This is a genomic window from Flavobacterium sp., from assembly GCF_027533505.1.
Lineage (GTDB): Bacteria > Bacteroidota > Bacteroidia > Flavobacteriales > Flavobacteriaceae > Flavobacterium.
Genome location: NZ_JAPZUB010000004.1, coordinates 57672 through 109689 on the forward strand (window position 1 = coordinate 57672; position 52018 = coordinate 109689).

A 52018-nucleotide genomic window follows, 5' to 3' on the forward strand; every position below is an offset into this window, starting at 1 on the left:
ATGGTGCTTTTGACAAAAACGATAAGGTTCATTATTACTATATCGATTTACTATCCAACACTTGGGTCCCACAAGAATACAATCCGCTGCCGTAGCGGATTTTTTTTTTTTTGAAAAGGGGATTGCTTTTCAGTCCCGGGCGCAACGGCATCCTTTGGGGTTTAGCCCAAAGATACAGTGGAGCACGGGAGTGGGTGTGTGCTTGAAATAGAGGTGTTCTTGCTGCCTAAAAAAAGAAACCGACTTAGTCAAAACTTTGCAACGTCACCAATTTGGCGTAGGTCCCCTCAAGCGCCATGAGTTCGGTGTGGTTGCCTTGCTCAATGATTTCGCCTTTATGGAGCACCACGATGGTATCGGCGTTTTGAATGGTCGATAAACGGTGCGCGATGACTATCGAAGTGCGGTTTTGCATCATATTTTCGAGGGCAATCTGCACTGCTTTTTCACTTTCGGTATCGAGGGCTGAAGTGGCCTCATCGAGAATCATGATGGGAGAGTTTTTGAGTACCGCGCGGGCGATAGAAATTCGTTGTTTTTGTCCACCTGAGAGTTTTCCACCCGCATCTCCGATATTTGTTTGGAGTCCCAAGGGCAATTCCATCACAAAATCATAAGCATTAGCCACTTGCAACGCATGGATTAACTCGGCTTCTGTGGCTTCGGGTTTTCCGATACGCAGGTTGTTTTCGATGGTATCGTTGAATAAAATCGAGTCCTGAGTCACCAAGCCCATCAAACGGCGCAGCGCATGAATGTCCATGGTTTTGATGTCAACGCCGTCGATGGCAATAGTACCTTCGTTAACATCATAAAAGCGGGTGAGCAGGTTGGCCAAGGTACTTTTTCCGCTACCCGATTGTCCCACCAAGGCAACGGTTTTTCCTTTGGGAATGGTCAGCGAAAAGTTTTTCAATACAGGCTCGTCTTGGTAACCGAAATTGACCTGCGACAACGTGATGTTGTCGGTGAAGTTGGATTTTTGAACGGCATTGGGTTCAGAGGTTACCGTATTTTCTTGTTCGAGTACTTCAAATACCCGTTCGGCGGCGGCAATCCCGTTTTTCACAGCATACGAGGCTTTGGAAATTGCTTTGGCCGGTGTTAGAATGTTATACGCCAATCCCATAAACGATAGGAATACGGGGCCCGATAAGGATTTGTCAACCAACACCAAGGTTCCTCCATAGACCAACAATACGGCAATAGTAACGATTCCAAGGAGCTCACTTAAGGGCGAGGCGAGGTTGTTTTTCTTTCCGATTTTGTTGGAGAGTACTAAGAGTCGGTGCACGGATTGTTCGAAGCGGCTTTTGAAGTTCTCCTCGGCCGTATAGCTTTTGACCACTTTGAGTCCGGTGAGTGTTTCTTCCAATAGTGAAATAAGGTAACCAGCTTCATTTTGGGCACGAAGGGATTGTGATTTGAGACTTTTTCCAATCAACGAAATGATAAATCCGGCGATGGGAATGAAGATAAAGACAAACAAGGTGAGTTTCCAACTGATGGTAAACATCATTATGATGGAGAAAATGATGGTGAGCGGCTCTTTGATGATAAGCTCTAGCACCATAAAAAAGGAATTCTGCATTTCACCTACATCGCCTAGCATACGGGTCATAACGTCGCCTTTTCGTTTTTCAGAAAAAAATGAAATTGGGAGGGAAATGATTTTTTGATACATTTCGTTGCGGATGGTAGCCATGACATTGGTGCGCAAATGCATCATGTGGTAGGAGGCCATATATCCGGCAATGTTTTTCAGTAAAAATGTAACGATGACAATCGAAACCACCAAGAAAAGCGCATTTTGAGGTGTCCCCGAGTCGGTGAATTGCGTGACTTTATAGTACAAAAGATTCTCGAGATAGTCTTTTGCTCCAGAAATAGTAGTGTATACCGGCGCTTCATAGACCTTTTTCGTTTGGTCAAAAAGAACGTTCATCATAGGGATGAGCGTGATGAAGGATAAGGTTCCAAATAGTGCATAGAGAATGTTGTAAATAACATTCCCTACCACATGATCTTTGAAGGGGTAGATGTACGGCTTTAGTTTGTGGATGATTTCTTTCATGCGTTTAAGCCCATGTCGGCAATACAATTTTTAATCTTTTTGTCCAAAAGGGCTTCCACCGCATCAATTTCTTCTAAAGAGGAGAGGGGCGCATTCACGCTGAAATAAAATTTGATTTTGGGTTCGGTGCCACTGGGTCGGGCACAGATTTTACTACCGTCTTCCAAATAGTAAATCAATACGTTGGATTTGGGGATGGTGAGGTCAAATTCACTTCCGTTTAGTACATCGCGTCCTTTGGAGGTTTGATAGTCTTCGATACACACGATCCGTTGGCCATTGATTTCGGCCACTGGATTTTGGCGCATGTCAATCATCATTTGGTTGATTTCTTGTAAGCCTGAAATTCCTTTTTTGGTGAGTGAAATGAGGTGTTCTTTATAAAAGCCGTGATCGAGGTAGAGATTGAGGAGCTCTTGGAAGAGCGAACTACCAGCGGCTTTGGCTTGTGAGGCAATTTCGCAGACCAAAAGGGTTGCACCTACCGCATCTTTGTCGCGAACGGCATCTCCGACCATGTAGCCAAAACTTTCTTCACCGCCACCGATAAATTGGAGTTCGGGAAAATCTTTAATGAATTTGGCAATCCATTTGAATCCGGTCAAACCTACCTTGCATTCCACGTTATAGGCCGAAGCCAATTCGAGCATCATGGGAGTGGAGACGATGGTAGAGCCAATAAATTGTTTACCGTTGATTTTTCCGGCACGTTTCCATTGTTCCAAAAGGTAGGCAGTCATGATGATCATGGTTTGGTTTCCATTCAACAGCACCAATTCGTTTTGGGTATTGCGCACGGCCACGCCCAAACGATCGGAGTCGGGATCGGTTCCAATCACGATGTCGGCGCCAATTTCGTTGGCCAACTTCAACGCTAGGGTTAAAGCTTCTGGTTCTTCGGGATTGGGTGACTTTACGGTTGGAAAATCGCCATTGGGGATGGCTTGTTCCTGAACGATATTTAGATCGGTATAGCCCGCTGCGGTGAGCACGGCTGGAATGGATTTGATGGAGGTTCCGTGAAGCGAAGTGTAGACAATTTTGAGTCCTTCACGCGCTTCTTTAGGCGTGTTGAAACTAGCGTTGGCAAGCGTTGAATTCACAAAGGCTTTAACTACGGCTTCATCGATATATTCAATCAAATCTTCATTGGCTTCAAAACGAATATCGGCATAATGTAAGGCCTCAATCACTTCGATGATTTCCTCATCTTGTGGCGGAACCAATTGTCCACCGTCTTGCCAATACACTTTATACCCGTTGTATTCGGGCGGATTGTGCGAGGCGGTCAACACGATACCGGCATGGCATTGTAAATGTTTAAGGGCAAACGACAACTCAGGCGTAGGGCGCAATTCGGAAAACAAATATACGTGAATTCCGTTGGCCGAAAAGACATCGGCAACGACTTTGGCCAAGGTATCACTGTTGTGGCGGCAATCGTAAGCGATAACCACTTTGAGCGCCTCTCCAGGGAATGATTTTTTTAAATAATCGGATAGTCCCTGAGTGTTTTTTCCAAGGGTGTAGCGGTTGATTCGGTTGGTACCTATGCCCATGATGCCGCGCATACCGCCGGTTCCGAATTCTAAGTTTTTATAAAAGCTTTCTTCCAATTCTTTTGGATTGGACGTCATCATTTGGCGAATAGTTGCTTGCGTGGCCTCATCAAAAGTGGGGGTCAACCATTCGTTTACTTTAGTTACTAAGGAAGGTTCCATAGGCATTTTAAAGGTATTGTAAGCTTAAGTTAGGGGTTGTGTTGATTACCGTTCTTCGGCAATTTTGTAACGCTCTTCGTTGTTTTTGGTTCGTAATATGATTTCACCGAGAAATCCCGCCAAAAAGAGTTGCGTGCCGATAATCATCGAAGTAAGTGCAATGTAAAATAAAGGGTTGTCGGTGACCAAAATGGTGTGAAACCCGGTATAGAGTTTGATGAGTTTTACCACAATGATAAACGCTGTAGAAAGGAATCCGAGGACAAACATCAAGGCTCCGAATGCCCCAAACAAGTGCATGGGTCGTTTGCCATAGCGGGAGAGGAACCAAATGGTAATTAAGTCCAAAAAACCATTGATAAATCGACTCATTCCAAATTTGGATTCGCCGTATTTTCGCGCTTGGTGGATCACTACTTTTTCACCAATACGATTGAATCCCGCGTTTTTGGCGAGTACAGGGATATACCGGTGCATTTCGCCGGATACTTCTACATTTTTTACCACTAGATTTCGGTAGGCTTTAAGGCCACAATTGAAATCATTGAGGTACACGCCCGAGGTTTTTCGTGCGGCCCAATTAAAGAGTTTGGAGGGTAAATTTTTGGTCACTACATTGTCGTACCGTTTCTTTTTCCAGCCTGAAACCAAGTCATAATTTTCCTCAGTGATCATTTTATATAAGCCGGGAATTTCATCGGGACTATCCTGTAAATCGGCATCCATAGTAATCACTACATCGCCTTGCGCGCGAGCAAAACCAGCGTGTAGGGCTTGTGATTTTCCATAGTTGCGAAAAAAGCGAATTCCTTTTACACAGGGGCTTTCGTGACACAATGATTCAATAACCGCCCATGAACGGTCGGTGCTCCCATCATCAATAAACAACACTTCATAGGTATATTGGTGTTGATCCATCACCCTTTTGATCCATTGGTGGAGTTCGGGTAACGATTCTTGTTCGTTGAGTAACGGGATAACGATAGAAATATTCATCTAAAATGTTTGCTCTTTGGATTTAAAAATGGCCGCAAAGATAAGACCTGCAATCGAAACTCCTAGTAGGGCAAAAGCCAAACCTTTGATTTGCGTTGTAATTCCAAATTGGTCGCTTTCTTTCAGTTGTCGAATAGCTTCTTCCATTTGTGCTTTGGTAGATCCCATTTTTTGCATTATTTCGACTTGAAATTTAACCGTGTGCTCTTTTACAATATCTTTGGCTTCAACATCTACTACGTTGAACAAAAAGATCATAAAAACAGTAGCCAGCGTCACCCGCAAGCCCGCAGCAATAAAATAGGTCGTAAAGGCGTCTTTGAAGGTCATGTGCCCACCCATTTCTTTTTTGGTTTTGTGAAGCATCACACCATAAACAATTAGAAAAATCAAAATCTGTCCAAAGCCAATTCCCATATTGACAAACAACTTTAAATCGACCACATACATGATGGTACTGATTAACATCGAAACAAGCGCTAGCACAATACCGTAGTTTACGGCGTTTTTCTTTACGATAGGATTCATATTCCCAAATTTTTTAAGTGAAACAAAGATATAAATTTAACTGAGACATTATGTGTCGCTTGTTTTTCAAAAAAGTTGCAAAATAGATTTGAAAATTGAAAATTAGTTGTATTTTTGCACTCTCAAAATTAAAAGGATTACTAAACGTTGCAGCGCGCTGATACCTTTTTGAGAATAAAAGCATCAAGGCTAACTGCTTCATAACTAATAAAAAGATTTACAAAATGAAACAAGGTATTCACCCAGAAAATTACAGATTAGTAGCTTTCAAAGATATGTCAAACGAGGATGTATTTATTACGAAATCTACTGTAGAAACTAAAGAAACTATTGTGGTAGACGGAGTGGAGTATCCGGTGTTTAAAATGGAGATTTCTCGTACTTCTCACCCGTTTTATACTGGTAAATCGAAATTGATTGATACGGCAGGACGTATTGATAAATTCAAAACTAAATACGCTAAGCACGGTAAGTAATTCGTATTTATGGTGTGTTCAAATAGAAAAAGCCATCCTTCGGGGTGGTTTTTTTATTGCCTATTTCTTCGTAGTTTTGACGCATTAGCTGAAAAATTCACTCATGAACTATATTCTTTTCGACGGCCCCGTCCGCAATGCTCTTTTACCTTTTACGTTTACCCGCCCCGTGTGTGATATTCGCATAGGAATTTTAACCATTCGTGAAAAATGGGAAAAATATTTGGGTTCGACCACCACGACGTTAACCGAAGAGTATCTGTCGGAAAAGTTTCCCATGGTCGAAATGGAGGTCAATGTAATGCTCAATGGGGCGTATTTACCCAATGCAGTTTTGGTTGAGATGGTGCGCAACCTCGAGCCCAACCAAGCCATCATGCGCGGCGAAGACGTAATTGCTTTTTATACCAACGACTCCCAAGATGAAGTGGATTTTGATTCGTACGATATTCTTGAATATGAAGAAGAATGTTTAAAAATTGAACATACGTGGGATATTTTTGCCAAAAATGATGCAGCCCTACGCGAAGATTTTGAACTGCTAACGGCCGATCGTCATTCGCAACCCATTCCGAAATCAGTCAATGTTATAGCACCCGAAAACATATTTATTGAAGAAGGGGCTCGTTTGGAGTTTGTCACCTTGAATGCGGCTACGGGTCCGATTTATATTGGTAAAAATGCCGAAATCATGGAAGGTTCGGTGATTCGTGGTCCCTTTGCGTTGTGTGAAGAAGCTCAAGTAAAGTTGGCTACCAAGATTTATGGTGCTACCACTGTGGGTCCGCATTGCCGTGTGGGTGGCGAAGTAAATAATTCGGTTTTATTTGCGTATTCCAACAAAGGGCACGATGGATTTTTAGGAAATTCGGTGTTGGGCGAATGGTGTAACATTGGGGCCGATAGTAACAATTCCAATTTAAAAAATAACTACGAAGAAGTGCGCTTGTGGAGCTATGAAACGGAAGGGTTTGCCCGTACCGGACTCCAATTCTGCGGGTTGATGATGGGCGATCACAGCAAATGCGGGATCAATACCATGTTCAATACCGGAACGGTGGTGGGTGTTTCTTCAAACATTTTCGGCTCGGGATTTCCACGTAACTTTGTACCCAGCTTTAGTTGGGGCGGTGCTTCAGGAATGACGACTTACCTTACGAATAAAGCGTTTCAAACCGCCAAAATCGTGATGGCGCGTCGTCATGTGGAATTTGACGAGGTGGAAGCCCGTATTTTGGAACATGTATTTGAGGAGACGAAGAAGTATCGTTAATGAGGCAATGTGTCAATGTGTCAATGGGGTTATGAGCCACTAAGTTTCTGAGAGGCTGAGCTTCTGAGTTGGTGGATGCATTCATGAGGGATTGACACATTTTCAAATTCTTATATTAACACATTAGAAAAAGCTATACCTTTGCGGCCGCAATCACTTGACAACGAATTCTTGGGTTGTATATTCGTATGGAACAGCAAAAAAAAGTAGCCTTTTATACCTTAGGCTGTAAGCTTAATTTCTCGGAAACCTCTACTATAGCGAGAAATTTTCAGAAGGAAGGATTCGATCGCGTCGATTTTGAAGATGTGGCTGACATCTATGTGATTAATACGTGCTCAGTTACCGATAATGCCGACAAACAATTCAAGCAAGTCGTCAAGAAAGCCTTGAAGCTCAATCCCGATGCCTTTGTGGCGGCGGTGGGCTGTTATGCCCAGTTAAAACCCGAAGAGTTGGCCGCTGTGGATGGGGTGGATTTGGTATTGGGCGCTACTGAAAAATTTAAAATCACCGATTATATTCACGATTTGTCCAAGAATGATAAGGGTGAAGTGCATTCCTGTGAAATTGAAGAAGCGGATTTCTATGTAGGCAGTTATTCCATCGGCGATCGTACCCGCGCTTTTTTGAAAGTGCAAGACGGTTGTGATTACAAATGTACGTATTGTACGATTCCTCTTGCGCGCGGGATTTCTCGTAGTGATACCATGGAAAATGTATTGCGTAACGCAGCCGAAATTTCCCAACAAGGAATTAAAGAAATTGTATTGACCGGTGTGAATATTGGCGATTATGGCAAAGGCGAATTTGGCAATAAAAAACACGAGCATACTTTTCTGGAGTTGGTGCAAGCCTTGGATCAAGTGGAAGGCATCGAACGCTTGCGTATTTCCTCTATCGAACCCAATTTGCTGAAAAATGAAACCATCGAATTTGTGGCGCAGAGTCGCACATTTGTACCGCATTTTCATATTCCGTTGCAGTCGGGGAGTAATGCGATTTTGAAAAAAATGAAGCGCCGGTATTTGCGCGAACTGTATACAGAGCGCGTGGCTAAAATTCGTGAAGTGATGCCGCATGCCTGTATTGGTGTGGATGTGATTGTAGGTTTTCCTGGGGAAACAGACGCGCATTTCTTGGAAACCTATCATTTCTTAAACGAATTGGATATTTCGTATTTGCATGTCTTTACCTACTCGGAACGCGATAATACCGAAGCCGCTTTAATGGACGGTGTGGTACCGAATAATGTGCGTGCGAAACGCAGCAAGATGTTGCGCGGCTTGTCGGTGAAAAAACGTCGTGCGTTTTATGAGCGTCAGCTAGGAACCACCCGTACCGTTTTGTTTGAAGGCGAAAACAAAGAAGGCTACATCTACGGTTTTACCGAAAACTATGTCAAAGTGAAAACGCCTTGGAATCCAGAATTGGTGAATACGTTACACGAAGTACAGTTGACGCATATCGATGAAGACGGTGGTGTGCGCATTACGTTTGTGAATGTTCCGGTGTAATTCTTTATAACAATAAAATAGTTTGTTAACGTGGTTGTGGTTCATTAGAATCTCGATTTAATGAACCACACTGCTTTTTTCCAAAATTCCAAAGTGGTATCAAAAGACAATTTATTTTGACCCAAAGAACCTTGTTCATAAAATGGATATATTTATCCAATAATAATTTTCTAATTTTTCTTTTTTAATGTTAGGTCAATGCCTTGTGCGGGTTGTTGAACTATGCATTTTTCAATCACTCCTTCTGAATTACTTATAAATTCATACGTTACAGTTGGACTGAATCCATCAACTGTAAATTTAGTTGTTGTATTTGGTATCAGCTCAAACTTCATAGTTGAATTCATAGTAACCCAAAGTGCCTTGTCTTTGCATTCGATTTTTGTTTCACTACCTTTTTCTGATATATATATACCCGCATATTTATTTAGAATTTCATCGGAAAGTCTTAGGTTGGGTTCGATTTTTTGGTCGTACATTATTTTTTGGGTATTCACAAATGGGATTTTTGTTTTTCTAGTAGCATTTCCGTTGTTTTGAAGCATAATGACCGTTTTGTTATTGTCTAAATGCTGCTCAATCAATGTTATGTAACCTGCCCAATTGCCTGTGTGGTCTATGTAATTTCCATAATCTTTATGTGTATTTAAGAACCAACCAAAACCATAATTTGTATTTTCCCCAGAATTTAATTGGTAATTCGTGAAGAGAGACTTTGTTTGTGCTGCTGAAAGTAGTTGATTACGTTTTAATCCTTTGAGCCATTTGAATAAATCAGATGTTGTGGAATATATTCTCCCTTGGCCATAAACACCATCAAAAGATTTGGCATACGCTATGTTTCCTAAATAGTTTCCTGAAGCATCTTCTTCATAGCCAATAGCTAGATTTTTAACGTTCAGGTTATCTTTATGTATACAATAAACATTTGTTTGGGTCATAGCTAAAGGAATAAAAATCCTTTCTCTTAAATAAACGGGGTACGATGTTTGAGAAACGCGTTCGATAATTGAAGCGAGCAAAACGTATCCTGTGTTGCTGTAATTCCATTTTTCGTTGGGCTTGAAGAGTAATTCGGGTTTTTCTTTAGCGAATAACTCAATAATGTAATCATTGGTTGCAAGTTTAGATTGATCTCCTTTTTCATTGTAAAGATTCATATAATCAGGCAGCCCCGATGTATGATGTATCAAATGATTGATGGTAATCCCTTTGTAATATTGAAGTTCAGGAAGAAATTTTGTTAAGTCATCATCAAGTGAGAGCTTATTTTCATTGGCCAATAAATATATTGCAGTTGCTGTAAATTGTTTGGTAATTGAGGCCAAATTAAAAATTGAATTTGTATTTAGCGTTATCAATTTTTCTCTATTGGCAACACCATAACTCTTTTGGAGAATAATTGTATCGTTTTCAGCGATGAGAACATTGCCATTAAATTCACCATATTTAAGCATTTCGCTGTAAAGAGAGTCTAATTTTTTGGACTTTTCTATTTGGCTTTTATTTAATTGGACTATACTTGAAGTTTGTTTGCAGGAACAAAAAAGCATAACAATGAACAGTGAACTTAAAAGGTCTTTCATATAAAATTAATTAGTGTATAAATTTTTTCGTGGAATGAGTTTATTGTAAAGTTTTGCAATACAATTCGATTCTTTATTAACGGATGTTTTGTTTTCCAAGCACAATCTGTTAATATAAATATAGATAAGATGCAACAGATTTTTACTTCTAATACTTCGACCGGAAATGCAACCGGGTGATGCGGTACACCTCGTAGCCGTAGATTTCGACGAACTCGTATTTATGGCGGCCCGGTTGCTTGAAGTCCATGATTTTTTCGGCAGCGATTTCGTAATACACGCCAGGACCTTCAAGCATAAATCGATTGCCAGTGGTGCGATAAGCCGCGCGAATGAGTTGAAACTCGGCGAGGTTCCACGTGGTGTTGTCAGGATCGAGTTGGCTCGAACCCGTCATCAATCCTTCGGTGATTTCGGTGGTACAGCCGTAGTATTTTTCGATGTGTTCAAAAAAATCGAGAACGGCATCGCGAAGTAGGTCAGCGCTCATGGAACCATGGGGAATAAAAAAGCCGCTTCAGGGGAAACGGCCTATAGGGGTTTGATTAAATCCGAATGCCGGGAGGAAGTAAGTCGCGATACGTAGGATGTTTCCGCATAAATGCCGCCACTTTAGGAAAAACAGGGACGACTTTTAATTTGCGTTCGTAAGCGATTTCCATAATGTTTTTCAATAATTCGGTCACAAAAGCTTCGTTTTCGGTACCGTTAATGCGGGTCAGGAAGATTTTTTTCTCCTGAAAGGAATATTCCACAGAAACTAATTCCCCGTTGAACGTCGTTTCAAATTGACGCGCAAAGGTGTTGTCCTTAATTTCCATTTGTTCCAAAATTAACTCTGAGTTCATCTTGTTTTCGTAGTATTCATTAATTTTAGGCAAATTTCGGAATAATTTGGAATATTCCCATCGTTCAGTACGTTAAATCTTTTAGTATGAAGCCCATCCCTGTTTATTTTATGCCCGGACTCGCCGCGAGCACTTCTATTTTTGAGCGAATTTCCCTGCCAAAGGAATCGTTTGAAATCCATTTATTGGAGTGGTTTCTGCCCGAGCCCGAGGAGACCTTAGCGTCGTATGCCCAGCGGATGGCAGCTCAGGTGCATGATCCGACCGCAATTTTGGTAGGTGTTTCCTTTGGGGGTATTTTGGTCCAAGAGATGCAGGCTTTTTTGCAACCCCGAAAAGTTGTCATTATCTCCAGTGTCAAGTCGAAACACGAATTTCCCCGTCGCTTTAAAGTAGCGCGAACCACCAAAGCCTATAAATTATTGCCTACGGGTTGGCTTCAAGATGTAGAGAAATGGGTCAAGTATGCTTTTGGGGATTCGTTAAAACGGAAGTTGCATTTGTACGAACAGTTTTTACACATGCGGGACAAACAGTATTTGGATTGGGCGATAGAACAAGTCATTTGTTGGGACCGCGCTACGCCTGATCCGTCGGTTATTCATATTCATGGTACGCACGACGAAGTGTTTCCTACGAAGCATATCACCAACTATATTCCTGTAAAAGACGGTACCCATGCCATGATTTTGAGTAAGTACCGTTGGCTCAACGCGCATTTGCCCACCATTTTAGCCCAAGAATAGGGGGTTTGGACTGATTTTTGTAGTTTTGTAACGATTCTTTGTAGCATGGATACGAAACCGTGCGATGTTGCGTTAAACTAAAAAACTTTGTCCTATGAAACCGATACGTTGGATGGCTACTGGAGCATTGGCTGTGGTACTTACCAGTCTTTTTATTTTTGCACTTTCGGGTGATGCGCGTAAAGAATTACTTCGCGAAGGAACCTCACAGTATTTTCCGCCCAAGGTTGATTTTGCTGGCGAACCCACGCCGTTACATGTGGCCGATGTGAAAGAACGTTTCGATCGCGAGTTATTGGTCAATGCCAATTTACATTCGTCGACTTTGCTGATTATGAAGCGTGCCAATCGTGCCTTTCCCGTGATGGAGCCTATTTTGAAGCAATACGGTGTGCCCGATGATTTTAAATATTTAGCCGTTATTGAAAGCGCCTTGACGAATGCGGTTTCTTCTGCGGGAGCTCGCGGGGTTTGGCAGTTTATGCCCGATACAGCCAAAGAAAAAGGGATGGAGGTCACCGAAACCGTCGATGAACGGTACCATTTGCAAAAATCGACCGAAGCGGCTTGCAAATATTTGTTGGCGGCCAAAGCAAAATTTGGTTCTTGGACGTTGGCTGCGGCGAGTTACAACGGGGGGATGAGTGGCATCACGCGCAAATTGGAAGAACAAGGCGTTACCGACTATTACGATTTGTTATTGACCGATGAAACCCACCGTTATGTATTCCGAATTTTGGCCTTGAAGGCGATTATGCAAAATCCAAAGCAGTATGGTTTTGACTTGAGTCAGCATGAATTGTATGAAAATTTGCCCACTAAAATTGTTGAAGTCGACAGTTCGATTACCGATTTGGCGAAGTTTGCCAAAATGCAAGGGGTCAATTACAAAATCCTGAAAATTCACAATCCGTGGTTGCGCGACAAGAAGTTGGTCAATCCCGGGAAAAAGAAATACCAGATTGAGATCCCTACCGAAGGGTATTAGGAGTTATGAGTTATGAGTTATGAATTGTGAATTAAGGTGCTCTTTGGCGCCTTTTTTTTGGGCATTGCCCCAACTGCGCGAATTTACGTGAACCTTTCGGCTAACGGGTCGGGTACAATTCAAGCTCACAAAATAAAAAGTAAAGCGACATTCAATTAAGTGTCGTTTTTTTGTAATTTAGAACTAAGGGATGTATGCGTTTACCAACGGGTTGTTCATCCGTGGTGTAGGGAAAGTATGAGATCTTTAATATATGAAAACAATAATAATTAATAAAAATAGAAATTATTTCAGGGCTATTACTGTTATTTTATTGATTCTATTTGTATTATATTTTTTGGTTTTTAAGTTTTTACGCTACCCAACAGAGCATACTTATTTTTTACTACCGACTAAAAATACAGTAGTTATATTTTCTGTTGTTGGTATTTTGACCTGCATTTTGGTACTATTTATATTTATAAAAAATATTTTCAACAGAAATGCTCACTTAAAAATTGACAATCACGGTATCTATAATGGATTTTCTTTCTTTAAAAAAAAATTTATCAAATGGGAAGAAATCAACAGTATTGAAGCCATAAGGTACAACAATAATAATTACATAGCAATCTTTTTAAAAGATACCTCAAACACTGAAAAAGGGCTAAATTATCTTTTTTTCAAATTAAATGAAATATCCATGGGAACACCCTATGTCATTTTCGCAGGAGATTTAGATTGTTCATTTTCAGAATTGAAGAGATTAATTTTTGAAGTTATAGCAAAAGAAAAAAATATTAAAACTTCAGTTTCCCGCTCACCCACGAAATGAAGTTCGACGAAGTCAATCCCTTCTTGTTGTTGAAATTAAGTAATAACTGCAATACAGGAATCATCTTTGGTTGGTAATGACTGCAACTAAATGATTCCTTACTTTTTGTCTTGACGCAGGTGAGTCTTAAGTTATATATTCGTAAGTCGTAAGTGGATTAGTCGTACGTCATTTTAGCAGTCGGCGTTCAATGTTCAGCCATTAGCTTCCTTGTTTCCCTAAGTCAGTCTTTGCTCTTTCTTCTTTGCTCTTTCTTCTTTCTTCTCAACTACAAATTAACAGTCGTTAGACAATAGTCGTTGTACGTTAGTCAAGGAAGACGTGTAAGAACGCCCATTTATCATTTAAATTACAACATTTAAAATAACTCATCTCAAGTCTCGGGCGCCATCGGCTTATCTTCGATGGCCCGCAATTGCAATCGGCGCTGCAGCGATGGTGATAAACGATTGTTGATTTTTGAATGGAATTGTTAAGTACTGACTTGCGCCTTACGACTGAATACTGTACACTGAAAACTGTACACTGTATACTGAACACTGAATACTGTTCACTGCCCCGACTGTACCCTGAACACTGCCCCGCACTCGCACGCAATGCCGTGTGTCCCGATTTTTTCCTTATTTTAGCCCCATACACAGATACCGTGCCTATGGATTGGAAGAAAAAACTCAAATGGTTGCGCAAGCGACTGACATGGAATTATAAATACGCCATTGGCAAATGGGATAATATGGGAAGTGAGGCTGATCGCTACAATGCGATTGTGAGCCTAATTCGCAGTTGTGCTATCCCCGAACCCCGTATCTTGGACCTCGGCTGTGGGTATGGGGCGCTCATGCAGTACCTCAAACCTGAGGATTACTCCTATTGTTTGGGGGTTGACCTTTCGGATACGGCGATCCTAAAAGCGCGTAAAAAAAACTACCCTAAATGCGATTTTAAAGTGGGCGACATTCACCGTTTTACACCGCCAGGAACCTTCGATATCATTCTTTTTAACGAAGTACTGTATTACCTCGACAACCGAACGGAAGTGGCCGTGCGCTATGCTGGGTATGCCCAACCCAATGGCTATATGATCGTGTCGCTGTATGATTTGAAGGAGTCAATTGTTGCCGACCTGTCACAGGAATTTACCTTTGTTGAAACGCGGGTAGTACACGACAATGACCATCATGTGGTGTGGGGAATCAACTTGTTTAAACTCTTCCGTTAGTAAAGATGATCCCGGCGGGGATTGTTTACAACCGCCCCAAATTGTGAAAAATTTGCCGTGAAACCCTTCGGTAAAATTCAGGCATGTCTATTATTTTGTCTAATTTTGCAACCATTATTTTGGCCTTCGGGCCACTCATGACGACAACACAACACCCATGCAACACAACGTACTTATTCTCGATTTCGGTTCACAGTACACGCAGCTTATTGCCCGACGCGTTCGTGAACTCCACATTTTTTGTGAAATTTTTCCTTACAACCACATGCCCGAAGACTTATCGTCGTTCAAGGCTGTAATTCTCTCTGGTAGTCCGTTTTCGGTTCGTGCCGAAGACGCACCACATCCCGATTTGAGTCAGATACGCGGTAAGCTCCCACTACTGGCGGTTTGTTACGGAGCGCAATATTTGGCCCATTTCAATGGGGGCGAAGTGGCGCCGAGTGCCACCCGAGAATACGGGCGAGCCAATTTGACGTACATCAAGGACGACGAGGACTTTTTTGAGGAAATCGCTCTAAACTCCCAAGTTTGGATGAGCCACAGCGATACCATTAAAGCTTTACCGCCGCAAGGGATTCGTTTGGCAAGTACCAAAGATGTCGAAAACGCCGCCTATCGTTTGGAAGGCGAACCCACGTATGCCATTCAATTTCACCCCGAAGTATACCACTCCATCGATGGAAAGCAATTGTTGGAGAATTTTTTGGTTAAAATAGCCCAAGTGCCGCAAAACTTTACCCCTAACGCCTTTGTAGAAGACATCGTGGTAGAGTTGCGTGAGAAAGTGCAAAATGACAAAGTGGTCTTGGGACTTTCAGGAGGGGTAGATTCAACGGTGGCAGCTGTTCTTTTGCACAAAGCCATCGGGAAAAATTTGTATTGTATTTTCGTGAATAACGGATTGTTGCGCAAGAAAGAATTTGAAAATGTGTTGCAACAATACCAAGGAATGGGACTTAATGTGAAAGGGGTTGATGCTTCGGCACGTTTTTTGACCGCCTTGGAAGGCATTAGTGACCCCGAAACCAAACGCAAAACGATTGGTCGCGTTTTTATCGAGGTTTTTGACGATGAGGCGCAGCAATTGACCGATGTAAAATGGCTTGCCCAAGGAACCATTTATCCCGATGTAATTGAGTCGGTTTCGGTGAAAGGCCCCTCAGCGACCATCAAATCGCACCACAATGTAGGAGGATTGCCCGATTTTATGAAATTAAAAATCGTGGAGCCGCTGCGCATGTTGTTTAAAGATGAAGTTCGTCGCGTAGGCGCTTCGTTGGGGATTAATGCCGAGTTATTAGGGCGTCATCCGTTTCCCGGACCAGGCTTGTCGATTCGTATATTAGGTGACATAACTCCCGAAAAAGTACGTATACTTCAAGAAGTAGATGCCTTATTTATCGACGGCTTGAAAGCACATGGACTCTATGATAAAGTGTGGCAAGCAGGGGCTATTTTACTGCCCGTAAACAGTGTAGGGGTCATGGGCGATGAACGTACCTACGAAAAAGTAGTCGCCTTACGTGCGGTAGAATCGACCGACGGAATGACTGCCGACTGGGTGCACTTGCCGTATGATTTTTTGATGAAAATCTCCAACGAGATAATCAATAAGGTGCGCGGGGTAAATCGCGTGGTGTATGACATCAGTTCCAAGCCCCCAGCCACCATTGAATGGGAATAACGATTTTAAAACGATAACGGAATGAAAGGGATTTATTGGGGATGGGTACTGAGCTTTTTATGCAGTATTTCCCTTAACGCACAAAACCGAACACACAAAGTTGTCGCAGGAGAAACAGTGGTTTCTTTGGCTCAAAAATACCAAGTGACACCATACGACCTGTACAAGGTAAATCCAGAGGCCAAAAACGGACTCAAACCTGCTATGGTACTTGTACTGCCACCGAATGCAGTAGTGCCAAAAACTAAAGCGACTCCGGCGGTTGCAACCCATAAACCCAATACAACGACAGCACAAACTCCTGTTCCAGCCACCCACACCGTGCTGGCCAAAGAAACGGTTTTTAGCATTTCCAAAAAGTATGGACTACCTGCTGGGGCTTTGGAAGCCATGAATCCACAATTGAAAGCCAATGGTTTACAAACAGGCATGGTGTTGGTATTGAAAAAAGGCGTACCTGCTCCCAAACCTATGCCTGCTCCTTCAACAACCGAAATTACCCATGTGGTGCAGGCGCAAGAAACCAAGTATGGGATTGCCACCCGCTATGGGATTAGTGTGTCCGAGTTGGAGGCCCAAAATCCTACGATTGCCGACAGTTTACCGGTAGGCGCGGTATTGAAAATCAAGAAAAGTACCTCCAAACCTGCGCCAATAGTAACCGAACCGATTAAAAACAAACCGGTTGAAACGCTCTCCTATACGGTGCAAAATGGAGAAACGGTATTTAGTTTGAGTCGTCAATTTGGCTTGTCAGAGGCGGCACTGTTGCGTCTGAATCCCGAACTTAAAGACGGACTCAAAGAAGGCATGGTGTTGCAAGTCCCCCTGCAAGTTTCCTTTGCCAAAAACCGCACGGACAGTGGGATAAAAGACCTGTCACAATCCGCCAACAAACAAAAGCGTCGAGAGTTAGTGCTATTTTTACCTTTTAATGCCGCTAAAATTCAGAATGATACCGTAACAGGTGTGATCGAACGCTTGAAGAAGGATAAGTTTTTAAACATGACCTTGGACTTTTATTCGGGTGCTTTGATGGCGATTGATTCGGCGCGCACCTTAGGGTTGAACGTGAATGTCCGTATTTATGATTCACAAGAGTCCCGCCAATCGACCGCGGCTTTGGATTTGCTGAAGCAAGAAGATTTTTCGCAGGTAGATGCTGTAATCGGTCCGTTTTACCAAATTAACGTCGAAAAAGTAGCAGCAGCCTTGGAACCTCAAAAGATTCCCGTGATTTCCCCTTTATCTCGTGAGGAAGGGAAGAGTTACAGCAACTTGTTTCAATCGACCCCTTTGCCCGATGCTACCAAAGCAGCCATGTTGGATTACCTTCAAGCCAAAAATGGTAATATTATTGCGGTGGTTTCTCCCAAAAAACAGTCCATGCGACAGTATTTGCGGGATTATTATGAAGGCGTAAAAATAGTAGGAGTTGCCGAAAACGGCTCGGTAGTTGCCGATAGTATTAAAAAACATTTTCTGAAAGACCGTATAAACTATGTGATTTTGGCGACTGAGAAAACAGGAGCAGTCATGACAACCACAGCTTCTATGGTGGCTGCACAAAAAGACTATAAAGTACAATTAGTGATTTTGGAAGCCAATGAAACTTTAGATTACGAAGAGATTCCGATAGCGCGTTTGACCAAGTTAAAATTGATGTACCCTTCTGTCGCGCGTGAAAACGACAGTCCCACCGCCGAGCAATTTGATTTTGCCTACCGAAAAAAGAATAAAGTATTTCCCAATACCTATGCGATTCGCGGGTTTGATGTCACTTTTGATACTCTTTTGCGTATTTCGCAAGAAAATGGATTTACAGGAACTTTAGACGCGGCCTCCGAGCATTTGGAAAACCGTTTTGATTACGCGCGTAAAGTTTCGGGAGGCTATGCCAATACGGGAATTTACATTTTATATTACGATGACGATTTACAATTAAAACAAGCAAATTAATATGGCTACCTCACGCGTTACATACCAAGGGGAACTGCGGACTTCCTCCGAGCATTTGCAGTCCGGTTCAATCATCATCTCAGATGCTCCTGTTGATAACCAAGGAAAAGGAGCGGCCTTTTCACCTACGGACACCGTTGCCAATGCCTTAGCAAGTTGCATGTTTACCGTGATGGGCATCAAAGCTCGGGATTTGGGAGTGGATTTAGCGGGTTCGACAGCTGAGGTAACCAAAGTGATGGGAACCGATCCCCGACGCATTTCGGCGATTCATATTGTATTCAACTTTGTCACCGCTGTAGATGATAAAACAAAAGTCATTTTAGAGCGCACCGCCATGACATGTCCCGTGCATTACAGTTTACATCCCGAGATTACGCAGGACATTGTTTTCCATTGGCCGGCATGAATCCCCAGCACAAAGCCTTACTCGATTTAGCCCAAGCTCAAATGCCTTATGGCAAATACAAAGGGCGGTATTTGATTGATTTGCCCGAGTATTATGTAGTGTGGTTGCAAAATAACCGATTGCCCTCAGGAACCTTGGGTGTTCAATTGCGCTTAGTTCATGAGTTGCAAGTCAACGGCTTAGAAGATTTGGTACGTCGGTTGCGAAACTCTTCGCGTTAGGTTGATAACTCCTAATAAAATGCATGACGTCCCATTTTCAGATTGGCAGATAAGTTTGTATTTTTGGCCGAAAATTACAACAACACAACACACCACGAATGAATACTACAAAGTACATCTTTGTCACCGGCGGGGTTACTTCCTCGTTGGGTAAAGGAATTATTGCAGCTTCTTTAGCCAAGTTATTGCAAGCCCGCGGCTACCGCACCACGATCCAAAAATTTGACCCCTACATCAACGTCGATCCAGGAACGCTCAATCCCTACGAACACGGCGAATGTTTTGTTACCGATGATGGTGCAGAGACCGATTTGGACTTAGGGCATTACGAGCGTTTTTTGAATGTTCCTACTTCACAAGCCAATAATGTAACCACAGGTCGCGTGTATCTTTCAGTGATTGAGAAAGAGCGTCGCGGGGAGTTTTTAGGTAAAACAGTACAAGTGGTGCCGCATATAACCAATGAAATTAAATCCCGTATGCAATTATTGGGGCAAACGGGCGATTACGATATTATTATTACCGAGATTGGTGGAACGGTGGGCGACATTGAGTCTTTGCCCTACATCGAATCGGTACGTCAATTGGTGTGGGAACTGGGGGAGCACAACAGTATTGTGATCCATCTTACCTTAGTGCCGTATTTGGCAGCAGCGGGCGAATTGAAAACCAAACCCACCCAGCACTCGGTAAAAACCTTGATGGAAAGCGGAATCAAAGCCGATATTTTGGTTTGTCGCACAGAGCATGAACTTTCAGCGGAATTGCGCCAAAAGTTGGCGTTGTTTTGCAACGTAACCAAAGAAGCGGTCATCCAATCCATTGATGCAAAAACCATTTATGAAGTGCCCAACCTAATGCTCGACGAAGGATTGGATGTAGTCGCGTTGAAAAAGTTGAACCTTCCCGAAAAATCAGCTCCCGATTTGGACCAGTGGAATGCATTTTTAACGCGTCATAAAAATCCAAAGCATACCATCAACATCGGATTGGTGGGGAAATATGTTGAATTGCAAGATTCGTACAAATCCATTTTAGAAGCTTTTATTCACGCGGGTGCCGCCAACGAGACTAAGGTCAATGTGGTGAGCATTCATTCAGAGTACATCAATGCGACCAATGTAGCTGAAAAGCTCAAGGATATTGATGGGATTTTGGTGGCTCCCGGTTTTGGGGAGCGCGGAATTGAAGGGAAAATCGCTACGGTTCAATACGCACGGGAGCATCAATTGCCTTTCTTCGGAATTTGTTTGGGAATGCAAATGGCCGTTATTGAATATGCACGCCATGTACTTCATTTGGCAGAAGCCAATTCGACCGAAATGAATCCCGAAACGCCGCATCCTGTCATTGATTTGATGGAGAGTCAAAAAAACGTTACTGAAAAAGGAGGTACGATGCGTTTGGGTGCTTGGACCTGCAATTTAAAGCCCGGAACCTTAGCGCATCGCATTTATGGAAAAGATCAAATAAGCGAGCGTCACCGCCATCGCTACGAATACAATAACCGTTATGCCGAGGCATTGGAAGAGGCAGGTTTGGTTAGTTCAGGGATAAATCCAGAAACCGGTTTGGTTGAAATTGTCGAGTTGGAAAACCATCCCTTTTTCATCGGCGTGCAATACCATCCTGAATATAAGAGTACCGTTGCAAATCCACAGCCAATTTTTGTTAGCTTTGTAGCCGCAATTGTAAAAAATAAAATGTAAGCTGTGGCCTGAAGGTCCGGCGCAATGTAGATTATAATGGAAGAAAAAAAGTTTGATAAGAATTCGGTTATCGGATTCGCCCTGCTCTTTGTATTGATTCTGTGGATGATGTATAACTCCAGTCAGGAGCAGCAAAAAGCCCAAACGGGCAAAGCTACCACCGCTCAAAAATCCACCCCTAAAAAAGACACGCCAGCCGCAACACCTTCTCTACCCAGCGATACTACGGTAGCCGATAGCAACGCAGTGAAAGCCGCTGAGTCGAAATTCGGTAAGTTTGCCTATGCAGCGACATTGCCTTCTGCCAAAGGAGGAACGACTGTATTGGAAAATGACTTGGTGAAAATCGTGGTAGCCAATCAAGGGGGTGCGGTACAGCAAGTGATTTTGAAAAAATTTGAAAAGTTCCGTAAAAACTCGGGGCAGTTGGTGCAATTGGTTGATCAGAAAAATTCGCAATTCAACTTAGAAGTCAAAACAACCGACAACCGTGTGTTACAAACGAAAGACTTGTTTTTTGAACCCCAACTGACCAAAGTAGGCGCTGATCAGGTCTTGTCGATGAAACTGAAAGCAGGCCCTAATGCCTTTTTGGAATATAAGTATGTTTTGAAAGCCAACGATTATATGTTGGACTTTGATGTGCGTTCCCAAGGGTTGCGCAATGTATTGGCTCCGAATGACCCAGTGCAATTGGACTGGTCGTTAAAAACCTTCCGTAATGAGATTAGCATCCCGTATGAAAATCGCTACACTGAAACCATTTTTGAATATGAAGATGGTAAAGACGATTATGTAGGACAAGGGCAAGGAAAAGAAGAAAATCCGGAGTCAGTGACTTATGTGGCTTATCGTCAGCATTTTTTTGCTTCGGTATTGATGACCAATAAACCGTTTAAAACAGCCAAGCTTACCTCGGATGATTTGGTCAAAGATGCTGAAAAAGATACTGTATTTACCAAACAATTGACCACGCGTGTACCTTTGGAATTGGCGCAAGGCGAATTGGATTATAAAATGAATTGGTATTTTGGCCCTGCCGATTACAAGCTTTTGAACAGTTACGACCGCAATTTGGATGAAGTTGTTCCCATGGGTTGGGGAATATTCGGTTGGATTAACAAATTCATTTTTGTTCCCTTATTTGGACTATTAGGCGGGTGGATGGCTTTTGGATGGGCGATTATTTTGTTTACGATCATCATCAAGTTAGCCATGTCTCCCATTACCTTCAAGTCGTTCTTATCCCAAGCCAAAATGAAGGTGTTGCGTCCCGAGATTACCGAGTTGAACAACAAACACAAAGATCCGGTAAAGCGTCAGCAGGAGATGATGAAATTATACTCCAAAGCGGGTGTGAATCCGATGGCAGGCTGTATTCCCGCACTGATTCAATTGCCTTTTGTTTATGCATCGTTTCAGTTTTTCCCTGCGGCTATCGAATTGCGTCAGAAAAGCTTTTTATGGGCTGAAGATTTATCGTCATTTGATGCCATAGCCAAATTGCCGTTCTATATTCCGTTGTATGGAAATCACATTAGTTTGTTTCCCATCTTGGCGGCGATTGCGATTTTCTTCTACATGAAAATGACTTCTGGCGATAATGCGGCCATGGCCCAACCTGCACAAGAGGGTATGCCCGATATGGCCAAGTTGATGAAGATTATGATTTATGTGTCGCCAATTATGATGTTGATTTTCTTCAATAGCTACGGTTCAGGCTTGAGTTTGTACAACTTCATGTCCAACGTCGTGACCATTGGGGTAATGTTGGTGATTAAAAAATATTTTATTGATAGCGATAAAATCCACGCACAAATTCAAGAAAATAAACAAAAGCCTGCTAAAGAGAGCAAGTTTCAACGCAAGATGCGCGAGATGATGGAACAAGCCGAAGCGCAAAAGCAATTAAAAGGAAAGAAGTAAATCAAATTAAATGATATGAAAAGGTTGTCTACGGGCAGCCTTTTTTGTTATTTATCGATAGGGTTGCCTACGATAGGGAAACATTTGTGACGGTTTTGTAGTGAGAATAATTCTACGAACAGGCTTTAAAAAGAAATTCGTGATTCAATGTTGAAATAGTTATGATCGTATTAAATTACGCTTGTAATAGGGAAGAGGTTTGCTTTCAGTTGTTTAGGAGCCAAAAAAAAAGACCGCCCGAAGGCAGTCTTTTCAAAGTATGAAGAAAATTTACGAATTACAACTGGGGTTGTAACACGCGGTTTATTCCGTGAATTACACCATTCGAACACTGAACATCAGCTTGGTTAACACGGGCTAAATTGTTTGCAAAGTCACGAATATCTACAGTTCCTGATCCTAAGATTACAGTAGTGTTTTGTACAGGATTCGTAATCATTGGAATGGATTGGTTGTTGGTCAATTGGTTTGAACGTACATTTCCAGCAACGGTTACGTGGTACTGTAAAACTTTTGATACTTGCGCTGGTGTAGCACCTACGGCAAATCCAGAACCTGTAGTAGCCGCAGTAAAGGCAGCATTGTCAGGAGCAAATACTGTAGCTGGAGCCGAAGCTGTTAAACCATTTAACGCTGCTAAAACTGCCGATTGATCACCAAACGCACCTGAAGCACCGCTAGTCACCACAGTTTGCAAGGTGTCAAACTGAGGGTTAGCCACAACGTGATTTACTACCGTGGGGATAGCGATTACATTACTCACCACGTGAATGATACCATTGCTAGCGTCGATATCAGCCGTAGCTACTGTAGAACCACCGTTTGAAGCTCCACCATTAATAGTTACAGTACTTCCTATTTTCTGTACAAACATACTGATGGTAGGTGCACCGGTAGTTGCGTTGATAGGAGACAAGGTTGATACATACACGGCGGGTGGAATCGCTGAGCTTGCAATTTCAGTTCCAATAACATGATTCAACAACAAGTTTCTTAATACAGGCACAGGAACTGCATCAACATTGGCAAAACCGTTAGCGCTTAAGAAAGCGGCAAATGCATCATTGGTAGGAGCAAATACAGTGAAGTTTCCACTGCCACTTAAAACCCCTGTTAATTCAGCACGGTTTAAAGCAGCCACCAAAGAAGATAGGTTGGTTGTACGTGATGCAATACCGGCAATCGTATTGTCGGGTTGTGCATTGTTGTTGTCGTCATCGCTACAAGCGGTTAGACCCAACGCCATGAAGGCAATCAAGGCGAATTGTTTTAATCTGTTTGTTTTCATAAGACAATTTTTAAAAAGTTTTATCGAATGTAAGGGGTCTATTTTGTTTAGCAATACTCATTAAAGATTAAACAGAACATTTTGTAAAATTCTTAACTTTTTTGTTTAACGTTTCCCTACAACGTTTTCGTTTTTAGGAATTGTTTAAGGTTTGTCGTTAAACAAATGTGAAATATATAATGTAAGAAAAAGCTTAAATATATTTTTATGCAACTTTGTTATTTTTGTGTACGAAAAGAGGTTATTTTTCGTTTCATACCTAAACCGTTACTTATGCGTTACCTTCTCCTTTTTTGTTTTTGTGTACAATGGGTGTTTTCCCAATCCATTAACCAGTTGGATGCACAAGGAAAGAAACATGGAATTTGGAAAGGAACCTATGCCGATACGGGGCGCCCGCGCTATGAAGGAACCTTTGAGCATGGTAAAGAGGTGGGTACTTTTCGCTTTTTTGACAACACAAAGGAGGGTGCGGTGATCGCTACTCGCGAGTTCAATCCCAAAGACAATTCTTGTTACACTATAGTATATACCCCCAAAGGTAATAAAGTAAGTGAAGGTAAATTGGTCAATCGCTTGGAAGAAGGCGAATGGAAATTTTACCATGAAGATTCGCCACAAATCATGACATTAGAATTCTATGTAAAAGGCAAATTAAATGGTACGCGTAAAGTTTTTTACAAAAGCGGTGCGCTGGCTGAGGAATGTGGTTACAAAAACGGACTTCGCGAGGGAGTGTACCGCAAAATTACCGAACAAGGATTGGTGCTGGAGGAGAGTAATTACAAAAATGGAGAATACGACGGCCCCGCAGTGTTTCGCACCGCTGAAAACAAAATAGCTGCCCGAGGAACTTTTGTCAAAGGCAAAAAAGAAGGCATCTGGGAAGTTTTGGAAAAAGGCAAACTGGTCAAAAAAGATATGGGTAAACAAAAAGTTCGCAAATTTGTCAAAAAACCCATCACCCGAGAAGAGGATCGGGAATAAGATTTCTAAATTTCAAATTTCAAAATCCTCCTGAAGTTTCGGGGACCAAATTTCAATTTCTTTTTTTTAGGCTTTCCCTCGGGTCGGGCCATCCACTTCACGTCCGCGTTCCGTCACAATCCGCTGTGAACTTTACACTTCAGTAGTCAGGTCTCTAAGAAAAACTGCTCCCTCACGGATCCTTCGTAATTCATAACTTTTTCCGTTACCTTTGCAAAAAAAAACTGTTATGAAACGTGTGGTAGTGGGTTTGTCGGGAGGCGTCGATTCCAGCGTAGCCGCTTACGTATTGAAAGAACAAGGGTATGACGTCATTGGTCTCTTTATGAAAAATTGGCACGATGACTCCGTGACCATTTCCAACGAATGCCCTTGGTTGGAAGATAGTAACGATGCCTTATTGGTCGCTGAAAAACTGGGTATTCCCTTTCAAACCGTTGATCTCAGTGCCGAGTATAAAGAGCGTATTGTGAACTATATGTTCAACGAATACGAAAACGGACGCACCCCCAATCCCGATGTTTTGTGTAATCGTGAAATCAAGTTCGACGTCTTTATGCGCATTGCTCTTGATTTGGGCGCCGACTTTGTCGCTACGGGTCATTATTGCCGCAAAGCCACTGTCGAAATTGACGGCAAAGAAGTACATCAATTGTTGGCAGGAGTCGATGGAAACAAAGACCAGTCGTATTTTCTCTGTCAACTTTCGCAAGCCCAATTAGCCAAGGCGTTGTTTCCTATAGGCGATTTGACCAAACCCGAGGTGCGTGAAATTGCCACAAAAATGGACTTAGTAACCGCCAAGAAAAAGGATTCGCAAGGCTTATGTTTTATTGGGAAAGTGCGTTTGCCCGAATTTTTACAACAACAATTACAACCCAAGGAAGGAATTATAATTGAAATTCCAGCCAATGAGCCTTGTTACCAACAAACCCTTCCCGAAGGTATAACGCTGGAAAGGTCATTGCAGTTACAAGCCCAACCGTTTGCGTACACTGCTGATCAAGGCAAAAAAGTGGGACAACACCATGGCGCGCATTATTTTACCATCGGGCAACGCAAAGGTTTGAATGTTGGTGGTACAGCCGAGCCTTTATTTATTATCGCCACCGATGTGAAAGAAAACATCATTTACACAGGTCAAGGACAGCATCACCCCGGTTTGTTTCGTCAAGCACTTCACATTCAACCTCATGAGATCCATTGGATTCGTGAGGATTTGTCACTCAATAACGGAGAATCAATGCCTGTTGAAGTCCGAATTCGCTACCGTCAGCCTTTACAAAAAGCAACCCTTTATCAATTTGAATCGGGGTTATACATTGCCTTTGAAGCCCCACAATCCGCCATAACCCAAGGTCAGTTTGCTGCTTGGTACTGTGGTGAGGAATTGCTGGGTTCAGGGGTAATTTCTTCTTAAATTAACATTCGTCCCGCACAATTATTTGTATTTTTGGTTCCAAAGCCAAATTGCTATGCGAAACCTATTCCTACTTCTATTTTGGGTCTCTGCGTTGGGGTGGGCACAAGAGGATGCACGGGTATATTTTGCCGATAAGCCCAATGCCCAAGCCTATTTTGATGCACCCTTAACTATGTTGACCCAGCGCGCATTGGACCGAAGAATTCAACAAAATATTCCGTTGTCACTGGATGATGTTCCTGTTGAAAGCACCTACATTCAGGCTATTTCCAATGTGCCTGGAATCACCTACAAAGCCCAATCCAAATGGATGAATTGCATCCATGTTCGGGGTTCAGTAGCCGCGATTCAAGGGTTGATGTCTTTCCCTTTTGTGGAGCGTATTGTTTTTGCCAATCCGCAACTTAATGCCAAAAGTACTTCACAAGCGCCCACCGTGCAGCCCAAATCAATGGCGTTGCAAACTACTTATTCCTATGGAAATGCCCAAAACCAAGTCACCATGCTGAACACGCATTTGTTGCATCAACAAAATCATGCTGGCGCGGGGAAAATCATTGCCGTATTGGATTCCGGTTTTCAAGGGGTCGATACCGCACCGCCTTTTCAATCATTATTTAGTCAAAATCGCTATCTGGGCGGTTATAGTTATGTATCCCAATCGACCAACGTCTTTGATTTGCACAACCACGGAACCTTAGTTCTTTCTTCAATGGCAGCCGTTACCGATGGGACTTTAGTGGGTACAGCCCCCACAGCAAGTTATTATCTGTTTATCACCGAAGACGTCATGGAGGAGAATCCCGTAGAAGAAAGTTATTGGGTGCAAGCCGCCGAAGAAGCCGATCGTTTAGGCTGTGATATCATCAGCAGTTCGTTAGGCTACTATGGCTACGATAATCCCGCTTACAGTTATAGTTACAGCAACCTTACAGGCAATCAAGCCTTTGCGTCCCAAGGAGCTAATAAAGCTTTTTCCAAAGGAATGGTAGTCGTGGTAAGTGCAGGTAATTCGGGGAATTCCACGGCTCCCTATGTCGCTGTTCCCGCTGAAGCAACGCATGCTTTGGCCATTGGTGCTGTGGACTCAATGGAGTTTCGCGCCAGTTTTAGTTCGATAGGTCCTACTTTTGATGGCCGTGTAAAACCCGACTTGATGGCTCGAGGCGTAGGTGCCGCAGTGTGTACGCCCCAAGGTGATTTTACCTATGTAAGTGGCACCTCTTTATCTTGTCCTATTATTTCGGGATCGATTGCTTGTTTTTGGGCCGCAGCGCCTCAATTGACCAACCAGCAAGTGGTGGACTTGGTGAAGCAATCTGCCGATCGATTTACAAATCCTACGATGGAATACGGTTATGGTGTGCCTGACTTTGCAGCGGCCTTGTCCAACGCCTTGTCGGTGACTTCATTCTCAACGCCCGCAATAAAAGTATACCCCAATCCATTTGACGATTTTGTTACGTTCCATGGGGATTTTTCAGAACCCATGACGCTAAGAGTCTATAATGCAATGGGGCAGTTGGTGCGTGAATCGCGTCTCACTTCAGCATTACCTTATGTTTCCATGGGTGAATTTCCATCGGGTTGGTATACATACACGCTTTTCAGTACTACCCGATCTTTTTCGGGGAAACTTATCAAATCCTAACTAATTTTTTAATGAATCGCATTACCCAACTTTTTAACATAAACTACCCCATTATTCAAGGGGGAATGATTTGGAATTCAGGCTACAAATTGGCCAGTGCTGTAAGTAATGCCGGTGGACTGGGACTCATCGGAGCGGGTTCGATGTACCCTGACGTATTACGAACCCATATTCAAAAATGCAAACAAGCTACCAATCGCCCTTTTGGGGTCAACGTTCCTTTACTATACCCCAATATTGAAGAGATCATGCAAATCATCGTCGAGGAAGGGGTGAAAATCGTTTTTACTTCGGCTGGGAACCCCAAAACGTGGACTGCATTTTTAAAAGAACACGGTATTACGGTGGTGCATGTGGTGAGCAGTTCCAAATTTGCTCTCAAAGCCCAAGAAGCGGGGGTCGATGCTATTGTAGCAGAAGGGTTTGAAGCAGGGGGACATAACGGTCGCGAGGAGACTACTACGTTTACTTTGATTCCTATGGTACGGGCACAACTCACACTCCCATTAATAGCCGCGGGCGGGATAGCCACGGGAAGGGGCATGTTGGCGGCCATGACCTTAGGTGCCGATGGGGTACAAATGGGCAGTCGATTTGTCGCCTCCGTTGAAAGTTCGGCGCATGATGCCTTTAAGCAAACCGTTATTGAATCGCAAGAAGGCGATACCGTACTGACCTTAAAAGAATTGGCCCCAGTTCGTTTGTTAAAAAATAAATTTTATACCGATTTGCAAGCCTTGTACAAACAATGTCCCTCAGAGGAGGAATTAAAAACGTTGTTGGGAAGAGCACGCGCCAAACGCGGGATGTTTGAAGGCGATTTGGTGGAAGGCGAATTGGAAATTGGACAAATCGCAGGGTTGCTCAACGAGATCAAACCCGTAGCTGAAATTATTGACGAAATCATCCGCGATTTTAAGGCGGCACAACAAGAACGCATACATTTTTAACCGATGAAAAAATACATCGCTATCCTTTTCGGGATTTTTGGACCCCTTCATGCTCAAGAGCGCCCAAAGTTGGTTGTCGGTATCGTGGTCGATCAAATGCGCATGGAGTATTTATACCGATTTCACAATGATTTTACCGAAACAGGTTTCAAACGCTTGATGCGCCAAGGATACACCTTCCACAATGCCCATTTCAACTATATGCCCACCTATACCGCTCCGGGGCATGCAAGTGTGTATACGGGTACTACGCCGTCCGTTCACGGTATTGTTAGCAACGAATGGTTTAGTCGCAGCACAGGGAAAGAGCGCTACTGTACCGATGATGCGTCGGTTACCCCTTTGGGTGAAGGCGCTGGAAAAGAAGGGTTGATGTCGCCCAAAAATTTAAAAGCCACTACCATTACCGATGAATTGCGAATGGCGACCCAATTTCAAGGAAAAGTTATCGGACTCAGTATCAAAGATCGCGGGGCAATTTTACCGGCGGGTCATTTTGCCAATTGGGCGTTTTGGTACAATAAATCGGGACAGTTTATTTCGAGTTCGTTTTACGGGGCACAACTTCCCAATTGGGTTACGGCATTTAATGCGCAAAAAGGCTATATGAAGTACCTTAATGAAGGTTGGAAACTGTACAAAGCCCCCGAAGTATATAACGAAAGTGATCCGGACGATTCCCCCTATGAAGGTAAATTGTATGGGGTAGACAAGCCCGTTTTTCCATATGATTTGAAGGCAATGTATGAAAAAAATGACGCCGGTGTCTTGCGTGCTACGCCGTTTGGCAATGATTACTTGGCTGAATTTGCCAAAAAGGCCATCGAAAATGAAGGCTTAGGGAAAGATGCCATTACCGATTTTCTCGCCCTTAGTTTTTCGTCCACCGATTATGTAGGTCATATTATGGGGGCTCGTTCCATGGAATTGCAAGATACTTATTTGCGCTTGGACCAAACAATTTCTGATTTTTTGGATTTTTTAGATAAAACGGTAGGTAAAAATCAATACCTGGTATTCCTTACAGCCGATCATGCTTGTGCCGAAAATGCAGTTTTTTTACGAAATAAGCAGTACGCAGTTACGAATTTGGATTATAAAGCCATCGGTGCGGGTCTGAAAGCGTTTTCCCAAGAAACTTTTGGTGATAATTTTGTGTTAAATTACTCCAATTTTAATGTGTATTTGGATGAGGCTAAAATTCGAGAAAAAGCCTTGGATTATGCCACGGTAGAAGCGAAGTTTATGACTTACTTGCAGAAGCAACCGCATGTCAAAGCCGTATTTAATCAGCAAGATATTCAAGTAGCCTGTGAAGGCGATTATTACAAAATGATGATTGCGCGTGGCTATGATGCCAGGGAAAACGGTCAAATAGTGGTTTTGGATGAGCCTGGATTTATTGAATACGGTCCCACGGGAACTTCGCACGGTACCCCTTATGCCTATGACACCCATGTACCATTGCTGTTTTTCGGGTGGAAAATTCCGCAAGGGCAGAGTTACGAAAAACGATACATTACACAAATAGCACCTACCTTGAGTCAGAAGTTGCAAATCACCTTTCCCAACGGATCCAGTTGTGACGTATTACCCGAGCTTTTTCGCTAGTCATAAATTGATGTTAAACGAATATAAGTCCTTTATCCAAAGGGCTTTTTTTTGTATTTTGGGTCAAAAGTAATTCTATGAAAGTATTGATAAAAAATCTTTACCACGAGAGCGCACGAATCAAAGAGTTGGTTTTTCAGCGGTATGTGAAAGACGTTATTTTAATTTCAATTGGCGTCACCATGGCGACAATAGGCTTAAAGCAATTTTTATTGCCCAACGACTTTTTGGATGGGGGCGCTATGGGGTTGTCCCTACTTTCAGAACGAATTACGGGTATTGAATTGTCAGTCTTAATTGTACTTATCAATTTACCTTTTATACTTTTAGGTGCACGACAAATTTCTTGGGAGTTTGCGATTAAAAGTATCCTGGCAATTTTAGCCCTTTCCCTCCTTGTTCATTTTGTTGATTTCAAAATTTTAACGACGGATAAATTACTTATTTCAGTATTTGGCGGCTTCTTCTTGGGCGCTGGCATTGGATTCACCATTCGTGGAGGTGCAGTGATTGATGGCACCGAGGTTATGGCCATTTATATGAGTAAAAAAACAAGTCTCACGGTGGGTGACTTCATCTCGATTTTTAATGTATTTTTATTTGCTTTCGCTGCTTTTTTGTTTACCGTAGAAACGGCGATGTATAGTATGCTAACGTACTTTGCAGCTTCCAAAACGGTTGATTTTATCATCAATGGTATAGAAGAGTATATCGGAGTAACCGTAGTGTCAAGTAAACCCATAGAAATTAAGCAAGCCATTATCGACAATCTTCATCATGGGGTGACCGTATACAATACCGAGAGTGGCTACGGAAAAGGAGGCTTAGATCCCCATAAAAATAAAGTGATTTACTGCGTCGTTACCCGTTTGGAGGTGACGAAACTGATTTTAGAAATTCAAAAGGTGGATGAAGGCGCTTTCATCGTGCAGCACGCCATCAAAGATACCAAAGGCGGAATGATCAAAAAACGTCCGTTGCATTAAAACAAAAAGGCTGTCCGTTACGACAGCCTTTATTTTTATAAATCCAATAGAATTTGATTTTGGAGTAAATCTTCAAAGGTTTCCCGTTCCCGAATCAAGTGCCCTTGACCGTCTTTCCACAAAACTTCGGCAGGTTTGAAACGCGAATTATAGTTGGAAGCCATCGAAAAACAATACGCTCCCGCATTTTTAAAACACAACACATCGCCTTCGTTGATTTCGGCAATGCGGCGGTTATTGGCAAACGTGTCGGTTTCACAGATATAACCTACCACCGTGTAAAATCGTTCCTTGCCTTTGGGGTTGGAAATGTTTTCGATGCTGTGAGACGAACCGTATAACATAGGGCGAATCAAGTGGTTGAACCCCGTATCGATACCAGCAAAAACAGTCGAAGTGGTTTGTTTTACGACATTCACTTTGGCCAAAAAATGCCCCGCTTCACTAACCAAGAATTTTCCCGGTTCAAAAGCCAAGGTCAATGGTTTACCATATTCTTTTTCAAAAGCCAAAAACCGTTTGGTCAATTTTTTACCCAATTCCTCAATGTTGGTTTCAATGTCGCCTTTTTTGTAAGGGACTTTGAATCCAGAGCCGAAATCGAGGAACTCCAAGTTTTTGAATTGTTTGGCTGTATCAAAAAGAATTTCAGCAGCATACAAGAATACCTCGATATCCAAAATATCCGACCCCGTGTGCATGTGGATCCCGTTGATCGTCATGCCTGTGTTTTCAACGATGCGCAAAATATGCGGCACTTGGTAAATCGAAATTCCAAATTTACTATCAATATGTCCCACAGAAATATTCTCATTCCCTCCGGCCATCACATGCGGATTGATGCGGATACATACCGGAATTTTCGGATGCTTAGTACCAAAATGTTCCAAAACCGATAAATTATCGATGTTGATTTGCACTCCCAAAGTGGCCGCTTGTTCGAGTTCCTCAAACGAAACACCATTTGGCGTGAAGATAATGCTATCGGGTGTGAATCCTGCATGAAGACCGAGTTGCACTTCTTGAATCGAAACGGTATCCAATCCGGACCCCATCTTTCGGAACAGCTTCAAAATTGAAATGTTTGACAAGGCCTTCATCGCATAGTTGATACGTAACGATTCCACCTTGGAAAAGGCGTGGGTAAGGCGTTGGTACTGGTGTTCAATTTTGGCGGCATCATATACATACAGCGGACAGCCGTAGGTTTGAGCCAATGCGAGTAACTCTGTGGTTTGCATGCTGTTCAAAAAAATAGATTTAAATTATACTCCACAAAGATACCGTAATCCTCACGGGAAGTCAAGTGCAGTAAGGATTTATGGGAATTTTTTAACAAAGGATAGGCTGGATTGGGAAAACGATTTTTTTTTAGCCCCGACCTGCCTACCGGCAGGCAGGTTGAGCCGAGATCCTATTTTTTTTGGCTTTTAGGACGTTGTGATTGGGCCAAAAAAATAGATAAAAGCGAAAGCGGGAATAGCTCCAAAAAACTTACTAAATTAGTATACATTTCTTTTTTGTTTGGGGCGATTTCTTTACATTTGTGGCACTTAATTTCGGACGCTGTCCGAGCGCAACTAAACTTATTACAGTACTATGAACATACACGAATATCAGGGGAAAGAGATTTTGGCAAAATACGGCGTTCGCGTACAGCGCGGTATCGTTGCAAACAATCCAGTAGAGGCGGTTGCCGCTGCCAAACAATTAACGGCCGATACCGGAACGTCCTGGTATGTGGTAAAAGCACAAATTCACGCTGGAGGCCGCGGAAAAGGAGGCGGTGTGAAATTGGCTAAAAATTTAGACCAAGTCACCGAAATTTCCGAACAAATCATCGGCATGATGTTGGTTACGCCACAAACGCCACCGGAAGGAAAAAAAGTACATAAAGTCTTGATTGCTGAAGATGTATACTACCCTGGAGAAAGTGAAGTTTCTGAATTTTATATGTCGGTTTTGTTAAACCGCGGTACGGGACGTAACATGATTATGTATTCTACCGAAGGGGGGATGGATATTGAAGAAGTAGCCGAAAAAACGCCGCATTTGATTTTCACCGAAGAAATCGATCCCAACATAGGACTACAAGGGTTTCAAGCCCGTCGCATTGCCTTCAACTTAGGGTTGTCGGGTAACGCGTTTAAAGAAATGGTGAAATTCGTAGATTCATTGTACACGGCCTATGTTTACAGCGACGCCTCGTTGTTTGAAATTAACCCCGTTTTAAAAACTTCGGACAATAAAATCTTAGCGGTTGACGCCAAAGTAAACATCGATGATAACGCCTTGTACCGTCAAGCAGCCATTGCTGAAATGCGCGATATTCGTGAGGAAAATCCGATTGAAGTAGAGGCGAAAGAAGCGGGATTAAACTACGTGGATTTGGATGGAACCGTGGGGTGTATGGTGAACGGTGCTGGATTGGCGATGGCGACAATGGACTTGATCAAGTATGCCGGTTTTGAACCCGCAAACTTCTTGGACGTAGGAGGAACAGCCGATGCCAAACGTGTAGAAACCGCTTTCCGTATTATCTTGAAAGATCCCAATGTAAAAGCAATCTTAATCAATATATTTGGTGGTATCGTTCGTTGTGACCGTGTGGCGCAAGGGGTAGTAGATGCCTACAAAAATATGGGTGACGATATCAAAGTGCCGATCATTGTGCGTCTACAAGGAACCAATGCGGAGGTAGCCAAAGAATTGATCGACAACTCTGGAATGCCTATTTTATCGGCTGTACAATTCCAAGAGGCTGCCGACCAAGTGAAAGCGGCTTTGTCGTAACGAAATATATACTATACATTAAATCCCGATGCTTCAAGGTATCGGGATTTTTTTTGACATCAAGGGTCAATTTTTTTTAAGGGCACTCCCCCGAAGGGTAAAAACTACGCTTTTCAAGCTTGTTTTACGCCCTCGGGGTCAGGCTATCCGTTGCAAGTCCGTTGCCTCCGTAAACTGCGGCATCCGGGCTTTCCACTGCTATCCTTAGTGCGTTTTGCTCCATAAATAACGTTGACAACAAGAGCAATTTCTTTCGAATTCCAATCTTGATGGATTTGTTACGTCTTCACAAGCCATTTTATTCCGCTATTTTTTGGCAGTAGTAATGCCTAGTAACGGATATAGTGGACAAAAACGCACCAACGACGTTACGGTAAATACTCCTGCAAAGACCAATCCAAGGGTCCCTAACGTTCCTGAAATGATTCCTTGGCTGTAAAGCAATACTAAGGCAGCGGCAATGACTAGTCGAATCGCACGGTCTGCTAATCCCATATTTTTTTTCATCGGGTGTTGTTTTAAATGATTATCCCAAAGGTAGATGTCAAAAAAACAGCATAGCGTGACTTAGGTTACAAACTTTGATAAAAGAAAGGATTACTTTTCTTTTTTCTTGCCGTTTTTATAGTTGACTTTCTCCACAATAACAGGTTTGGCATTGAACTTTTTCACGGGTTTTTTTCCGTAGGACTTGGGAGCAGTTCCTTTTGGTTTATCACTTATTTCCTGCTTTGGTGGGGTCCTTTTGTGGGTGGCAATCACCTTCAGCGGATTCTTCGGCGCGTCTTTTGTACCTCGTAAGTGAATGATTAGTCCGTTTAAAAAATTGCGTAAAATTTGATCGCCACACTCCATAAACTTCGGATGTTCCGCATCACGGAAAAAGTTGCCTAATTCTCCTTTTGAAATGCGGAAATCCACCAATTCAAGTATTTCTACAATTTGGTCATCGCGCAACTGCAAAGCCACACGGAGTTTTTTAAAAATATCGTTGTTATTCATTTTTTCAGTAATCAGTAATCAGTAATCAGTAATCAGTATTCAGTATACAGTGGTCAGTAATCAGTAATCAGTAATCAGTATTCAGTGGTCAGTATTCAGTATTCAGTAATCAGTAATCAGTAATCAGTATTCAGTCACTAATCACCCCCGAAGTCTCGGGACTAGTCACCCCCGAAGTTTCGGGACTAGTCACTAGTCACTAAATTCAGAACAGCCAAAGGTACGCTTTTTCAAACTGTTCCCGCCAGAGTTTTTCGTTGTGTTGTCCTCCTTCGATAATAGTGCTCACATTCTTTTTTTTACAGGAGCAACGGCGGCTATTGATCCATAACTCAATTGCTTTCAGGTCTTTTACCATAGCGTCATCCCCTTCTTGGTCGCCGCACATCAAATAGATTCGGGCTTTGTAGTGGGATGTTTTCTCCAGAAGTTGCATTAAGGGTTCCCGATTAATCCAAAATGCTGGGGAGAAACACCCTACTTTTCCAAAAATGTTTGGATATTTTATCGAGGCATAAAACGCCATCAATCCTCCCAACGAACTCCCAAAAATCGCCGTATGCTTAGCTTCGGGTTTGGTGCGGTAATGGTGATCCATATAGGGTTTCAAGGTTTCTACAATAAACGCTAAAAAGGCATCTCCTTTCCCGCCACCATATTTCGCATGTGGAAAAGGAGTGAGTTCTTCGATACGTTTGTCTCCCCCGTGATCGATACCGACTACGATAGCTGGATTTTTTTGTTGGTCCATAGTCTCATCAATACCCCACTCGCCAGCATACGCCGTTTTGATGTCAAACAGGTTTTGACCGTCGGGCATATAGATTACGGGATAGCGTCGCGTTGTTTGTGTGTAGTTTTTGGGGACGTAAATCCGAATGGTTTTGGAGGTTTCCAGTTGCGGAGCTTTCAACGTAATAACCTCTAGCTGAAGTGCTGCCGTAGAAGATTGGGCATAGCCTACACCTGAAATTACGCAGCATAAAATCCATAATCGTAGCAGTAGCGTTCTCAATTTTAAGAAAAATTTATATTTTAGCTAAAAATACGGAAATCATGAATACCGCCTCCGAGAAAATGAGTTTATTGGCCGATATGATCGCTTTTGCCATTGTCGATGGGGAATTGCACGAACGTGAATATACGTTTTTGACAATAGTCGCCACGGAATTAGGGGTTTCTAAAGAAGATTTTCGACAATTGTTCCATGAAGAACACCGTTCAGAAATCATTAAATCGGAGTTTGAACGCATTCAACAGTTTTACCGGTTGGCCTTGTTAATGCACTGCGATGGGGTGTTACACGAACGGGAACGTATCAAAATTCATGAAATTGGAATCAATATGGGCTTGAATCCACACGCCATAAAACGAGTATTAAAAGCAATGGAAGCGTCTCCCAACCGAATGATTGCTCCTGAATTTCTTTTGGAAGTATTTCAAGAACAACACAATTAATTATCGGTTGCTGTCCACCTCTTTGGGAGTGTTAAACCATTAATGTTTTATTCATTCCAATAGTTCCATACAACATCCTTCGGGTTGCTTTTTTTATTGGTAACCCATACTTTCATTCAACGGCAAGCCGCTTTTCATAAAATTACCTGTACCCCGCGCTACTTCACGGCCTTTGGCATCATACAATACAGCATCGCCGATGAACAAATTCCGAGATACAAATTGAACGGTCCCGATGGCTTTAATTGTTCCAGATTTTACGGGACGTAAAATTTGGATGTGAAACGAAGTCGTGTAGATAAAACTATCGGTGATTTGCGAATTAACGGCAAAATACGCGGCGTCATCCAGTATTTTAAAATAGACCGAACCGTGGAGCGATTGCCCAGCATGAAAGTAATCGGGTCGAACAGTCATCGTGATTTCTGCGCGTCCTTCGGCAACTGTTAAATGCACATCAGGGTAGATTTGTTGGTTAATCGGACCCGAGTGGTACATTTGTTCTAATTTGCGGTAGTGGGATTCGTTCATCTCTTATTCGGTTAATTCAATTCCCAAATTTAAGGAACGTGTAGGATACAATTTCCATTGGTTGTTGTAAAAACACCACGAGTCGTTTGCCGTGGTATCTTCCCAGAAAAAAATACCTGGCTCATAGAAAAAGGAGAGCTGTGTGGCATTTTTATCGTGCGAATAGTTTTTGTTTTCTTCAATTAATAAATGCTGTAAACCAACGAATAATCCTTCTTTAGGAACTTCAATAACCTGATCCGTAACATCCACAACGGTTTCTTTGTCTCCTTTTTTTAAATTACAAATTAGCGTTTCTGTATTGAGGAGTTCGCCCGGAGCACCATTAGCATTTACACTATAAAAAATGAGCGCTATTTTTCGTTGATTTGAACTGGTGCGGGAATAGAAGGTGATGGATTTTAAAAATTTTAAAACAGCATCTCCTTTGACAAATTTGACAACACATACCGATTGCGCATCGTATTGTACATAGAAGGCTTGGCCTTTCCGGCTGGCTTTGGCAACAACAGTTGGATTCGTGTTTTTAGGTTTGCGAATGACAACTTCATCGAGTAGATACGGAACGGGTTTTAAATAGATAGGACTTTGATTGGAACGAATTACTTTTTCTTCGTAGCCAATGGCCGTTACTTTTAAAAGCTTATCATTTGCCATTGGGACTTCAAAAAAACCCAATGAATCGGTGTTACGAATTATTTGTTTTTCATTCCAAATGTTGGCATAGCTTACCGGTTGACGGGTAATAGAATCGAGCATTTGGAATTTAGTTTGACCAAAACTAGCATAGGCGAGTAAAAGGATACATAGGTTTTTCATGAAAAAGTAACGGCAAGATTTCGCCAATATTATACCTTCGCCAATTGGGTTTCCAACACTTTAATCGCATCCCGTAATTTTGCGGCTTGCATGAAATCCAATTCTTTAGCGGCTTTTTCCATTTCTTTACGGGTGTCGCGAATCCGTTTTTCAATTTCCGATTTGGATAAGTATTCCGTTTGGGGTTCGGCGGCTTTTTGAATAACTTCTTCGTAATTGTAGGTGCCTCCCAATTGATTTTTCGTCAAGGGATTGCTTAATTTTTTATGGAGTGCTTGCGGGGTGATGTTATGTTTGGTGTTGTAATGCATTTGCTTCTCCCGACGGTAATTCGTTTCGTCAATCGTTTTTTGCATCGAAGCCGTGATTTTATCCGCATACATTATGGCTTTTCCATTCACATTCCGTGCAGCGCGACCCACGGTTTGGGTTAGGGAACGGTGGCTGCGTAAAAAACCTTCTTTGTCCGCATCCAAAATGGCGACTAAGGAAACTTCGGGCAAGTCCAAGCCCTCTCGCAGTAAGTTCACCCCAATCAACACATCAAACAAGCCTTTGCGTAAATCTTGCATGATTTCCACGCGTTCCAAGGTGTCGACATCGCTGTGGATGTAGCGGCAACGGATGGAGACTTTTGTCAAATACTTTGTCAATTCCTCCGCCATACGTTTGGTTAACGTCGTAACCAAGGTGCGTTCATCTATTTCACAACGCTGTTGAATTTCTTCAATTAAGTCGTCGATTTGGTTGAGACTGGGACGAATTTCGATAATCGGATCCAACAATCCTGTGGGACGAATAATTTGTTCGACATAAACGCCTTCCGTTTTTTGTAATTCATAATCCGCAGGTGTCGCCGAAACATAAATCACTTGGTTTTGTAGGGCTTCAAATTCTTCAAATTTCAACGGTCGGTTGTCCATAGCAGCGGGTAACCGAAAACCGTATTCGACCAAGTTTTCCTTACGACTGCGGTCGCCACCATACATAGCATGGACTTGTGAAATGGTCACGTGACTTTCATCGACGACCATTAAATAATCTTCGGGGAAGTAATCCAGCAAGCAGAAGGGCCGCGTGCCGGGTTGACGGCGGTCCAAATAGCGGGAATAGTTTTCGATACCCGAGCAATATCCCAATTCGCGAATCATTTCCAAATCGAAATTGGTGCGTTCTTCCAAACGTTTGGCTTCGAGATGCTTTCCAATTTCTTTAAAATAATCGACCTGTTTCACCAAGTCTTGCTGAATGTCCCAAATGGCCGCTTCTAACACTTCGGGGGAGGTCACAAACATGTTCGCGGGATAGATGTTGAGTTTGTCGTAGCGCTCGATCACTTTCATGGACGCTCGATCGAAACATTCAATTTCCTCGATTTCATCCCCAAAAAAGTGAATCCGAAACGGGTCGTCGGCGTAGCTGGGAAAAATTTCAACCGTGTCGCCTTTGATGCGGAAAGTCCCGGGCGTAAACTCAGCTTCCGTTCGGGCGTACAAACTTTGCACTAACCGGTGCAGTAATTTGGTTCGGGAAATCGTTTGGTCGCGGTGAAGGGAAATCACGTTTTTTTGAAATTCAACAGGGTTACCAATACCGTACAAACAAGAAACGGAGGCTACGACTAAGACATCCCGACGGCCTGAAAGTAGGGCAGATGTGGTGCTCAAACGCAGTTTTTCCAACTCCTCGTTGATGGATAAGTCTTTTTCAATATAAGTTCCCGTTACAGGAATATAGGCTTCGGGTTGGTAATAGTCGTAATACGAAACGAAATACTGTACCGAATTATTAGGGAAAAACTGCTTGAATTCCGAATGCAACTGCGCGGCCAACGTTTTATTATGCGCCAAAACCAAGGTAGGGCGTTGGATTTCCTGAATCACATTGGCCACGGTAAACGTTTTTCCCGAACCGGTGACGCCGAGTAGGGTTTGGTATTTTTCACCCGCTTCAATGCCTGCCGCCAGTTTGGTAATGGCTTGGGGTTGATCGCCGGTGGGTTGGTAATCGGAAATGACTTGGAATTTCATAGTGAAAGGGCAATTTTTACCTTGGGGGTGTGGCTACAAAAATAACGAATAATTCCGGTGAAATGGGGACGAGTTTTGGAAGGTTTTGAAAGGCAAGGTTGATTTTAGCCCCGATTGAGGCTTTGTTGGAGCTCTTGACGCATTCGCGGAAAAGCGACTGCCGAAAGCGGGAGGAGGGTTGTATAAAAATGGGGAATTGCTTGCTCCAAAAAAAACGCCACAGTGACAACGACTGTGGCGAAATTCTTGCTATGACAACGTTATTTGAACTGCAACGCTAGCGTGAGGATATGCGAGGAAAGGCCGTTATCGCGTGTGTAGTATCCATAGCGTAGTTCGAAGGAATGAATGCGTTTGATGTTGAAAATTCCCCGATCGGTATCGGTCTTGTGGTAGGCGAGGCCGAACATGTGGCTGGAGAATTGCGACAGGTCGAAATCACTGGTGTAAAATTCGGTTCCTGGCGTGTGTTGAAAGATTTCTTTAAAATACTTGGCTTGCGTTTGGGTGTAAAACCGGTAGGGAAAGGCCAATGATGAAAAGGCATTGATTTTGTACACGGGTTCGAAACTAAACGTATGCGATTGAATATTCCACGAGTCGGAGTAGTAGCGGTAGAGCGAACGAAACACCCAATGATCGCCGAGGAAATAATTGGCCCGAATACCAATGGGGATTTTAAACCGCGTTTCCGGTAGTTTTTCAGAGGCGACTGCAAAATTGTTGAAGTACACCCGATTGAATTTGGTGCCGAGGAGTCCTTGTTGGTAGCCAATATCGGCCATGATGGATAGTTGAAAAACTTTATTAACCACGTGCGAATAGACCAAGCCCAGGTTATAGGAATTTCGCGGCTTCGAGTCCAAATGATTCGCCTGATTGTCTGAAGGATTGCCGCGGAGTTCGATAGGTAAAATAACCTTCCAGGTGTCGAGGAACACAGAGGCTTTGGCGGAGAACTCGCGGTTGTTGTCTTTGGAGTTTTTAATAAATCCTACATTGGCGCCTGTGGAGATGTAATCGTACTCGGCGGAGGCGGATAATCCCGTGGTTACCGCATAGTTTTTCTCCTCGTTTTTATAGGTGTATTGTCCCGAAGGATACACGCGCATGTCTTGGTATGAGGCGGAAGTGACGGAATTGGGGTCAATTTTATCGGACGAGGCGGAGGTATAGGAATCCACGCCCAAGGCAAAATTGAATTGGTGGCTCCGTTGCGCTCGGCCTTTTTTGGTCAAGATAACTTCAAATTGCGTCGCGATATCGGTGAGTTTTTCGGTTCCTTTACCCCCTGTAACGGCTGAATTGTCGCCGGTTTGGGTGTAGTAACTGGAGATGAAATTAACCTCTTCGATTTTCAATTTTTGTTTTTTGTAGGTACTTGTCGAATCCGATTGCGCTTGGGCTTTCGGATGGAATAGTACGGCAAGTAATGCCGCGGTGATGATTCGTTTTTTCATAAGTAAGGGGTCTTAATTACAGCCGCATCCACCGCCGGTTTTTCCTCCATTGGCACCTGAGCTTCCTTCGCGGTATAATTGGAAGGTGCTTTCGAACTTTTCGGTGGGTTTGGGTGCTAGCGCCATTTCGGCATCATTAATTTTTGCTTTTTGGTACTCTTTCACGGTCGAGCAGGAGGTAGCGACGAGGCCGAAAAGACTTGCTATAACGAACTTTTTCATACGAGTTTAATATTTTTTGAAGTGAATATTTGGTTGTGGTCATCGATGAGGATGCACCCAATAAAAGGCAATTGGTTGATGAAATCGAGTCCAACATCGATTCCCATCACAGTCACGGGTGTAGCGAGTGCGTCTGCAATTTCAGCGTTGTCGGCAATGAGCGTGACGCTTTTGATGCCGCTTACGGGGTAACCTGTTTTGGGGTTGATGGTATGGGAGTAGCGTTTCCCGTTGATGATGACGTACTTTTCATAGTTGCCCGAGGTAGCTACAGCTTTATCGGAGATTTGAAACCCGGCAAAGAGCGCTTTTTTGGTATTGGGGTCGGCAACGCCAATGGTCCACGGTTGTCCATTTTCTTGCTGTCCCCAAGCGGCTAAGTCTCCTGAGGCGTTTACGATACCGCTCGAAATGCCTTCTTTTTTCAAGAGCATTCGGGCCCGTTCGGCGGCATATCCTTTGCCAATGCCACCAAAACCAATGCGCATTCCTTTATTTTTTAGCATGACCGTTTGGTTGGCTTCGTCCAAGAGAATGTTTTTGTAATTGATGAGGGCTACCGACTTTAGGGCTAGTTCAGGATCGGGTAAGTTGGTCATTTGCGTGTCAAAATTCCAAAACCGTTTGTCAATACTGCCGTAACTTAGGTCAAAAGCCCCTTGGGTAATGGCGGAAAGGTGCTGGCTGCGCGCAATGAGTTGGAAAACCTCTTCCGGAACTTCCACGGGAGCAATTCCAGCTTGACGATTAATGGCTGCGGTGATGCTTGTTTCTGAAAACGTGGTGAGTAAAGCTTCAATACGTTGAATTTCGCCAATAGCCAGGTCGAAATAAGGTGTTACTTCGGCTTCCGTTTCTCCCAAAAGCGAAAATTCAAAGTGGTTACCCATTAAACGGGCTGTTTGTTTGAATAGCATTGTTTATTGTAAGGCTTTGATAAAATCGGCTACGGATTCTTGTGGCAAGCCTTCCCATTTTTTGAGTATTTTTTGCTGGTCATCCAAGACAAGTATGAGAGGAAAAATGCCTTTGGGATTGAATTGATCGGCTAGCGATTCATTGGCTTTTTCCTGTGCCAAGGGTAATTTGTTTTTTTGTAAGCGTGGGAAATCGACTTGGAGTACTACCAAGTTGTTTAGGGCGAAGGCTTGAAATTCAGGGGCCTGAATAAACTTTTTCTTAAATTGTATACAAGGGGCACACCAATCGGAACCCGAGAAATACAATAAAATTTTATGCGAACCCGCTTGTGCCTTTTGGAGGGCTTCATCCATGGTTTTGACCTCTTGGGCACCCACAGAAATAGTCGCGAGTACTAATACTAAGCAGCGTAACTTTTTCATACATTATAAATTATAGTAAATATAACGTATAAGAAAAGTTTATGGTATAATTGAATTCTTAACTTTCGATTAAGATTAAGTCGCCCGTTTCATGCGTAATGGTTACCAGTCCGTCTTGCGCTACATGATTGCTACTGCCGGTGCGGTAGCCTAGTGTGAGCGAATCCTCATGTAGGGGATAAAAAAGGTTTTGACTATGAATTCCATGCACCGTACCTATGGGAATAAGAGAGAGCACGGTGTCTTTGGGGTACCATTTTTCAAAATGACGGGGGAGAAGGTAGAGTTTGGAATAATCGTCAAAAAAAACAATCTTTAACGCTTCGCGGTAAGCCGCCATGATGGTTACGTTGTGCAGCGTATGGTCCATGCGGTATCCGGTGGCCCAGACGACATTTACTGCTTTATGGCCCCGCTGAATGAGGTAATCAAACGCCTTTTCTAAGTCGGTTTTATTTTGATCGGGCGCCGGTATAATTTCGAGTGGGTAGTGTTTTTCTTTAAATGGATAGGGGTCAAAATCCCTGTCAAAGTCGCCCAATAGCACGTCGACTTTTATCCCCAATTCCACTACACGCTCCATGGCCGAATCCAAAACAATCACCAACGGCTGCCATTCCAAGAGCTGATGGAGTAATTCCATCGAACAGTTAGCCCCATTTGCAATAATCAGCGCGGGCTCTTGGTCGTCTCGTACGATGTGGTGGGAGGACATGGGGTAGGGATTAGTGATTAGTCCCGAGACTTCGGGGGTGATTCGTGATTCGTGAACTTCCTTAATTCGTGTTGGCCATTTTAATTCATTAATTACAATGTTAAAAATAGGGAATATTTCAAATGACTTACTCTTTTGTTGTCAAACGTGATGTATTATATTATTCCACAATATAATCGCGGTAATCGACTTCCGATAAATGGAAATAGCCTAATGGAAAGTTGGCTTCATTGGTTTGATTGACAATATTCCCTCGGAGAGTGGCCGGTGGCGTGGCAAATGGGCTACCGTTTTGATTCCCCGCGATGTTCAACAACTGATTCATATAATTGAAGTAGCGTTCGGTGATGCCTTGCAAACGAAAACGAAGGGGAACGCCTGCTACCAAATCTTCTTGGGTATAGAAGCCAAACATTTGATTTCCCTGAAAGAACTCATCGGAAATAACCCCAAATTCGGGGATGGCCAACTGTGCATTTTGAACTCCAACGAAGTAAAAATTGTCCTCATTGCCATTGTCTTGGTAGAAAAATTTGACCTGAATTTCTTCGCCACCAAAGCCTTGCACGGTAGTTTGAGAAACCGAATCAATCTCCGGCGTGGCCAATAGTGGTGCGGTTGCTCGGTACGTTTCGCCATTGTAAATCACCGTAAGCGTATACACTTCGTTAATCACAGGCACAAAAGTGGTGCAAAGGTATTCGCCCGAGTTGGGAACCACTTCCACAAAAGGAAACACCGTATTACTACTATTGGTAATGACTACGGTGGCGCCCGATACGGTGGGAACATCGGGAGCGTAATAGCCCGTAGTAGTGGTGAGTCGTATTTTCTGTTCGTTACCCGGAGTTCCTTTTTCCCACAAAATTGTTGCATCAACGACCAATTTAGGGGCAGCCGTATCCAGGTCCAACGTAATCGGGTCTTCACAACTCCAACTTAAAAAGGCGACCAATAAAAGAGCAATATATTTTTTCATGGGATTAAAATTTAAAATTATAAGTAATCGAGGGCACAATACCAAAAATGGACAAACGCAACGATTCATTCAAACCGGTATTTTGATTTTGGCGGAAGGTGATACTGGCAGCATTTCTTCGACTGTACAGGTTGTACACACTAAACACCCATTCTTCTTGCCAACGTTTTCCCTTCTTTTTGGGCGTAAGAGTGGCTGATACATCCAAGTGGTGATAGAGCGGCAGATTGGCTTCATTGCGCAATCCAAAACTCGGAACGGTAATGCCTTGGTATTCGTATTGTCCGTTAGGGAAGGTTACGGGTTGTCCTGATTGAAGCACAAAGTTGGCCCCAAACGTCCATTTCTTACTGTATTTATAGGAGGAAGTAATCGCTAAGTTATGTCGTTTATCAAACCCAGAACTATACCATTCCCCATTGTTGATGCCTGTTTCTTGGGGAGTACGCCCCGGAGTACGTTGTTCTGATTTGGACAAGGTGTAGGAAATCCAACCGGTCCAATCGCCTGTGTTTTTTCGAAATAACACTTCAAGACCATACGATCGCATTTCCCCATTGAGCACTACTTGTTCGATGGCTTCATTGGCAATCAAATCGGCTCCGTCAATGTAGTCCATACGGTTTTTAACGGTTTTATAAAACGTTTCTACTTCAAGGGAATACGCATCGTTTTTGAGGTTGGTAAAATACCCTAAAGCGATTTGATCGGCAATTTGGGGTTTGATGTATCGATCGCTCGGTGTCCAAACGTCCAATGGAGTTGGCGAAGCGGTGTTGGATACCAACTGAAGGTATTGCACCATGCGGTTGTATCCCAACTTTAAAGAAGCGTTGGAGGTCAGTTCATACGACAAGGCCAAACGTGGTTCGAGGTTGTTGTAATCGGCCATGATCTCATTTCGGCCATAGGAAACGGTTCCAATGGGTGTTGCTTTCTCATAGATTTTCAACTCTTCATCAAAAACAACGGGTTGGTTATTTTCATATAGATTTAAAGTTGAAGCCCCTAAGCGGTAAAACCAACTGTAGCGAAAACCGTATTCGACATTCAATCGGTCGCTAATTTTTTGCTCGGCACTCAAATACACTGCGGGTTCAAAAGCATATTTTCGTTCCAGTTGTCTAAAATTAATTCCGGAGTCCTCTCGGGAGGGTTCAATGGTCCCTGGATTGAATTCGTAGTAAATACCATTTACCCCATAATACAACTTAATTTTATCATTAACATAATGGCGGAAGTCGTATTTGATGTGGTAGTTTTTGATCCCTGATTCCCAGTTGAAACCTACAAAATCCAAATTCAATCCGTAATAATAATCGCTATAAATGAGGGATAAATTCGAGAATAGTTTGTCGGAATACAAATGGTTCCAACGTAAATTTAAAGTCGAATTACCATAGGTATTTTGGAAACTCTGATTAATGTCAAAAACATCGCGTCCAAAATAGCCTGAAAGGTAAAGGGTGTTGTTTTTGTTGAACTTGTAATTGAGTTTTGTATTCAAATCATAGAAATACGCCGAATTGGGATTGTCGGCCAATTGTAAAAACAAATGGGCATAGGAAGCCCGTCCTCCGATAAGAAAGGAGCCTTTGTCTTTTTTCAGAGGTCCCTCGGCCAATAAACGAGAGGAAATCAAACCGATACCTCCGTTGATTTGAAAGTTTTTGTTGTTTCCTTCTTTTTGATAAATGTCCAACACGGATGCGGCTCTTCCTCCAAAACGCGCAGGGATTCCGCCTTTATATAATTTCAAGTCTTTGATGGCATCGGGATTGAATACAGAGAAAAACCCGAACAGGTGCGAGGAGTTGTAAATCGTGGCCTCGTCGAGTAAAATTAGGTTTTGATCGGCACCTCCTCCCCGCACATTAAATCCCGATTGTCCTTCGCCTGCATTGGTCACTCCGGGTAAAAAAAGGAGCGATTTAATAATATCGACTTCCCCAAGCACCACGGGGATTTTTTTTATGGTGGCCACCGATAGTTTATTGACGCTAATTTCGGGTTTTCGAATATTTGTTTTGGTTTCTTGGGTAGAAATGACTACTTCGTCCAATAGTTCCCCTTCTTCTTTCAACTTTACATCCATTTTTCGGTCCTGGTTGAGGTTGATAGGGATGCTTTGGGATTCATATCCCATATAGCTAATGACCAGCGTATATTCACCTTTGGGAAGTGTGAGGGAGAAAAAACCGTATTCATTGGTCACCGCAAACGACTTGGTACCTTGTACCACGATATTCACTCCAATTAAGGTTTCATTGTTTTTTTGGTCGGCGATGGTTCCACTGAGGGTAAATTTTTCTTGGGCAGATACCAATGCGGTGAAGCATAAAAAAAGTAAGGTGAATCGAAAAAGTTTAGGCATGGTCTTTGTTAATTTTTTTGCAAATTTGACGATTCAAAGGACAGGTTGTTACGTGACGAGTGTTAATGTAAGGTTAAACTCGCTGTGGCCCAACAAAATCCAAATAATTTTAACCCAAAATTACGACATGAAATTCCGCCTCTTTCTCGTACTGTTTCTGGTCACCTTCACGGGTTGGTCACAGCTGGAATCGCGTCGTAAGAAAATCAAAATCAAAGCGGTTCCCGATAAACTAGCGCAAAAAAAAGCAGAGGTCGCGACTACGCCCACCGTGTTGCCTGCATTCAAGTTTGATGCCCCAAAAGCACGTACTTCCGATGATATTATTATGCAGAGTTTGCCCCAGTTACCCAAAGTGGGGGATACGCCCGACAAACAATATCCCGTGCGCAACCCTGCAGAATTATATACCGATCAGTTCAATAATAAGTTGAAGGAAGAGGGGGTGAGTCCCGAACTTTTCAATCGCGATATGGACTTGGGGCGGGTCATTGTTTTTACCCAAACGATTCACTTGGCTACACGCGATTACGGTTTGATTGATGGCGATAACATTCGGGTGTGGCTCAATGGCGTTTTGGTCAATCCTTCCATAGTATTGCGTGACGATTTGCAAGAATTTAGCGTGCAACTCAATCCGGGGATGAATATTATTGAAATTGAAGCCTTAAACTACGGGCAAATTTCACCCAATACCGGTCAATACGATTTTAAAGATGCCAATGGCGTGCTGTTTTCCCAAAAGTATTGGAACTTGGGGATTGGCTATAAAGCGCGACTGCAAGTGGAGTATGTAGAAAAAATGGATAAGTCCAAAACGGAACCCCAGAAATAAAAAAAGACGGTCACACAATGAACCGTCTTTTTTATGGAGCTACATAGCGTTAGGCCAATTTACGGTCGAGATTTTCCTTTAAGGTTTGTAAGAAATCCTCAGTGGTTAGGTAGTCCGCATCAGTAAGCCCTTCAGGTTTAACAAGCATGGCCAAATCTTTCGTCATTTTTCCACTTTCTACGGTTTCAATACAAACGGCTTCCAAGGCATGGCAAAAATCGATTAAGGCTTGATTGCCGTCTAATTTTCCGCGGTGTTCCAAACCTCGTGTCCATGCAAAGATAGACGCAATAGGATTGGTTGACGTTTTTCTTCCTTGTTGGTGCTGACGGTAATGTCGGGTTACAGTACCATGAGCGGCCTCAGCTTCTACGGTTTTTCCATCGGGCGTAACGAGTACTGAAGTCATTAATCCTAATGAACCAAATCCTTGCGCTACCGTATCCGACTGTACGTCACCATCGTAGTTTTTACATGCCCAAACAAATCCACCATTCCATTTCATTGCCGAAGCCACCATATCATCAATCAAGCGGTGTTCGTAAACGATGCCTAGCGCTTCAAACTGACTCTTATAATGGTGCTGGTATACTTCTTCGAAAATATCTTTGAAACGACCATCGTATGCTTTTAAAATGGTGTTTTTGGTCGAAAGATACAACGGCCATTTTTTGGTCAACGCCATTTGAAATGAAGAATGGGCAAAACCATAAATCGATTCGTCGGTGTTGTACATACACATGGCGACACCATCATTTTTAAAATTGAACACTTCCCACGAAGTAGTTTGTCCGTTTTCATCGGTAAAGGACATGGTGAGTTTCCCTTTTCCTTTGATTACTTTATCAGTCGCTTTGTACTGATCGCCAAATGCGTGGCGGCCAATGACAATCGGTTGGGTCCAACCTTGTACATAACGCGGTACATTTTTCATAATAATCGGCTCACGAAATACGGTTCCGCCCACAATATTACGAATGGTTCCGTTGGGCGATTTCCACATTTCTTTGAGTTTGAACTCCTCCACACGCGCTTCATCGGGAGTGATGGTCGCGCATTTAATTCCTACGTTGTACGTTTTAATCGCCTCCGCAGCGTCAATAGTCACTTGGTCATTAGTGGCATCGCGGTGTTCAATGCCCAAGTCGAAATACTTAATATCAATATCCAAATAGGGTAATATCAATTGTTCTTTAATAAAACTCCAAATTATGCGAGTCATTTCGTCACCATCCAATTCAACCACCGGATGGGCCACTTTAATTTTTGCCATATAATCAGTATTAGTTTGTGTAATTAAACAAAATCCCACAAATATATAAAGATGCTAGTGACAATAGGCAGGATTGGGCTTCGAAATCGATTGAATTATCAAATTGCTAATTAAACGATTGCAAAAAATAAGATTGTAAATTTTATACGGCTATTTTTTTCAAAAAAAAAGTCCCGAAAATAAGATTCGGGACTTTTTATAGTACATTGGGAAACGATTAATAGCGTCTCTCTTTGATTTTTGCTTTTTTACCAGTCAATTCACGGAAGTAGAAGATACGTGCACGACGTACTTTACCACGTTGATTTACTTCAATTTTTTGTAAAGCAGGCATGTTCATTGGGAAGATACGCTCTACTCCAACAGCACCTGACATTTTACGGATGGTGAATGTTTCTGTAACACCAGCGCCTTTGCGTTGGATTACAACCCCTTTAAAAAACTGGGTTCTTGTTTTTTCACCTTCTTTAATTTCGTAATACACAGTGATCGTATCACCAGCTCCAAACTCAGGGAAGTCTTTTTTTGCTACGAATTCGTCTTGTACGAATTTTAATAAATCTGCCATTGTAACTAACATTAAGTGTTTTCTCAGAGCAACATTCACGATTCTCGTCAGAGGTTGGTCCAATGCGGGTGCAAATGTAATTAATTATTTTAAATTAGTAATGAGGAGTCTTAAATTTTTTGCACCCCCCTTTTTTTTACTGGCTTTAAAAGTAAATGCTTATCGATCAAGCAAGTCGGGGCGACGGTTTTGGGTATGTTCAATAGCTTTCTCTTCACGCCATTGGTCGATTTTGGCAGCATGACCGCTTAACAATACGTCGGGAACTCTCCATCCTTTATAATCGGCGGGTCGGGTGTAAATGGGAGGGGAAAGTAAATTGTCTTGAAAACTATCCGTCAACGCCGAAGTTTCATCGCTCAATACGCCCGGAATCAGTCGAATCAAAGCGTCAGCAAGAACTAAAGCACCAAGTTCACCGCCCGAAAGCACATAGTCGCCGATCGAAATTTCTTTGGTGATAAAGTGGTCGCGAACCCGTTGGTCTACTCCTTTATAATGTCCGCAAAGAATAATGATGTTTTCATACAACGACATCGCATTTGCCATCCCTTGGTGTAAGGTTTCCCCATCGGGTGTCATGTAAATGATTTCGTCGTAGTCGCGTTCACTTTTTAATTGCGTTATGCATTTATCGATGGGTTCAACCATCATCACCATCCCCGCGCCACCACCATAAGGGTAATCGTCTACACTTTTATATTTATTGGTGGTATAATCCCGAAGGTTATGAAAATACACTTCAACCAATCCTTTTTCAATAGCGCGTTTCATAATCGAAGCTTCAAAAGGACTGCGAAGAAGTTCAGGAACAACGGTGATGATATCAATGCGCATGGGTCATTTTTTGGACAAAGGTAATAAAGCAATTGGATTGAAATGGGTATTTTTAAAGTTGGCAGAATAAGTTTACCTTTGCCGCTTTATTTTTAATCGTTATACAATGGAAAATGGTATATATGCTAAATTCAACACCTCTCGTGGTGCGATTTTAGTAAAATTAACACACGATTTAACGCCGGGTACGGTAGGTAATTTTGTGGGTTTGGCTGAAGGTCAATTAGAGAATGAGGCACGTCCTATGGGAAAACCGTATTATGATGGCTTGAAATTTCATCGTGTAATTCCCGACTTTATGATTCAGGGCGGTTGTCCGCAAGGCATTGGTTCTGGGGGACCCGGCTATCAATTTGACGATGAGTTTCATCCCGAATTGGTGCATAGCGGTCCAGGCGTGTTGTCGATGGCCAATGCGGGTCCGGGTACCAACGGTTCTCAGTTTTTCATCACACATGTAGCAACGCCTTGGCTAGACGGAAAACATACGGTTTTTGGTCATGTGGTAGAAGGGCAATCTGTGGTTGATGCCGTACAACAAAACGATGTAATCGATAGTATTGAAATCATTCGTCAGGGCGACGAAGCTAAACAATGGAATGCTATTGAAGCGTTTCGAACGTTTGAAGGATCGCGCGAGAAACGTCTTGCCGAAGCGAAACGTCAAGCCGAAGCGGCCGTAGAAAAATTAGCTGCCGGTTTTCAAAAAACGGAGAGCGGTTTACGGTACCAAATCATTCAAAAAGGAAACGGAAAAAAAGCCGAGAAAGGACGTACAGTTTCGGTTCACTATACGGGAGCTTTAGACAACGGAAAAGTATTCGACAGTTCCTATGGACGCAAAAAGCCTATTGAGTTTCCCTTAGGAAAAGGGTATGTCATTGAAGGTTGGGACGAGGGGATTGCCTTGCTCCACGTGGGTGATAAGGCTCGTTTTGTGATTCCTTCCTATTTAGGATATGGTGCAGCAGGTGCTGGAGGGGTGATTCCTCCCGATGCGACCCTAGTCTTTGATGTGGAATTAATGGATGTTAAATAAATAGAGAAAGAAGCCGTCTCAATACTAAAATTTTGAGACGGTTTTTTTATTTGATTAAACTTTCATCAAAAGTTTACTATTTTAAAATGAGTTTAAAATTGCCTTTAAGCTGCAATTTTCTTTCTTAAGTTGTGTGCTAAAGCCATT

The 52018-nt window shown here is 42.7% G+C and carries 49 protein-coding genes (1 of these 49 running past the window's edge); 24 read left to right on the plus strand and 25 right to left on the minus strand.

Features of this window, described 5'->3' with window-relative positions; translation table 11 throughout:
* Window positions 1-95, plus strand: the 3' end of a protein-coding gene (locus O9316_RS01280; RefSeq protein WP_298204867.1) for a hypothetical protein. Its footprint begins 628 nt before the window's first position; 95 of the gene's 723 nt are visible here — the last part of the coding sequence; its start codon lies off the left edge, out of view; its stop codon occupies window positions 93-95.
* A gap of 149 nt (window positions 96-244) precedes the next feature.
* On the opposite strand, the gene O9316_RS01285 is transcribed toward O9316_RS01280, so the two are convergent.
* Genes O9316_RS01285 through O9316_RS01300 form a run of 4 tightly spaced genes read right to left on the minus strand, consistent with a single transcriptional unit; the run spans window position 245 to window position 5319 of the window.
* Window positions 245-2074 (minus strand): ABC transporter ATP-binding protein, encoded by a 1830-nt coding sequence (locus O9316_RS01285; protein WP_298204868.1) that lies wholly within the window; start codon window positions 2072-2074, stop codon window positions 245-247.
* The gene (locus O9316_RS01290) at window positions 2071-3801 is read right to left on the minus strand and encodes a phospho-sugar mutase (RefSeq protein ID WP_298346898.1); all 1731 of its coding nucleotides are present in this window, start codon (window positions 3799-3801) and stop codon (window positions 2071-2073) included. The genes O9316_RS01285 and O9316_RS01290 overlap by 4 nt, the downstream gene beginning before the upstream one ends.
* Window positions 3802-3840: 39 nt before the next feature.
* Window positions 3841-4791 (minus strand): glycosyltransferase family 2 protein, encoded by a 951-nt coding sequence (locus O9316_RS01295; protein ID WP_298204870.1) that lies wholly within the window; start codon window positions 4789-4791, stop codon window positions 3841-3843.
* Window positions 4792-5319, minus strand: coding sequence for a DUF4199 domain-containing protein (locus tag O9316_RS01300; RefSeq protein WP_298204871.1), 528 nt, complete (start codon window positions 5317-5319; stop codon window positions 4792-4794).
* Window positions 5320-5543: 224 nt separating this feature from the next.
* On the opposite strand from O9316_RS01300, the gene O9316_RS01305 reads away from it, so the two are divergent.
* The 3 genes from O9316_RS01305 (at window position 5544) to mtaB (ending at window position 8585) form a co-directional block, all read left to right on the plus strand.
* Window positions 5544-5795 carry a type B 50S ribosomal protein L31 gene (locus O9316_RS01305; protein ID WP_073363251.1) on the plus strand — a complete coding sequence of 84 codons (252 nt, stop codon included), beginning with the start codon at window positions 5544-5546 and terminating at the stop codon, window positions 5793-5795.
* Window positions 5796-5898: 103 nt separating this feature from the next.
* Window positions 5899-7068, plus strand: coding sequence for a GlmU family protein (locus O9316_RS01310; protein ID WP_298204872.1), 1170 nt, complete (start codon window positions 5899-5901; stop codon window positions 7066-7068).
* Window positions 7069-7256: 188 nt separating this feature from the next.
* Window positions 7257-8585: a tRNA (N(6)-L-threonylcarbamoyladenosine(37)-C(2))-methylthiotransferase MtaB gene (mtaB, locus tag O9316_RS01315; protein WP_298204873.1), complete on the plus strand. Its 1329-nt coding sequence runs from the start codon at window positions 7257-7259 to the stop codon at window positions 8583-8585.
* A gap of 170 nt (window positions 8586-8755) precedes the next feature.
* Here the strand turns inward: mtaB and O9316_RS01320 are convergent, their stop codons facing one another.
* From O9316_RS01320 to O9316_RS01330, 3 genes are all read right to left on the minus strand, one after another.
* Entirely contained in the window at window positions 8756-10171 is a 1416-nt protein-coding gene (locus O9316_RS01320; RefSeq protein ID WP_298204874.1) for a serine hydrolase, read from the minus strand.
* Window positions 10172-10319: 148 nt separating this feature from the next.
* Window positions 10320-10661 carry a hypothetical protein gene (locus O9316_RS01325; protein WP_298204875.1) on the minus strand — a complete coding sequence of 114 codons (342 nt, stop codon included), beginning with the start codon at window positions 10659-10661 and terminating at the stop codon, window positions 10320-10322.
* A 55-nt stretch (window positions 10662-10716) separates the two neighbouring features.
* Window positions 10717-10992 carry a GNAT family N-acetyltransferase gene (locus O9316_RS01330; protein ID WP_073363363.1) on the minus strand — a complete coding sequence of 92 codons (276 nt, stop codon included), beginning with the start codon at window positions 10990-10992 and terminating at the stop codon, window positions 10717-10719.
* A 113-nt stretch (window positions 10993-11105) separates the two neighbouring features.
* Between O9316_RS01330 and O9316_RS01335 the strand changes: the two genes are divergently transcribed.
* The 10 genes from O9316_RS01335 (at window position 11106) to yidC (ending at window position 22697) form a co-directional block, all read left to right on the plus strand.
* Window positions 11106-11765: an alpha/beta hydrolase gene (locus O9316_RS01335; protein WP_298204876.1), complete on the plus strand. Its 660-nt coding sequence runs from the start codon at window positions 11106-11108 to the stop codon at window positions 11763-11765.
* A 94-nt stretch (window positions 11766-11859) separates the two neighbouring features.
* Entirely contained in the window at window positions 11860-12753 is an 894-nt protein-coding gene (locus tag O9316_RS01340; protein WP_298204877.1) for a lytic transglycosylase domain-containing protein, read from the plus strand.
* A 253-nt stretch (window positions 12754-13006) separates the two neighbouring features.
* Entirely contained in the window at window positions 13007-13567 is a 561-nt protein-coding gene (locus tag O9316_RS01345) for an STM3941 family protein (protein ID WP_298346901.1), read from the plus strand.
* 652 nt (window positions 13568-14219) lie between these two features.
* Window positions 14220-14786 carry a trans-aconitate 2-methyltransferase gene (locus O9316_RS01350; protein WP_298204879.1) on the plus strand — a complete coding sequence of 189 codons (567 nt, stop codon included), beginning with the start codon at window positions 14220-14222 and terminating at the stop codon, window positions 14784-14786.
* Window positions 14787-14943: 157 nt separating this feature from the next.
* The gene (guaA, locus tag O9316_RS01355) at window positions 14944-16473 is read left to right on the plus strand and encodes a glutamine-hydrolyzing GMP synthase (protein ID WP_298204880.1); all 1530 of its coding nucleotides are present in this window, start codon (window positions 14944-14946) and stop codon (window positions 16471-16473) included.
* 21 nt (window positions 16474-16494) lie between these two features.
* Window positions 16495-18432, plus strand: a complete 1938-nt coding sequence (locus tag O9316_RS01360) for a LysM peptidoglycan-binding domain-containing protein (RefSeq protein ID WP_298204881.1) — start codon at window positions 16495-16497, stop codon at window positions 18430-18432.
* Window position 18433: 1 nt separating this feature from the next.
* Window positions 18434-18841, plus strand: coding sequence for an OsmC family protein (locus O9316_RS01365; protein ID WP_298204882.1), 408 nt, complete (start codon window positions 18434-18436; stop codon window positions 18839-18841).
* Window positions 18838-19062, plus strand: coding sequence for a DUF3820 family protein (locus tag O9316_RS01370; RefSeq protein ID WP_298204883.1), 225 nt, complete (start codon window positions 18838-18840; stop codon window positions 19060-19062). The genes O9316_RS01365 and O9316_RS01370 overlap by 4 nt, the downstream gene beginning before the upstream one ends.
* Before the next feature lie 98 nt (window positions 19063-19160).
* Window positions 19161-20771, plus strand: coding sequence for a CTP synthase (locus O9316_RS01375; RefSeq protein WP_298204884.1), 1611 nt, complete (start codon window positions 19161-19163; stop codon window positions 20769-20771).
* 36 nt (window positions 20772-20807) lie between these two features.
* Complete coding sequence (gene yidC, locus O9316_RS01380; protein ID WP_298204885.1) at window positions 20808-22697, plus strand: membrane protein insertase YidC; 1890 nt, start codon at window positions 20808-20810, stop codon at window positions 22695-22697.
* 277 nt (window positions 22698-22974) lie between these two features.
* Here yidC and O9316_RS01385 read toward each other — a convergent pair whose 3' ends face one another.
* Window positions 22975-23985, minus strand: a complete 1011-nt coding sequence (locus O9316_RS01385) for a fasciclin domain-containing protein (RefSeq protein WP_298204886.1) — start codon at window positions 23983-23985, stop codon at window positions 22975-22977.
* A 273-nt stretch (window positions 23986-24258) separates the two neighbouring features.
* On the opposite strand from O9316_RS01385, the gene O9316_RS01390 reads away from it, so the two are divergent.
* From O9316_RS01390 to O9316_RS01415, 6 genes are all read left to right on the plus strand, one after another.
* Complete coding sequence (locus O9316_RS01390; RefSeq protein WP_298204887.1) at window positions 24259-24972, plus strand: hypothetical protein; 714 nt, start codon at window positions 24259-24261, stop codon at window positions 24970-24972.
* A gap of 229 nt (window positions 24973-25201) precedes the next feature.
* Entirely contained in the window at window positions 25202-26392 is a 1191-nt protein-coding gene (mnmA, locus tag O9316_RS01395; protein ID WP_298204888.1) for a tRNA 2-thiouridine(34) synthase MnmA, read from the plus strand.
* 55 nt (window positions 26393-26447) lie between these two features.
* Complete coding sequence (locus tag O9316_RS01400; protein WP_298204889.1) at window positions 26448-28046, plus strand: S8 family serine peptidase; 1599 nt, start codon at window positions 26448-26450, stop codon at window positions 28044-28046.
* 11 nt (window positions 28047-28057) lie between these two features.
* Complete coding sequence (locus tag O9316_RS01405; RefSeq protein ID WP_298204890.1) at window positions 28058-28996, plus strand: nitronate monooxygenase; 939 nt, start codon at window positions 28058-28060, stop codon at window positions 28994-28996.
* 3 nt (window positions 28997-28999) lie between these two features.
* A complete protein-coding gene (pafA, locus tag O9316_RS01410) occupies window positions 29000-30607 on the plus strand; it encodes an alkaline phosphatase PafA (RefSeq protein ID WP_298204891.1) in 1608 nt (535 codons plus the stop codon).
* A gap of 77 nt (window positions 30608-30684) precedes the next feature.
* The gene (locus tag O9316_RS01415; protein ID WP_298204892.1) at window positions 30685-31593 is read left to right on the plus strand and encodes a YitT family protein; all 909 of its coding nucleotides are present in this window, start codon (window positions 30685-30687) and stop codon (window positions 31591-31593) included.
* 35 nt (window positions 31594-31628) lie between these two features.
* Here the strand turns inward: O9316_RS01415 and lysA are convergent, their stop codons facing one another.
* A complete protein-coding gene (gene lysA / locus O9316_RS01420) occupies window positions 31629-32834 on the minus strand; it encodes a diaminopimelate decarboxylase (RefSeq protein ID WP_298204915.1) in 1206 nt (401 codons plus the stop codon).
* A gap of 358 nt (window positions 32835-33192) precedes the next feature.
* Between lysA and sucC the strand changes: the two genes are divergently transcribed.
* Window positions 33193-34386 carry an ADP-forming succinate--CoA ligase subunit beta gene (gene sucC, locus O9316_RS01425; RefSeq protein WP_298204893.1) on the plus strand — a complete coding sequence of 398 codons (1194 nt, stop codon included), beginning with the start codon at window positions 33193-33195 and terminating at the stop codon, window positions 34384-34386.
* Window positions 34387-34692: 306 nt separating this feature from the next.
* On the opposite strand, the gene O9316_RS01430 is transcribed toward sucC, so the two are convergent.
* The 3 genes from O9316_RS01430 to O9316_RS01440 all read right to left on the minus strand — a co-directional run bounded on the left by O9316_RS01430 (window position 34693) and on the right by O9316_RS01440 (window position 36403).
* Window positions 34693-34893, minus strand: coding sequence for a DUF2892 domain-containing protein (locus tag O9316_RS01430; RefSeq protein ID WP_298204894.1), 201 nt, complete (start codon window positions 34891-34893; stop codon window positions 34693-34695).
* A gap of 90 nt (window positions 34894-34983) precedes the next feature.
* Window positions 34984-35388 carry a DUF1456 family protein gene (locus tag O9316_RS01435; protein ID WP_298204895.1) on the minus strand — a complete coding sequence of 135 codons (405 nt, stop codon included), beginning with the start codon at window positions 35386-35388 and terminating at the stop codon, window positions 34984-34986.
* A 205-nt stretch (window positions 35389-35593) separates the two neighbouring features.
* Window positions 35594-36403, minus strand: coding sequence for an alpha/beta hydrolase-fold protein (locus O9316_RS01440; RefSeq protein ID WP_298204896.1), 810 nt, complete (start codon window positions 36401-36403; stop codon window positions 35594-35596).
* Between the two features lie 41 nt (window positions 36404-36444).
* Here O9316_RS01440 and O9316_RS01445 point away from each other — a divergent pair, with 41 nt between their 5' ends.
* Window positions 36445-36846, plus strand: coding sequence for a TerB family tellurite resistance protein (locus O9316_RS01445; protein ID WP_298204897.1), 402 nt, complete (start codon window positions 36445-36447; stop codon window positions 36844-36846).
* A 93-nt stretch (window positions 36847-36939) separates the two neighbouring features.
* On the opposite strand, the gene O9316_RS01450 is transcribed toward O9316_RS01445, so the two are convergent.
* The 10 genes from O9316_RS01450 to O9316_RS01495 all read right to left on the minus strand — a co-directional run bounded on the left by O9316_RS01450 (window position 36940) and on the right by O9316_RS01495 (window position 47319).
* Complete coding sequence (locus tag O9316_RS01450) at window positions 36940-37377, minus strand: PaaI family thioesterase (RefSeq protein WP_298204899.1); 438 nt, start codon at window positions 37375-37377, stop codon at window positions 36940-36942.
* 3 nt (window positions 37378-37380) lie between these two features.
* Entirely contained in the window at window positions 37381-38136 is a 756-nt protein-coding gene (locus O9316_RS01455; protein ID WP_298204900.1) for a hypothetical protein, read from the minus strand.
* Between the two features lie 89 nt (window positions 38137-38225).
* The gene (gene uvrB / locus O9316_RS01460) at window positions 38226-40226 is read right to left on the minus strand and encodes an excinuclease ABC subunit UvrB (RefSeq protein ID WP_298204901.1); all 2001 of its coding nucleotides are present in this window, start codon (window positions 40224-40226) and stop codon (window positions 38226-38228) included.
* A gap of 260 nt (window positions 40227-40486) precedes the next feature.
* Window positions 40487-41686: a DUF3570 domain-containing protein gene (locus O9316_RS01465; RefSeq protein ID WP_298204902.1), complete on the minus strand. Its 1200-nt coding sequence runs from the start codon at window positions 41684-41686 to the stop codon at window positions 40487-40489.
* 12 nt (window positions 41687-41698) lie between these two features.
* Complete coding sequence (locus tag O9316_RS01470) at window positions 41699-41908, minus strand: DUF4266 domain-containing protein (protein ID WP_298204903.1); 210 nt, start codon at window positions 41906-41908, stop codon at window positions 41699-41701.
* Window positions 41905-42798 carry an FAD:protein FMN transferase gene (locus O9316_RS01475; protein WP_298204904.1) on the minus strand — a complete coding sequence of 298 codons (894 nt, stop codon included), beginning with the start codon at window positions 42796-42798 and terminating at the stop codon, window positions 41905-41907. Before O9316_RS01475 ends, O9316_RS01470 begins: the two co-directional genes overlap by 4 nt.
* A 30-nt stretch (window positions 42799-42828) precedes the next feature.
* Entirely contained in the window at window positions 42829-43251 is a 423-nt protein-coding gene (locus O9316_RS01480) for a thioredoxin family protein (protein WP_298204905.1), read from the minus strand.
* A 58-nt stretch (window positions 43252-43309) separates the two neighbouring features.
* Entirely contained in the window at window positions 43310-43966 is a 657-nt protein-coding gene (locus O9316_RS01485) for a thiamine diphosphokinase (protein WP_298204906.1), read from the minus strand.
* A 160-nt stretch (window positions 43967-44126) separates the two neighbouring features.
* Window positions 44127-44945 carry a DUF4249 domain-containing protein gene (locus tag O9316_RS01490; protein WP_298204907.1) on the minus strand — a complete coding sequence of 273 codons (819 nt, stop codon included), beginning with the start codon at window positions 44943-44945 and terminating at the stop codon, window positions 44127-44129.
* 4 nt (window positions 44946-44949) lie between these two features.
* A complete protein-coding gene (locus tag O9316_RS01495) occupies window positions 44950-47319 on the minus strand; it encodes a TonB-dependent receptor (protein ID WP_298204908.1) in 2370 nt (789 codons plus the stop codon).
* 127 nt (window positions 47320-47446) lie between these two features.
* Here O9316_RS01495 and O9316_RS01500 point away from each other — a divergent pair, with 127 nt between their 5' ends.
* Complete coding sequence (locus O9316_RS01500; protein ID WP_298204909.1) at window positions 47447-48154, plus strand: hypothetical protein; 708 nt, start codon at window positions 47447-47449, stop codon at window positions 48152-48154.
* A gap of 49 nt (window positions 48155-48203) precedes the next feature.
* On the opposite strand, the gene O9316_RS01505 is transcribed toward O9316_RS01500, so the two are convergent.
* The 3 genes from O9316_RS01505 to trmD all read right to left on the minus strand — a co-directional run bounded on the left by O9316_RS01505 (window position 48204) and on the right by trmD (window position 50832).
* On the minus strand, window positions 48204-49427 hold the full coding sequence (locus tag O9316_RS01505) for an NADP-dependent isocitrate dehydrogenase (RefSeq protein ID WP_073364892.1): 1224 nt from the start codon (window positions 49425-49427) through the stop codon (window positions 48204-48206).
* 217 nt (window positions 49428-49644) lie between these two features.
* Window positions 49645-49995 carry a 50S ribosomal protein L19 gene (rplS, locus tag O9316_RS01510; protein ID WP_298204910.1) on the minus strand — a complete coding sequence of 117 codons (351 nt, stop codon included), beginning with the start codon at window positions 49993-49995 and terminating at the stop codon, window positions 49645-49647.
* Between the two features lie 159 nt (window positions 49996-50154).
* A complete protein-coding gene (trmD, locus tag O9316_RS01515) occupies window positions 50155-50832 on the minus strand; it encodes a tRNA (guanosine(37)-N1)-methyltransferase TrmD (protein WP_298204911.1) in 678 nt (225 codons plus the stop codon).
* A gap of 106 nt (window positions 50833-50938) precedes the next feature.
* Between trmD and O9316_RS01520 the strand changes: the two genes are divergently transcribed.
* On the plus strand, window positions 50939-51871 hold the full coding sequence (locus tag O9316_RS01520; protein WP_298204912.1) for a peptidylprolyl isomerase: 933 nt from the start codon (window positions 50939-50941) through the stop codon (window positions 51869-51871).
* Window positions 51872-52018 lie beyond the last annotated feature (147 nt).

Excerpts from the sequence above, each read along its gene's own strand:
- O9316_RS01375 (WP_298204884.1), top strand. The coding sequence starts at position 19,161 with ATGAATACTACAAAGTACATCTTTGTCACCGGCGGGGTTACTTCCTCG.
- O9316_RS01405 (WP_298204890.1), top strand. The coding sequence starts at position 28,058 with ATGAATCGCATTACCCAACTTTTTAACATAAACTACCCCATTATTCAA.
- yidC (WP_298204885.1), top strand. The coding sequence starts at position 20,808 with ATGGAAGAAAAAAAGTTTGATAAGAATTCGGTTATCGGATTCGCCCTG.
- O9316_RS01360 (WP_298204881.1), top strand. The coding sequence starts at position 16,495 with ATGAAAGGGATTTATTGGGGATGGGTACTGAGCTTTTTATGCAGTATT.
- O9316_RS01475 (WP_298204904.1), bottom strand. The coding sequence starts at position 42,798 with ATGGGTAACCACTTTGAATTTTCGCTTTTGGGAGAAACGGAAGCCGAA.
- guaA (WP_298204880.1), top strand. The coding sequence starts at position 14,944 with ATGCAACACAACGTACTTATTCTCGATTTCGGTTCACAGTACACGCAG.
- O9316_RS01290 (WP_298346898.1), bottom strand. The coding sequence starts at position 3,801 with ATGCCTATGGAACCTTCCTTAGTAACTAAAGTAAACGAATGGTTGACC.
- O9316_RS01445 (WP_298204897.1), top strand. The coding sequence starts at position 36,445 with ATGAATACCGCCTCCGAGAAAATGAGTTTATTGGCCGATATGATCGCT.
- O9316_RS01385 (WP_298204886.1), bottom strand. The coding sequence starts at position 23,985 with ATGAAAACAAACAGATTAAAACAATTCGCCTTGATTGCCTTCATGGCG.
- O9316_RS01490 (WP_298204907.1), bottom strand. The coding sequence starts at position 44,945 with ATGAAAAAATATATTGCTCTTTTATTGGTCGCCTTTTTAAGTTGGAGT.
- O9316_RS01305 (WP_073363251.1), top strand. The coding sequence starts at position 5,544 with ATGAAACAAGGTATTCACCCAGAAAATTACAGATTAGTAGCTTTCAAA.
- O9316_RS01400 (WP_298204889.1), top strand. The coding sequence starts at position 26,448 with ATGCGAAACCTATTCCTACTTCTATTTTGGGTCTCTGCGTTGGGGTGG.
- O9316_RS01485 (WP_298204906.1), bottom strand. The coding sequence starts at position 43,966 with ATGTCCTCCCACCACATCGTACGAGACGACCAAGAGCCCGCGCTGATT.
- O9316_RS01310 (WP_298204872.1), top strand. The coding sequence starts at position 5,899 with ATGAACTATATTCTTTTCGACGGCCCCGTCCGCAATGCTCTTTTACCT.
- O9316_RS01370 (WP_298204883.1), top strand. The coding sequence starts at position 18,838 with ATGAATCCCCAGCACAAAGCCTTACTCGATTTAGCCCAAGCTCAAATG.
- rplS (WP_298204910.1), bottom strand. The coding sequence starts at position 49,995 with ATGGCAGATTTATTAAAATTCGTACAAGACGAATTCGTAGCAAAAAAA.
- O9316_RS01325 (WP_298204875.1), bottom strand. The coding sequence starts at position 10,661 with ATGAGCGCTGACCTACTTCGCGATGCCGTTCTCGATTTTTTTGAACAC.
- sucC (WP_298204893.1), top strand. The coding sequence starts at position 33,193 with ATGAACATACACGAATATCAGGGGAAAGAGATTTTGGCAAAATACGGC.
- mnmA (WP_298204888.1), top strand. The coding sequence starts at position 25,202 with ATGAAACGTGTGGTAGTGGGTTTGTCGGGAGGCGTCGATTCCAGCGTA.
- O9316_RS01295 (WP_298204870.1), bottom strand. The coding sequence starts at position 4,791 with ATGAATATTTCTATCGTTATCCCGTTACTCAACGAACAAGAATCGTTA.
- O9316_RS01480 (WP_298204905.1), bottom strand. The coding sequence starts at position 43,251 with ATGAAAAAGTTACGCTGCTTAGTATTAGTACTCGCGACTATTTCTGTG.
- O9316_RS01450 (WP_298204899.1), bottom strand. The coding sequence starts at position 37,377 with ATGAACGAATCCCACTACCGCAAATTAGAACAAATGTACCACTCGGGT.
- O9316_RS01365 (WP_298204882.1), top strand. The coding sequence starts at position 18,434 with ATGGCTACCTCACGCGTTACATACCAAGGGGAACTGCGGACTTCCTCC.
- O9316_RS01500 (WP_298204909.1), top strand. The coding sequence starts at position 47,447 with ATGAAATTCCGCCTCTTTCTCGTACTGTTTCTGGTCACCTTCACGGGT.
- O9316_RS01430 (WP_298204894.1), bottom strand. The coding sequence starts at position 34,893 with ATGAAAAAAAATATGGGATTAGCAGACCGTGCGATTCGACTAGTCATT.
- O9316_RS01465 (WP_298204902.1), bottom strand. The coding sequence starts at position 41,686 with ATGAAAAAACGAATCATCACCGCGGCATTACTTGCCGTACTATTCCAT.
- O9316_RS01330 (WP_073363363.1), bottom strand. The coding sequence starts at position 10,992 with ATGGAAATTAAGGACAACACCTTTGCGCGTCAATTTGAAACGACGTTC.
- uvrB (WP_298204901.1), bottom strand. The coding sequence starts at position 40,226 with ATGAAATTCCAAGTCATTTCCGATTACCAACCCACCGGCGATCAACCC.
- O9316_RS01340 (WP_298204877.1), top strand. The coding sequence starts at position 11,860 with ATGAAACCGATACGTTGGATGGCTACTGGAGCATTGGCTGTGGTACTT.
- O9316_RS01435 (WP_298204895.1), bottom strand. The coding sequence starts at position 35,388 with ATGAATAACAACGATATTTTTAAAAAACTCCGTGTGGCTTTGCAGTTG.
- O9316_RS01505 (WP_073364892.1), bottom strand. The coding sequence starts at position 49,427 with ATGGCAAAAATTAAAGTGGCCCATCCGGTGGTTGAATTGGATGGTGAC.
- O9316_RS01285 (WP_298204868.1), bottom strand. The coding sequence starts at position 2,074 with ATGAAAGAAATCATCCACAAACTAAAGCCGTACATCTACCCCTTCAAA.
- O9316_RS01300 (WP_298204871.1), bottom strand. The coding sequence starts at position 5,319 with ATGAATCCTATCGTAAAGAAAAACGCCGTAAACTACGGTATTGTGCTA.
- O9316_RS01415 (WP_298204892.1), top strand. The coding sequence starts at position 30,685 with ATGAAAGTATTGATAAAAAATCTTTACCACGAGAGCGCACGAATCAAA.
- O9316_RS01345 (WP_298346901.1), top strand. The coding sequence starts at position 13,007 with ATGAAAACAATAATAATTAATAAAAATAGAAATTATTTCAGGGCTATT.
- mtaB (WP_298204873.1), top strand. The coding sequence starts at position 7,257 with ATGGAACAGCAAAAAAAAGTAGCCTTTTATACCTTAGGCTGTAAGCTT.
- O9316_RS01320 (WP_298204874.1), bottom strand. The coding sequence starts at position 10,171 with ATGAAAGACCTTTTAAGTTCACTGTTCATTGTTATGCTTTTTTGTTCC.
- O9316_RS01350 (WP_298204879.1), top strand. The coding sequence starts at position 14,220 with ATGGATTGGAAGAAAAAACTCAAATGGTTGCGCAAGCGACTGACATGG.
- O9316_RS01495 (WP_298204908.1), bottom strand. The coding sequence starts at position 47,319 with ATGCCTAAACTTTTTCGATTCACCTTACTTTTTTTATGCTTCACCGCA.
- O9316_RS01390 (WP_298204887.1), top strand. The coding sequence starts at position 24,259 with ATGCGTTACCTTCTCCTTTTTTGTTTTTGTGTACAATGGGTGTTTTCC.
- lysA (WP_298204915.1), bottom strand. The coding sequence starts at position 32,834 with ATGCAAACCACAGAGTTACTCGCATTGGCTCAAACCTACGGCTGTCCG.
- O9316_RS01520 (WP_298204912.1), top strand. The coding sequence starts at position 50,939 with ATGGAAAATGGTATATATGCTAAATTCAACACCTCTCGTGGTGCGATT.
- O9316_RS01455 (WP_298204900.1), bottom strand. The coding sequence starts at position 38,136 with ATGCTCGATTCTATTACCCGTCAACCGGTAAGCTATGCCAACATTTGG.
- pafA (WP_298204891.1), top strand. The coding sequence starts at position 29,000 with ATGAAAAAATACATCGCTATCCTTTTCGGGATTTTTGGACCCCTTCAT.
- O9316_RS01335 (WP_298204876.1), top strand. The coding sequence starts at position 11,106 with ATGAAGCCCATCCCTGTTTATTTTATGCCCGGACTCGCCGCGAGCACT.
- O9316_RS01470 (WP_298204903.1), bottom strand. The coding sequence starts at position 41,908 with ATGAAAAAGTTCGTTATAGCAAGTCTTTTCGGCCTCGTCGCTACCTCC.
- trmD (WP_298204911.1), bottom strand. The coding sequence starts at position 50,832 with ATGCGCATTGATATCATCACCGTTGTTCCTGAACTTCTTCGCAGTCCT.